The sequence below is a fragment of the Streptomyces sp. NPDC056161 genome, assembly GCF_042268025.1.
Taxonomy (GTDB): domain Bacteria; phylum Actinomycetota; class Actinomycetes; order Streptomycetales; family Streptomycetaceae; genus Streptomyces.
The window spans coordinates 1-47584 of the sequence record NZ_JBHJUV010000065.1 but is presented as its reverse complement, the minus strand read 5'-3'; the positions used below and the strand labels follow the sequence as shown (position 1 = coordinate 47584).

Below are 47584 nucleotides of genomic sequence, written 5' to 3'. Positions count from 1 at the left end.
CCACGTCAGGGCAGACAGAAGCACCTCCGGCGCACGCCACGGGATTTACCACGCCCCCGGCGCGCACCAAAGGTGCGCTGGATCGCTGACCTGCGCTTTTCAAGACCTCGCTACCGGCGAGGCAGCTTCGACGGCACGGATCGCAACCCTCCTCGTCGGTCAGCGCCTCGATGTACGCGTGATGCCGGAGCAGCGACTGCACCGCCCGATCGAAACCCCGTTCCGCGCCCACCGCGTGGGTGGGGAACGGGGAGTGGGCGACGGCGACCCACCGCACTCCGTCCCAGGGCGGCAGGTCCTGGTCGGTCAGCTCCGGGAAGATCCAGCGGTTGGCGGCGTCCGCCACCGCGTCGAGGGTGGCACGCCCGACGGCCACGTGGTCCGGGGTGTTCCAGGTTTCCGGGCCCCAGGTCTCCCGATGGTTCAGGGTGATCACCAACTCGGGCCGATGGCGGCGGATCGCCGCCGCGATGTCGCGGCGCAGCGGAACACCGTATTCGACGACGCCGTCGTGGTGGTCGAGGAATTCCACCGAGGAGACCCCCACGGCGGCGGCACTGGCGCGCTGCTCGCGCTCCCGCACCGGACCGGCTTCGGCCGGGGCCAGCGTGTCGATGCCCGCTTCGCCGCGAGTGGCGAGGACGTAGGCGATCTCACGGCCGTCCTCGGTCCAGGACGCGACGGCGGCCGAGCATCCGTATTCGAGATCGTCAGGGTGCGCCACCACGGCGAGGGCACGCCGCCAGTCGGCCGGCATGGGCCGCAGCCGAGTGAGATCCGAATCCATCGCAACACCAGCTTTCACGGATTGTTCCCGAGGTGATGCGCGAGCCTTGGCACAAGGGGAGGTTCCGTCAACCAGCCGTGGGTGAACGGCCAGGAGGCGAAGATGCCCAGCGGCATCATCAGATCAGGGCGACGCCGGCACCGCGACACTCACCGCGGCACCGACCGCCCAGGTCCGAGGGCCGGGACGGGCCGAGGCAGCGAGCGCGGTCAGGCGAGTTCGAGTCCTCCGTCCACCGTCAGGACCTGACCGGTGATGTGCCGGCCCTGGGGATCGGCGATGTACAGGATCCAGCGCGCGACATCCTCCGGGTCGCCGAGACGGCCCGTCGGGATGCGGCTGCGTTCATGGTCGAGCATCTCGTCGATGGTGTCCTGCGAGAGACCGGCAGCGGCAAGGACGTCCGTCTTGGTGGGACCGGGGGCGATCGCGTTCACCCGTACGCCCTCGGACGCGAGCTCAAGCGCCCAGCTCCGTGTCAGCTGTTCCAGGGCGCCCTTGGTGGCCGCGTAGTGGGCTCCCCCCGGCAGCGGGCGGTGACCGTACGTGCTCGATACGTTTACGATGGAACCCGATGAGTTTCGCAAGTACGGCAGCGTGGCATGGGCGAGCAGGCTCGGAGCCGTCACATTGAGGTCGAACAGGTCGGCGATCACCGACCGGTCGGTCTCCGCCAGCGGCATCACGGCAGTGGTGCCGGCGTTGTTCACGAGCAGGTCGATTCGCCCCCACCGCTCAAGGACGGCGGCCACGACGACGTCAGCGGCCCCCTCCCCACGGATGTCGAGCGGCAGGATCACGATGCGGGGGTGGGCCCGAGCCGTCTCCTCCAGGGCTTCCCTGCGGCGTCCCACGCCGAGGACGTGAGCCCCCGCCTCGGCCAGGGCGATCGCCGTGGCACGGCCGATACCCGACCCGGCTCCGGTGACGATGGCTACCCGGTCCGTGAAACGCGGTGGGGTTGAGCTGGACATGTATTCCCCTTGCACGAAGTTATGCGGCCTGGACGACTCCGGATGTCGGTCAGCCGAACCGGCCGGTACACACCACTGACCGAGTGACCCCGTGATGTGTGACAATCCGCCCGCCGGGCACCCATCTCGGGACCGATGCTCGTGTCGATGCCGGATCCCCAAGCCCACGGAAGGGAGTTCAGGGAGATCGCCAGCGGTCACTGACGGCGGCACGTCCCGCTCCCGACGTGCACCGGGGGAGCGGGAAGCCGTCCGGTATGCGCGGACAAGTGACTCCGGAGGGCCTGGTCAGTCGCTCAAGGATGCCGCGTAGGGCCGCAGTTTCGACGGGTTCATCATCCACATGATCCGGTCGATCCCCTCGGCGGACGCGTCGATGCACAGCAGCGCAACCGCCTCCTCGCCGACGGAGACAAGGGCGGACTGCCGTCCGTTGGCCTCGACCCACCGGATGTCCGCCTGGGGCCAGAACCGGGGCGCGAAGGCCGCGAGGTACTTGGCGACCCGGAGGCGTCCGACCACCGGGATCTTCGACGCACCGCGCACCCCGCCCCCGTCGGAGTAGCTGACGACGTCCGCGGCGAGAAGGTTCTCCAGCACCGTCAGATCGCCCGTCTGCGCCGCCGCGAGAAACACCTCCAGCAGCCGCCGGTGCTCGGCCGGGCTGACCTGTTTCCTGCGCTCGGCCGCCAGGTGTCTACGTGCGCGGCTCACCAACTGGCGGCTGTTGGCCTCACTGGTCTCCAGGATGTCCGCGATCCGGCTGTAGGGGTAGTCGAAAGCCTCTCGCAGGACATAGGCGGCGCGTTCCACCGGGTTCAGCTTCTCCATGAGGAAGAGGACCGCCAGCTCGACGGCCTCCGCCCGTTCCGCTCCGACGTGGGGGTCCGGACTGGTGTCGATGGGTTCGGGAAGCCAGGGACCGACGTACGATTCGCGCCGCGCCCTGGCGGACTGGGCGAGGTTGATGGCCAGACGCGCGGTGACGGTGGTGAGGAAGGCCGCCGGTGCCACGATGTTCGTGCGGTCGGCTTTGTACCACCGCAGCCATGTCTCCTGAACGATGTCCTCGGCCTCCGCCGAGCTGCCGAGAACCCGGTAGGCGATGCCGAAAAGCCGGGGACGTGCCGCCAGGAACTCCTTCGTCGTCTGGTCAACGGCATCAGTGTCGTCATTCCCCGTCTGCATCGTCGTCCCTTCAGGTTCCGGGACCACCATGCTACAAGCTGCCATATGGTGCGATTGCTGTGGTGTTCGGGCACAGTGCGCAAAACAGTGTGATCACGCAGCGTCGCACGGGTGCGGGTGCGGGTGCGGGTGAGGTCGGACGGCGGTTCCCCGCCACCCCAGGGCGGCCGGCCGCTACCGGCCGGCGGGTGTGTGCCGGTCGGGTGTGTGTGTCGGTCGGGTGGGTGTGTGTCGGGCGGTCGGCAACGCCCTGACGGGGCAACGGCTCCGGTGTCCGTTGCCCCGATCGGCCGACGGCCATGGCCCCACGGGCACGACCGGCGACCGACGGCGTCAGTGACGTGCTGGCGCCGACCAGGCAGTGGGGAAGGTCCGGCCGGCCCGGTCAGCCGAACTGGCCGGGCTGGTAGTCGCCTGCGGGCTGCTGGTTGATGACGTTGATGCGGTTGTAGGCGTTGATGACGCCGATGAGCGAGATCAGGGCGGTCAGCTGTTCCTCGTCGAAGTGCTTGGCCGCGTGGGCCCATGCCTCGTCGCTGACTCCGCCGGCCGCGTCGGCGACGCGGGTTCCCTGCTCCGCCAGTTCGAGGGCGGCACGCTCGGCCTCGGTGAAGACCTTGGCCTCCCGCCAGGCGGCCACCAGGTTGAGACGCTGCTGGGTCTCCCCGGCGTGCGCGGCGTCTTTGCTGTGCATGTCGGTGCAGAAGCCGCAGCCGTTGATCTGGCTCGCGCGGAGCTTCACCAGTTCCTGGATCACGGTCGGCAGCGTCGAGTCCGTGATCACCTTGCTGGCCGAGTTGATGTGCTTGAGCACCTTCGCCCCGAGCGGGTTGCCGAAGTAGTTGAGGCGCGATTCCACGGTGATCTCCTTGTCGTACGGGGTCTGCAGATCTGAAGCTGCACCTGACTGACCGAGTGGCCCGCCGATGTGTGACAGGAGGCCGCGGCCACGTGTGCAAGGGCCGAGACGGTCGGCACAAGCACAAGCTCCACCGCTCCGCGCCGACGAGGGGCGCGGAGCGGGAACCGGCGCCGGTGGACATGAGCGCGCCTCGGATCGGTCGCTCACCGGCGTTGTCACAGATCAGAGTGCCGTCCGGTCTATTCCGCAAAAAGCGCGAAGGGCCCTGCCTCCTCACGGCTTGCCCGCAGCCATTCGCGCATCGGCTGATTCCCGCACCGCCCGACCCACCTGAGGACGAGTTCGATGACCAGCACCGACGACGTGACGCCCGGAAACCAGACGGACCCGCCCGACCCGCCCGAGACGCCTGACACACCCGACACGATCGACTCGGTGATCGCGATACTCGACGAGCAGGGGACGGTGACCGGCTGGACACAGGCCGCCGAGCGGCTCGCCGGATACAGCGCGAGCGAGGTGGTGGGCCGGTCCGCCGCGCTGATACTGCCCGCTTTCGGGGACGCGCCGACGACATCGGCGTACGTCGAACGCTGCCGGGCCCAGAACGGCTGGCCGGGCACCACGGCGGTGCGCCACCGGGACGGTCGTACGGTCGACACCGGCCTGCGCGTCTCCAGGGTGCGGGGGCGGGAGGGAACCGCCCGCTGGCTGGTGTCCGTGACCGGCACGCTGTCCGGGCCGGCCGTGAACGCGGCGGTGGGTGCGCCGCTGCTGGCCCGGGCCCAGATCGGCATCGTCGTGCGTGACCTGGACCTGCGCTGCACCTGGGTGAACGACACGATGGAGAGCCACGACGGCATCGACCCCGACCGACGCCTCGGACGCCGGTACTCCGAGGCGCTGCCGGGCGTCAAGGCCGAAGCCCTTGAGGCGGTGATGCGTCAGGTGCTGCACAGCGGTACCACCCGGGTGCACGAGTACCGGTCGTGGCTCGCGAACGGCCTGCGCCGGGAACACACCTTCTCGGCCTCGTTCTTCTGCCTCCAGGGCGCCGACGGCGAGCCGGTGGGGGTGTGCGCCATCAGCATCGACATCACCGAGAGCCGACGCGCCCGCGAGTGCCTGGCCGTCCTCGGCCAGGCCGGTTCGCGCCTCGGCACCAGCCTCGACGTGATGCAGACCAGCCAGGAACTGGCCGACCTCGCCGTGCCGTTGGTCGCCGACTACGTAGCGGTCGACCTGGAGCAGTCGGTCCCGTTCGGCGACGGGCCGCCGGTCCGCATCGGCCCGACGGGGGAGCGTCCACCCGTCTTCCGCCGGGCGGGTCTGGCCTCCGTCCAGCCGGGCGTTCCCGAATCCCCGTGGCTGCGCGGTGAACAGGTCCCGGTGCCGCCCGACTCACCCATCACCGACGTCATGCGCACCGGACGCTCCTACCTGGAGCCGATCATGGACACCGCCGAGGGCACCTGGGTCGCCCAGGACGCGGCCAGGGCCCGGAAGGTCCATGAGAACGGTATGCACTCGATGATGATCGTCCCCATCCGCGCCCGGCGTGCCCTGCTCGGCGTGGCCCTTTTCGTCCGCACCGAGGATCCGGTGCCGTTCCAGGAGGGCGATCTGCTCCTGGCCGAAGAACTCGTCAGCCGCGCCGCGCTGTCCCTGGACCACGCCCGCCAGTACGCCCGTGAGCACACCGCGGCCCTCGCGCTCCAACGCAACCTGCTCCCGCGGCGCCTGCGGGGCGGCACGGCGGTCGAGGCGGCCTCCCGCTATCTGCCCGCCGACGTGGACAACGGCGTCGGAGGCGACTGGTTCGACGTGATCCCGCTGTCCGGCGCGCGGGTGGCCCTGGTCGTCGGCGATGTGGTCGGTCACGGCCTCCATGCCGCGGCGACCATGGGCCGGCTGCGCACCGCCGTCCGCACACTCGCCGACCTGGAGCTGTCGCCCGACGAACTGCTGGCACATCTGGACGACACGGTGCAGCGGCTCGCCGAGGAGGACGCCGACGCACCGGACCAGATTCCCGCCGTAGTGGGCGCGACCTGTCTGTACGCCGTCTACGACCCGGTCACCCGGAAGTGCGCCATGGCACGGGCCGGGCACCCGCCACCCGCGATCATCGATCCGCAGGGCCAGGTCACCTTCCCGGACCTGCCGACCGGAATACCCCTCGGACTCGGCATGGGGATCCCGTTCGAGGCGGTGGAACTCGAACTGCCCGAGGGAAGCCTCCTCGCTCTGTACACGGATGGCCTGATAGAAACCCGCGACCATGACATCGACGTGGGAATGCGCCGTCTTGGCAGCGCCCTGGCCCGGCCCGATCGCTCCCTGGAAGACCTCTGCACCCGGGCGATGGAGTCGTTCCCGGGCCGGCCCCCGTCCGACGACGTCACCCTCCTGCTCGTCCGGACCCGCTCGCTCAGCCCCGCCCAGGTGGTGTCCTGGACCCTGCCCAACGACCGGACCGCGGTGCGCCGGGCCCGGCGCATGGCAGCGGGGCAGTTGAGCGCCTGGGGCCTGGAAGACCTCGCGGACACCACAAAACTGATCATCAGTGAACTGGTCACCAACGCCGTCCGGTACAGCACCGGTCCCATCGTCCTGCGTCTGATCCAGCACCAGGTCCTGACCTGCGAAGTGTCCGACACCGATTTCTGCTCCCCCCGTCCGCGCCGCGTCCGCAGGACCGATGAGAACGGGCGGGGCCTCTTCCTGGTCGCCCAGCTGGCCCACAGGTGGGGCGCCCGATCCGTCTCGGGCGGCAAGGTCGTCTGGGCGGAGGAGGACCTTGCTGCCACGCGTCCGTCATGACGGGCGACCGTCGTGCCGCCCGCGCGCGGGAAACCACCGGACGCAGGTTTCCGCCTCCGTCCGGAAGGTTACGGCGACGCGGCGGATCAGCGGGTGATCGCCTTGGTCTCAAGAAACTCCTCGATGCCCGCACGACCCATCTCCCGGCCATTGCCGGACTGCTTGTAGCCGCCGAACGGTGCCTGGAAGTTGTGCTGTCCGCCATTGACGTCGACCTGCCCGACGCGCAGCCGCCGGGCGATCGCCATGGCGTGCTCCTCGTCACCGGTGACGGCACCGTTGAGGCCGTAGACGGTGCCGTTGGCGATCTCGACGGCGTGGTCGTCGTCGGCGTAGGGGATCACGACCAGGACGGGCCCGAAGATCTCCTCCTGGGCGATGACGGACTCCGGGTCGACGTCGGAGAAGATAGTGGGCCTGACGTAGGAACCCGTCTCCAGACCCGCGGGCCGGCCGGGGCCACCGATCACCAGGGTGGCGCCGTCGGCTATGCCGCGTCGGATATAGCCGTCAACGCGCCGGCGCTGGCTCTCCGAGGCGACGGGACCGATCCGCGTGGACTCGTCGGCCGGGTCGCCGACCGTGTACTGGTCGGCGGCGGCCCGCAACTTCTCGACGACTTGGTCCTGGAGGTCCTGGGGGACGAGCATGCGGGTGTAGGCACCGCACGCCTGCCCAGCGTTGGCCCAGGCGTATGCCAGCCCCCGCTCGACGGCGAAGTCGAGATCGGCCTCGGGCAGGACGATGTGGGCCGCCTTGCCGCCCAGTTCGAGGGCGACGCGCTTGACGGTGTCCGAAGCGGCCGCGGACACGCGCTTGCCCGCGGTGGTGGACCCGGTGAAGGAGACCATGTCGATCCTCGGGTGCCGGGAGATGGCCTCACCGACGACCGCGCCCGTGCCCTGCACGACGTTGAGCACACCGTCCGGGAGACCTGCGTCGGTGGCGATCTCCGCGAACATCCGGGCGCTCAGGGGCGAGATCTCCGACGGTTTGAGGACCACGGTGGAACCGGCCAGGAGCGCCGGTACGACCTTGGTCACCACTTGCTGGAGGGGGAAGTTCCACGGGGTGATGGCACCGACAACGCCGATCGGCTCGTGGATGATCAGCGAGTTCTCGATCTCCTCCGTCCACTCGAACCGCTCCGCCGCGGTGACCGCGGCGAGGGTCGACGCCACGGGGAAGGCGGCCTGGGCCTGGCGGGAGAAGGCGATCGGGGCGCCCATCTCCAGCGTGATCGTGGCCGCGAGCGCCTCGGAGTGCTTCCGCATCCCCTCCGCCAGCCGCCGGATCACCGTGACGCGGTCCTCGGGCGAGGTCGCCGACCAGCCGGGGAAGGCGGCGAGCGCCGCGTCCACCGCGCTGTCGACGTCCTCGGCGGTGCCTTCGTGCACGGAGGCGATCACGGACTCGTCGGCCGGGTTCAGGACGTCGGTCAGCGGCCCGGAGCCGGGCACGGCACGGCCGTTGATCCAGTGGGACGGAGTGGGAAAGGGGACCTCACGGAGTTCGTTCATGCCCGCAAGGCAACACCGGCCGTCCGGCGGCATCCATGCTCGCCCGTGCCCGTGATCCGGGTCACTCCGCCGTCCCGCCCGCCGGCCGGTCGCGCACCGCGGCGCGTCACGAGATTTCCGGCGGGCCCGGACCTCGGGCTCTCAGTGTGCTGCCTGTGCCTGTGCCTGACCGGGAGCCGGTCGGGTAACCGAGGGAGGCCGGGATCGCGGTGACCAGCGCCTCCCGGGGCATGCTCTCGTACACTGCGGCTCATGCACGGGGTCCGTGACGGACACCACAGCCCGCCGGGAATCCACAGCCGGGCCGGACCGCTCAAGCCATTGCCCGCCGAGCGGCGCATTCCCGGGGGCCGATCCGGGCCGCGAGGCGGCCGAGGACCGGCACATCGCCGTCGGCGAACACACAGTCATGGACCGGGAGGACAACGATGGCGGACCGAGCGGGACTGGCGGCCTTTCTGCGGACCCGCCGGGTGTCCCTGCAACCGGAGGACGTCGGACTGCCCCGCGGACGGCGCAGGCGTACCGGAGGGCTGCGCCGGGAGGAGGTGGCCGCTCTGTGCGACATGTCGGCGGACTACTACGCCCGACTCGAACAGCCGCGCGGGCCCCACCCTTCGGAGCAGATGCTCGCCGCCATCGCCCGCGGCCTGCGCCTGTCACCGCAGGAGCGGGACCACCTGTTCCACCTCGCCGGTCACGCTCTGCCTCCCAGGGCACGGCGCGGCGACCAGGTCGATCCGGGGATGAGCCGCATCCTGGACCGGCTGGCGGACACCCCCGCACAAGTGATGAACCAGTTGGGCGAGACGCTGCGGCAGACGCGGCCGGCGGTGGCCCTGCTGGGTGACGAAACCGCGTACACCGGACTGGCCCGCAGCGTCCACTACCGCTGGTTCACGGATCCGGCCTCCCGCCTCCGCCACCCCGCGAGCGACCACGAGGTGCAGAGCCGCCTGATGGTGGCAGACCTCAACGGCACCCACAGCCGCGACGGTGGCGACTCGTGCGTCGGCGAACTCGTCGACACACTGCGCGGCGAGAGCCCGGAGTTCGCCGAACTCTGGCACGAACGTCCGGTACTGGGCCCCTCCTGTGTGTCCAAACGCTTCCGGCACCCGAGGGCGGGCCTGCTGGAACTGCACTGCCAGACACTCGTCGACCCCGACACCTCCCAGCGGCTCCTGGTCTACACCGCGGTGCCGGGCACCGAGAGCGACACCGGCCTCAAGCTCCTGTCCGTGCTCGGGTGACCGTCACGCACGCCCCGGCGGCAGACCGCCCCTTAGTCCCCAGGCTCGGGGCCGGTCGCGTCCGTACGACGTGACACCGCACGGCGGTGTCACACCACTGAACGCTGCCTGGTCAATGTGCTGTCGAAGCTACGAGCAGAGGGAATCATGCGTGAGATTGTGATCGTCGGTGGCGGCTACGCGGGCTTCTACACCGCATGGGGTCTGGAGAAGAAGCTGCGCAAGGACGAGGCCCGGGTCACGGTCGTCGACCCCCGCCCCTACATGACCTACCAGCCCTTCTTGCCCGAGGTGATGGCCGGGTCGATCGAGGCCCGGCACGCGGCGGTGTCCCTGAGACGGCATCTGCGCCGCACCCGGCTGCTCTCCGGCAGCGTGACCCGGATCCGCCATGCCGACCGCACCGTCACCGTCCGTCCGGTGAGCGGAGCCGACCACCAGCTCCACTACGACATCCTCGTCGTCACGGCCGGCGCGGTGACCCGCACCTTTCCCATCCCCGGCCTGGCCCAGCAGGCGATCGGTCTGAAACACGTGGAGGAGGCCGTCGCCATTCGCGACAGGCTGATGACCGCCTTCGACCAGGCCGCGTCGCTGCCGCCGGGTGCCGAGCGGCGAAAACTGCTCACCGTCACTTTCGTGGGCGGCGGGTTCTCCGGTGTGGAGGGATTCGGCGAGTTGCTGTCACTGGCGACCGCGATGCTCAAGAACTACCCGGAACTGAGCTTCGACGAGCTGTCCTTCCATCTGGTCGAGGCCCGGGACCGCATGCTCCCGGAGGTGGGCGTCGGACCGGGTGCCTGGGTGATGCGTGCGCTGGAACGCCGTGGCGCGCACGTGCATCTGAACACGCAACTGGTTTCCGTCGTGGACGGCAAGGTGGTGCTCTCCAGCGGCGAGCAGTACGACTCCGCGCTGATCGTCTGGACCGCGGGCAACGCCTCCAACCCGGTGGTGCACAATCTCACGGATCTGCCCGTCGACGAGCAGGGCCTGCTCGTGGTCCGCCCCGACCTCTCCGTGGGCACCGACGGCGCGCCCGTGCCCGGCGTGTGGGCGGCCGGTGACGATGCGGCCGTGCCGGACCTGGCTTCACCCCTACCGGGGGCGCACACGGTGCCCAACGCCCAGCACGCGGTGCGGCAGGGCAAGCGCCTGGCGAAGAACATCAGGGCCGACCTGCGCGGAGGCACGGCTCGGAACTACCGGCACAGCAGCCTGGGCGTCGTGGCGACGCTGGGGCTGGGCCGGGGCATCTTCCAGTACAAGGGGATCGTCATCAAGGGGTATGTCGCCTGGCTGATGCACCGGGGCTACCACGTCCTGGCGGTGCCCACCTGGGAGCGCAAGATCCGCGTTCTCGCCGTCTGGCTCACCGCCGTCCTGTTCGGCAGGGACCTGGTCTCCCTGGCCTCCGTGCAGCATCCCAGGGACGCCTTCATCACGGGTGGCGAACCGGAACGCTCAGGCGCACGGCAGTCCGACGGCCGTTCGGCCGCCTGAGTTCGGCGCCTGACCTCGACACGGAGTGCTGTCGGCGTCCGGGCCGAAGGTTCGCGTCCCAAGTCCCGCCGGAGCGGCGCCCGGTGGGAAGTGGTTCGTCCTGCTGACCGCCGACTTCACCCTGGACGAGGCCGCCTCCGCCCCGGGCGCTGATGTCTTCACCGCTCCGTACGGTGACACCGCGCGGCTCCGCCTGGTCTGCCGCCCCACCGGCTACCGCGCCGCCGACAGCACCGGAACCGGCGTCCCGAGCACCCCCGAAGCGACACCCGGCACCGCCCCCGGCACCGTACCCCGACCCGCATCGGCCTCCGCCCCCGCCTCCGCGTCCGTCCCGGACCTGACCGGTGCTCTCTGCCTGGCCAAGGTGGGGACGCGGCGGGCCGCCACCGGCGCCCTCGACGTCGCGCCGCTGGCAATCTTCAGGTAGCTCTCACGGGGGCGCGGTTTACGCAAAGCGCATCTGCGCATCTTCTTCATAGGGTTCGACGAACTTGAGTTCGGTGGTGTCGATCGCCGCTATTCCGCTGGAACTTAGCCCCGCTTCCTGTGTGATGCATTCACGTATCATGCATAAAGCGATCTGGCAAGGTCTCGTACTACTCATTTATGGCGCATACGTTGCCTTGCATCCTGTGGTATGCCATGCCTAGTCTCGGTGTCGGTGAGCGGCCCTTCGAGTGGGCTGGCCAATATCCCGGGGTCGGGAGAACCGGTAGAGCGGGGAATGCTTGACGGTGGAAAGCGCAGGCGAGACGAAAAGCAGTCCAGACGAAGCCGACCTCAGCTTACGCGGCACGGTGAGTGCGTCACCCGTCCGTGAACTCCTCATCGGTTCGGTGATCGGCCGGTCCTCCTCGGCGATGATTTCGGTGGGGACCGTACTGCTCATTCAGGACGTCACCGGCTCCTTCGCGTTCGCGGGAAGCGCCGCCGGAACGTTCGCTCTCTTCTCGGTCGCGGTCGGCCCGGTCCGCAGCTGGTTCACCGTGCGCTGCGGGCACCGCCTGACCCTGCTCATCCTGGCGGGTGTCGAGGCACTGGGCCTGATCGCGCTGACCGTGGCCGCCACCCGGCACTGGCCGTCCTGGCAGATTCTGTCCCTGACCGCGCTCGTCGGTGCGGCCAGCCCGCCCTTCGGGGCACTCATGCGCGTCGGCTGGTCGCGGGCCCTGCCCGAGTCGGTCCTCCCGAAAGCCTTCGGCATCGACGCCGTCTGCGAGGAAGTGACGCTGATGGTGGGGCCGCTGCTGGTCGGCGCGGCGGTGGCCGTGGCGGGAACGCAGACGTCCCTGCTCATCAGCAGCGGGCTGTGCCTGGTGGGCGCGGCGACCATGGCGGCCGGCGCCCCGGCCGCGCACGGCGGCGACGGCACGTCGCAGGAACACGTCTCGGTGCGCTCGGCGGTGCGCGGTGCCGCTCCGGTCCTCATCGCGCTGGCCGCCGTGGGCCTGACCGTGGGCATGATCGAAGTGGGGGTGCCGGCGCTGACGGAGGAGTTCGGCCGGGTTGCCCTGGCCGGCCCGCTGCTGGCCGTGCTCTCCGCCGCCAGTGCGTGCGGCGCCTTCGTCCACGGCAGGATCGCGGAACGCGCCCCGCTGGAGCGGTGGTTGGTGTGGCTGTCGCTGGGCGCCGCGCTGGGCACCGCCTTGCTGGCGGCCGCCGTCGGCCTGTTCACCCTGGTACCCCTGCTCGTGGTCGCCGGACTGGCGGTCGGACCCGCCGTCATGACGGGTTACCTGATGGCGGACCGGGTGGCCCAGGGGCACGCGGGCAAGACACACGCGGCCATCCTGGCCGGTGTCGCCTGCAACGGCGGTACGGCCGCGGGCGCCGCCGCAAGCGGACTGCTGATCGGCTCCGCCGGTACCCACACGGCCTTCCTGGTCGTCGCCGGCACAGCCGTGCTGGGGATCGGCGCGAGCCGTCTGCTGCCCTTCCCCGCGGACCCGGCCCCGAGCAGCGCCGATCCCGCACGGTCGGCCGCCAAAGGTCCCTCCTGAATCCCTTCCCGAATCCCCCTGAATTCCTTCGGCAGAAAGGCAGGAAAGATGCGTCACGCGCTCCAGCAGGACGACCCGGACATCTTCTTCACCAATACGGCCATGGGACAGCGGACGCTCTACATCGACGGCGCGCAGGCCATGCAGGAGTGGGAGAAACCACTCATGGTCCGCAGCGGAGAACTGGTGGTCCGGCAGGGCAGTGAGTTTCTTGAGTGCGGCCTCGGCCTGGGCCTTTCGGCCCTCGCCGTCGCAGGCGCGCAGAACACGACGCGGCATACCGTGGTGGAGCGCTATCAGCCGGTCATCGATGAATTCCGGAAGACCCATCCCTCGCTCCCGGCCACCCTCGACATAGTCCAGGACGACTTCTTCGACCACATAGAGCGGCTGCCGGACGAATCGGTCGACGGCATCATGTTCGACCCCTGGCTCCCCAAGGAGATCCGGGACGACGAGTCGTGGTGGACGGAGGTCATCGGACAGATGATCCGTATCATGCGGCCGGGCGCGGCATTCGTGCCGTTCTTCTCCACGACCAACGAACTGTGGCCGCGCTTCGCCCCACGCTTCCGGACCATCCTCGTCGAGCCGCACCCCTTCACCGCGTACCCGACGACGAGTTACACCGAGGGGACCTCCGGCACCGCGTACATCCAGTGCTTCATCAAGTGAGGAGGACCCCGACATGCCCTTCCACTTCGCCACCGTCAGCCAGAAGCTGACCGCTTCCATGGGCGGACGCGCCGCCTACCAGGTCCTCGCCATGGCGTGGAACGACGAGACCAACGAGATGCGGTATCTGATAGCCGCACGGGAACGGCCCGTCTGGGTCAACGATCAGGAACTCGTACGGGTGTTCACGGACGACGACTGAGACAGGCGGTGCCGTGTGATCTCCTCCCTGCTCCAGGCATTTCTCGCGCAGGTGTCGCGCCGGCCGGACGCGGCCGCCCTCCACTATCCCGAATCCGCCGATACGGAGGTGATGGACTACCGGACCCTGGACACCCGCTCGGACCGCCTGGCCTCCCACCTCGCCGATGCCGGAGTCCGCGCGGGAGACACCGTAGGCATCTTCTTCGCACCCGAACCGACGCTGATCGTCTCGGCGCTGGCGGCCCACAAGCTGGGCGCCCGCTACCTCATGCTCGACACCGAACTGCCCGCCCCACGGCTCGACGCGATCATCGCCGACTGCCCCATGGCCGCGGTGCTCGGCGTGCCGCCCCCCGAAATCACCCTCGGCCCGGACACCACACAGTTCGGGTTCGAGGTCGCACATGACATCTCCGTCGGCCGCGGAGACACGCGGTATCCGGTCCCCGAGGCCGCGGACGCCGACGAACTGTACGTCTGCTACACCTCCGGCAGTTCCGGCACGCCCAAGGGGATCGTCGCGAGGACGTCGTCCGTGTTCAACCTGGTGACCGCCGAGGCCAGGCTGGACATCCGCCCCGAGGACGGGGTGGGTCAGCTGTCCAACCCGGCCTTCGACGCGTTCACCTGGGAAGTATGGGGCTGCCTCCTCAACGGCGGCCGACTCGTGGGCGCCGACCGGCGGCTGGCCGCCGACACCGGGCGCTTCGGGACCTTCGTCCGTGCCCGGCACGTCACCGTCGCCTTCATGACCACAGCCGTGTTCAACCTGCACGCGGCGACGTCACCGACGGCCCTGGCACCGCTGCGCCTGCTCGTGTTCGGCGGCGAGAAGGCCGACCTCGCGGCGGTACGCATCGTGCGGTCCGCGCTGCCCGGCCGACTGGTGCACGCGTACGGGCCGACCGAGACCACCACGTTCGCCACCTGCCACGTGGTGGAGGACATCGCCGCCGATGCGACATCGTTGCCGATCGGATCGCCGCTGGCCGGGTACGAGGCGACGGTCTGGCATGCCGAAGGGCGCCCGGCCGCCCCCGGCGAGCCGGGAGAGCTGTACATCGGCGGGGCGGGGGTCGCCGTCGGCTACCTCAACCGGCCGGAGCTGACCGCCGAGCGGTTCGGCCCCTCGCCCGCCGACCCGACCGGACCCGTCACCTACCGCACGGGCGACCTCGTCACCACGGACGAGTCCGGGCTCATCCACTTCCTGGGCCGCAGGGACAACCAGGTGAAGGTGCGCGGCCAGCGGGTCGAACTGGAAGACGTGGAGAGCCACTTGAGGGCGCTCCCGGCCGTCCGCGAAGCCGTCGTCTGCCCCGTCCGGGACCGCGATTCGGTGAGCCTCGTCGCCGTGGTCGAACCCGCGCGGCGGCACGGCGCCGTCTCGACGTGGAACGGCCTGTACGACGAGCTGTACCGCGGGATCGATCTGCGACGTGAGGACCACCGCTACCGCGGCTGGAACGCCTCCGCGACCCACCAGCCGATCCCCGCGGACGAGATGCGGCACTGGCTGACCGCCACCCTCGCCCGGATCCGCCGGCTGCGCCCCCGGCGCATCCTGGAGATCGGCGTCGGATCGGGCCTCCTCCTCGACGCCCTGGCACCCTCCGCCGACACCTACTGGGCGACCGACTTCTCGCACTCGGTCCTGGACAAGCTGGCCGAACAGTGCGCCACCGACCCGGAGCTGGCCCGGGTCGAACTGCGCCACCGCGAGGCGATCGACCTGTCGGGGCTGCCGGAGAACACGTTCGACACGGTCATCCTCAACTCGGTGATCCAGTACTTTCCGTCCGTCGACTACCTCTCCCAGGTGCTGAAGGGCCTGCTCGACCTGCTGACCCCGGGCGGACGCCTCTTCGTCGGGGACGTGCGCGACCAGCGGCTGGCGGACCGGTTCTACACCGAAGTCGCCGAGCACACCGCGGGCGGGCCGCACGCGCCCACCGCGGCACAACTGGCCGAGGCCGAGACCGAACTCCTCGTCGACCCCGACTACTTCGCCCTGCTGCCCCAGGTCTTCGACCGTATCGACGCGGTCGATCTCCTCGTCAAAAGAGGCCGCCACCGCAACGAGCTGACCGACTACCGCTACGACGTCCTGATCGGCACCGGTGAGAGCGGCCCTCCGCGCTCCGACACCGCCCTCGAATGGACCTGGGACGGCGCGGACACAGCCGGAGCGGGACTCGCGGACCGCCTCGCGGGCGTGGCCGCCGGGCCCGTCGTCGTCACCGGCGTACCCAACGCCCGGCACCTTCCGGCGCACTCGGGCGCGGTGGAACCGGAGGACCTGTACGACATCGGCGCGGCCGCCGGCCGGCCGACACTGGTGAGCTGGGGGGCCGCCCCGGACGAACTCACCGCCTGGTTCCTGCCGGTGGACGCGGACGACGCGGTCTCCGGCACTGCCCGGCCGGGCACCGGCCGACCGGAGACCTGGCCCACGGCCTACGCGAACACGCCGACCGGGCAGCGCGCACCGCACTCCCTCGCCGAGGACGTCGTCCGCCGGCTCAGAACAGAACTGCCCGCCTACATGATTCCCAGCCGGGTCGTCGTCGAGGACCGACTGCCCCGCAACGCCAACGGTAAGCTTGACCGGCGCGCCGCGGCAGACCTGGCGGAGCGGTACACGCCCGCGCGGAAACCGGCCGAGTCGCCCACGACCTTCCGCGAGGCCACGGTGCGGTCCGCGGTGGCCGCCGCGCTCGGCGTGGACCAGGACACGATCGCACCCGGCGACGACTTCTTCGACCTGGGCGGCCATTCGATCGCGGCTGTCCGGCTCGCCCACTGGCTGAGCGGCCGGCTGGGCGTGGACGTCTCCACGGGCGACATCTACGAGGCGCGCACGGTCCGTGAGATCGCCGCCCGCGTCTTCCCGGAACGGCCGGACCCGCCGGAGGCGCGGCCGACCCGGCGAGAGGAACGAGAGGAAGGAGAGCCCGGAGCCGAACCCGGCCAGGAGGCGTGGCCGGCGCCCGTGCCCGAGGGAGGGTCCGCACCGGGGGCACCGGATGACGTACCCGCCGCCGTGGACACGCTCCTGACCGACGCGGAGGATGTCGCCCTGTCTCGGCTCGCCGCCGCGGCCGACGTCACACGGCACGACCTCACCACGGCGGCCCTGGTCGCCTCGCTCACCCGGCTGACCGGTGCCGGGGCCGTCGTCATGCTGCGGCCCAACCGCCGACTCGCCCCGCGGGACGTCCTGTCCTGGCGGACCAGCCGCGGCGTCGCCGCGTGGGTGGTGACTCCCGACCCCGGCCACGGACTGCGACCCCTGTCCTTCGCCCTGGTCCGGTCCGAATCCCGGAGCCTCACCGAGGAGCCGGCGCTGAGCGATCCGGAGCACAAGCGGGACATCCCCGCCGACCTGCCGGTCCTGCTGTACGGCCCGGCCCACCTGCTGCCGCAACCGGGCCGGGAACACCCCTCCGGGACGGGCCTGTTGGTGATGGTGTCCCACACCGGGCACAGCGCCTCGGCACGCCTGTGGCACGACGGCCGGCCCGCCTGCTCCGGACTGACGACGGAACGTCTGGCGACCGACTGGAACGCGTGGATCCGAGCGGGGCTGCGTGACCCGGAGCGTCCTGCGACCGCGAGTGAATCGTTTTTGCCCGAGGTGCGGGAGGTGATGGTGGGACAACGGCTCGTCATGCGGACCGAGACCCTCGCTCCGCTGCTTCCCGGCGGAATGCGCCCGGCCACGAGCGACGCCGTGCCCGTCTACGTCCTGGACGAGACCAACCAGCCGGTCCCCGAAGGCCGGTACGGGCGGCTGCACGTGCCCATGGCCTCCCTCCACACCGCGGGCCCCGCCGCGCGGGACGCTCACCGGGCGGCGGGCCGGCTGATCGCGGACCCGCTGCGCGCCGGGGCCGTCATGGTACGTACCGCCTCGACGGCCCGGTGGCACCGGGGCGCCGGGGCGGAACTGCTGGCGCCCGGGGCGGCGGCCGAGGCCGAGGCCGCCGGGGAATCAGACCTGCGCCGGCCTCCGGCCGGGCCGGATGTGTTCGACGACGAGCTGGAAATGTTCACCGTCCTCGTGAACGGGACCGGCGAGAGATCACTGTGGCCCATGAGTATCGCCGTGCCGGCGGGCTGGGCGGCCCGGATCGCCCCCACGTCCAGGACAGCGGCTCTCCAGCAGCTGTCCCCAGGACGCGACCCCGCACCCGGTGAGTCCGACCGACGCATGGAGTCCACAGATGAGTGAAACGGCGCCCCCGAACGACGTCTTCCAGTCCTCCGGGATGTCACAGCACATCCTCACGCCCGATGAGGCCGAGCAGGTACGGCACTTGTCCGAGCGGGCCAGTCGGGAAAACGGCGATCCGAACGACGACGACACCCTCGGCGCGCTGGCCGCCCTGGCGGGCGATCTCCCGCTGAGCCTGCGCGCCTTCCTCCACCGGGAGCGGCTGACGGAATCACCGAGCGGTGTCACGGTGCTCAGCAATCTCACCGTGGCCGAGAACGTCGGGCCCACCCCGCGGAGCTGGCGCGGCGCGGACACGCAGGAGAGCCGGCCGGACGCCTTCACCGCGCTGCTGCTCGGATCGCTCCTCGGCGATCCCATCGGATGGTCCGCCCAGCAGAGCGGCCGCGTGGTCACCGACGTGCTGCCCTCGCCGGGCATGGAGCAGAGCGACATCAGCGCGTCCAGCGCGCGAGAGCTGAGCTGGCACACCGAGGACGCCTTCTCCCCCTACCGTGCCGACTGGGTCGGCCTGCTGTGCCTGCGCAATCCGCACGCCGTGGCCACCACCGTGTCCCGGCTGGCAGTGGGGGAGTTACCCGAACCCGCCGAACGGGTGCTGCGGGAACCCCGGTTCGTCCTGGACGCGGATCCGGCCCACGAACTGGACGACGGCCCCGAGCCGGACAGCGGCCCCGTCGCGCTCCTGGCGGGCGCGCCGGACGCGCCGACGCTGCGCGCCGACCGGGACTACATGCGGGCCGTCGCCGACGACGACGAAGCTGCCCAAGCGCTGAAGCAACTGATCCACCATCTCGACGACCGGCTGACCGACGTCGTCCTGGGACCGGGGGACATGGCCTTCATCGACAACAACGTCTTCGTACACGGCAGGCGCTCCTTCCAGGCGACCTACTCGCCCGCCGAACGCTGGCTCAAACGCATCAACGTGGTCAGGGACATCCGCCGGACGCGCCCCGGCCGGATCAGTGGCAGCAGCCGCGTCCTGCGCAGCCTGTGACCACAGATCCCTGCACGGACGCGTGCACACCCGCATCCCGCCGAGGAAGGGGAATCTCACCATGAACAGTTCCACGGACGCCGGGCAGCGCAGGCTCCTCCTGGTGGAGAGCCGCCGCGCGACCTTCAACGAGAGCCTGCTGGCCAGGCCCGACGTGACCACCGTGCTGTTGCGCCTGGGCGACAGCTCCACCCGCTCGCACGGCTCGGGGCCGGACGGCCAGGACGCGGAGAACTCCCGGCACATGTTCGTCCTGGACTCCTCTCGGTCGATCGACCAGGAGGCGGCCCGCTACCGGGAGTGGGTCGGGCACATCGGCGTCGTCCCCGAGTACTTCTGCAATCCGAACGAGGCCGTCCAGCCCCAGGCCCAGGCGTTCGCGGCCGCCGTCGGACTGCCGCACCTCACCCAGGAGCAGGTGCTGCTCGTCCACGAGAAACCCGCGATGAAGAAGCTTTACCACCGCATCGGGCTGCGCTCGGCGGCGTACGGACTCGTCGACGGCGTACAGGAGATCGAGCGGTTCGCGGCCGTCCACGGCTGGCCGCTGATCCTGAAGCCGGTGGACTCCGACTCGTGCATCGGGACCTGGAAGCTGCGTGAGGCGGACCTGCCGCACGCCGAACGGCTCCTGCGGGACGGCCACCGCTGGATGGTGGAGGAGTACATCAAGGGCCACGAGCACCAGCTGTGCGCTCTCGTCGCGGACGGCCGCGTACTCGACGCCTACGTCTCCAGCAACCCCGCGCCGATCCTCGACGTCCTGGACGGTGCCATCAACGCCAACATCACGCTGGCCCCTTCCGAACCCAAGCCGATCGACGCGGTCGAGCTGTGCCAGCATCTGGTGGACGGCGTGGAGTACGGCAGCGGCTACCTGCACGCGGAGTTCTGGATGACCGATGCCGGGGAGTTCGTCATGGGCGAACTGGCCGCTCGGCTCAGCGGCTGCGAAGTCCCCCTCAACCACGGTCTGTCGTACGGCTTCGACATCATGCAGGCCATCACCGACCTGTACGTGGGCAGGACCCCGGTGCTGGAGTACACACGCGACCGTTCGGTCGGCGACCTGCTCCTGCCCACCGCGCCCGGAGTGGTCACCGAGATCACGCCCGCGGAGGAACTGCTCGCGCAGGAAGGGGTGATCTCCTGCCGTATGCGCGCTGCCGTCGGCGATCTGGTGGATCCGCCGCGTGCCTCCTTCGCCTGCAGCGGCGTGGTCCAGGTCACCGGGCAGGACTCCGCCGAAGTGACCGACCGGATGCGGAAGATCCTCAGTGGCTACCGGTTCACGACCGAGACGCCCGACACGGCCCGGGAGACACGATGACCGGGAGGTACGACCCCGGCTCCCCCCGTCGGCCGGACGCCACGTTCGCGGGCCACCGGGACGCCTCCGACTACGCCGCGGCAGTCGCCCGCTTCCTGTCCGGTGACGGGCCGACGCCCATTCCGGTGTGGGCGGGTGACCGCACCGACCTGACGGCCTCGATCGGCGCGGCCGAGCGGCTGTACCGGATCTCCTCCCACGCCGCCACGGCGGCCGACGTCCACATCGTGCGACCGCAACAGTTCCCCGACGCGCTCCGGGACATGATCCACGCGCTGCCGTCCGCCCCCGGCCGCCGTTCCCCGGTCACCGTGGGGCTCTACCAGGACCTGCGGTTCGGCGACCGCACCGCTTGGGGACGCGACCAGGCCCAGGCGTCGGGCGCGGAACCGGCCGTGTTCCTCACCGGCCGGGACGTGCACTCGCTCAGCTGGATGGTGGCCAAGCAGTGGGCGGAACCTGACGAGCTGTCAGGTGAACTGGTGGTGACCGACCTCGACCACCGCCCGGCGCTGGGCGGCACCGAGTGGGTCGACCCCGACGACATCGCCCGCGGCGACCGCATCCAGATCCTGCGCGAGGGGCCCTGGCGCCGGGTGCTGCTGCACGGCAACGGCCAGGACGACAGCCTGAACCTCGGCCGGCACACCATCTGCGGCAGACGCCAGGGAGCCTACGAGCCGCACGGGTACGGGCCGTCCTGCCACTTCGGCCAGGGCTGCTACAAACCTGAACGGGGCCTGATCCCGGTCGGCGGCATCCCCACGGGGTCCCTGACACTGCTGAACTGCTTCAGCGGGCCGTCGGGACGGCTCGCCACCTACCACGACGACTACCAACTGCTCCTGGCCGCCGTCGACGGCCCGGCCCGTTCCATCGTCGTCACCTCCACCGCCTGCGACGCGGGGCGCCCGGAGATCCAGGCATGGCTCGATCATCCCGGCGACCCCGCCACCGCCATGAACCGGAGCGTGGCGGACGCCAACCCGTATCCGGTGTTCTTCCAGTGCGGCACCGAGACGACGCCGGCCACGGCACCCACGGGGGCGGCGAACCCGGGGCCGACCGGCCCGTCGCACAAGACCTCCGCGGCGGGAGAGAGCGGGCAGTCCGGTTCACTCACCGAGCGGATCCGGACGCTGTCGGCCCGTTCGATCGCCATCGGCAGGTCGGGGCTGGTACCGGAGAACCATCCCGTCGCCACCGAACTGGCGGATCTCGACCGGTTCCTGTCCGCCATCTCGGTCCGTAACGCCCTGCGCGATCCGGACCTGGCCCGACTCCACCGCGAACAATGCGACGCCAAGACGGCCGCTCTGGACGCGCGGATCGCCCGTGGCCTGTTCACCGAGAGCGCGATCTCCCGCTTTCCGACCTTCTTCGGCGACCGCAGCACGGTCCAGCCGGGCCCGATGAAACAGGCACCGCCCTGCCCGTGCGGCGAGCCCGCCTCCGTCTTCGTACGGCTCCCCGTACCGGCCCCGCTGGTGCCCGTCTCGCAGACGGTGTGCGACAGGTGCGGCGACATCGAGAACGCCATGCTGGGCGCTCCGGAGGTCCGGGTGCGGGGCCCCCGACGGATGCGGAAGGGCGAAACGGCGAAGATCGCGGTGGAGCTGACCGCGACGCCCGGGACGGTGCCCATCGCGGGACTGGGCCTGCGGGCGTCGCTGCGGGCACAGGTCCGACCGACGGCCTGCCGGGTGGCGATCGGCCAACAGGGCCGCGGCACCGCGCACTTCGAACTGGCCGTGTCGTCGGACACCCGGGCGCAGGCCGAGTACCTGCTGCCGTTCGCCGTCAACGACCTGGCCGTCAACGTCGGACGATTCCACTTGCTCGTAGAACCCGACACGGAGTGAGGTGCCGAGCGTGCCGAAGGCGTCTTCCAGCAACCTCACGGCGGAGCGGGTGAACCGTGAGCGACTGCTGCGCCGGATCGAGGAACTCGCGAAGTTCGGAGCCACCGGTGACGGCGGAGTCACCAGGCTCGCCTACTCGGAGGATGACATACGGGCGCGTTCGGCCGTCGCGGACTGGCTCGCGGAGGCCGGCGTCCAGTCAAGGGTGGACGCGGCGGGAAACCTGATCGCACGGGTCGCGGGCCGGGGCGGCTCCCGGCGCACCCTGGCGACCGGCAGCCACCTCGACACCGTGGTCCAGGGCGGCAGATTCGACGGGGCCTACGGCGTCATGGCGTCACTGGAAGCCGTGATCCGGATCGCGGAGTCGGGGACGCCGCTGTGGCACGACGTGTCCCTGGTCGTCTTCTCCAACGAAGAAGGAGCGAACGGCACTCCCGGGATGGTCGGCTCGCACATCGTGTCCGGCGTCCCGGTCGACGTCGACCAGCTCGATCACACGGGAGTCCCGCTGTGGAGGCGCCTCGCCGACGTGGGAGGCGACGCCTCGGCACTGGACGAGGCCGTCTGGGCGCACGACAGCGTCGCCGCGTTCGTCGAGATGCACATCGAGCAGGGCCCGGTGCTGGAGGACGAGGCGGCCGACATCGGCGTCGTCACCTCCATCACCGGCCGGTCCAACCTGGTCGTCGAGATCACCGGACAGCAGCAGCACGCCGGCACCACCCCGATGACGAACCGCTGCGACGCGCTGGTCGTCGCGGCGCGCCTCATCGGTGAGGTGGACGCACTGGCCCAGAAGGGCGCTGTCCGGGTCGCCACGACGGGCCGCATCACCTGCTCGCCGAACGTGTGGAACGTCGTGCCCGGATCGGTGCACCTCACCGTGGACCTCCGGGACGAGGACCGCAGCCGCATCACCGCGGCGACCGCACACATCCGCCGCCTGGCGGGCGACCTGAGCGCGACGACCGGAGCCGCCGTCGACGTGCGCCAGGGGCCTGAGGTGCCGCCCGTGGCCATGGACGCCGAACTGGCGGACTGCATCAGCGACGCAGCCGGTCAACTGTCCCTGCCGTCGCTGCGCATGCCGAGCGGAGCGGGCCACGACGCCCAATTGGTCGCCAGGACGGCACCCACCGCGATGATCTTCGTTCCGAGTATCGGGGGAGTGAGCCATGCCCCGCAGGAGAACTCCCACGACCACCACCTGACGCAAGGCGCGGACGTGCTGCTGAGAGCGCTCCGCCTGATCGACGAACGCCTCAAGAGGTGACACGGCCGGCTCGGGCCAGGCACATGTCCGCGGTGCGGATCGCGCCATCGAGATTCTCGTCGTCGGTGCCGAGGACACCCGTGCGCGCGGTGGACGGGCGGGCGAGGGCCTCGACCTCGTGCCCGTCGAAGCGGGCGAGTCCGACCGGCTCGGGCCGCACGGTCGGCACCGGGGCGGCGCCGCGCACCGGGAGCGGTCCCGGCCGGACGGTGCCCGCGTCGTGGACGGCCGGGTCGAACGGCCCGTCGTCCCCCGCGTCCGACGCGGACGTGGTCTCGATCCTGTCCGTGGGGGACACCACCAGGTCGCTGACGTGGCGTACGTTCCGTCGCGGGCAGGGCACCCGCAGCGCCGCGGTGCGCACCGGCCCGAATGCGAGGCCGATCCAGTCCAGGCGGGCGGCACGTACGACCGCCGGGTCATGGTCCTGCCCGCGGTGGACCCAGACGCCGCCATCCGCCCGGCCGACCCGGTGAGCGCGAAGCCTTCGTAGATTTCGCCGGCCGTCATTCCCGGAACCGTGAACTCCCGCAGCAGACGTACGGCCTCGCAGATCGGCAACCATGTACGACGCTGGGAACGGACGCGGTCAAGCCCGCCGTCCCCGGCGCACCCGGCAGCTCCGCTCCGAACTCCGGCCCCTGCCTCTCCGCCGTGCCCCAGCCGACCCTCCACCGCTTCGGTCCGCGGCGTCCAGGCAGCCGCGGACCATCTCTGCGCGCCCGACGCGAACTCCAAACATTTACTTTGGCCGCACGGCCAGACATGGCGCTCTCTTTACTCAATTGACCGTTCTGCGGGCATTCGTGGTCCCGTATCCACGTGGCACCGCTTGCACAAGTCAAGTATTGACAGGTACTTGAGGTGTGGCTGATGATCCCAGGCATGTCACGGAATCTCCTGAGTAACTCCGTATGACTAGCGCTTCACTGTGACCAGGCACATCAATCGAATTCCCCGGCACATTCCCCCGCCCGCCGATTGACGATATTCCCGATTACGGCACTTCGCGTGGTGCCGTCGTTCGCTGCGCCTTCGTTCCGCCCCCGGTCCCCCCGACAGGAAGGCCAGACCTTGCCGGTGCAGAACACACCCCACCACCCCGTCCGCGCAGCTGGGCCCCTCCGCGTCCGTCCAGCCTCCTTCGCCCAGCAGCGTCTGTGGTTCCTGGCCCAACTCCCGGGCGCCAACGCCGCGTACAACGAGACCGTCGCCCTCACGCTCACCGGCCCGCTCGACCGCACCGCCCTGATGAGAGCCTTCGACGCGCTGACCGACCGGCACGAGTCCCTGCGGACGCGGCTGGTGGCCGAGGGCGGCGGCATGAGTCAGCACATCGACCCTCCGGGCGCCGGGTTCGCCCTCGCCTTCGAGGACCGCACCGCCGCCACCGACCCCGACGAACTGGTGGCCCGGTGCCAACGGGACGAGGCGGAGCGGCCGTTCGACCTGGCGGCCGGGCCGCTCGGGCGCGGCCGGCTGATCGCGCTGGACGCCGAACGCCATGCCCTCGTCCTGACGTTCCATCACAGTGTCTACGACGGTGTGTCGATGCACGTGATGATGAAAGAAGTCTCCCTTCTGTATACGGCGTCCTTGACGGGTCGGGAAGCGCAACTGCCCGAACTCCGGACGCAGTACGCGGAACACGCACAAGAGCAGCGCGAAGCCGTTCTCGGCGGCTCCCTCGCCGCCGAGGAGGATTACTGGAAACGCGTCCTGGGTGATGTCCCACCGGTGCTGGAACTGCCCACCCGGGGGCCCCGCCCGGCGGAACAGCGATATGCGGGCGGCCGTGTCGAATTCGCTCTGGACGCCGACGGCATGGCCGCGCTGCGCGATCTCGCCCGTTCTCAGGGGGCCACCCTGTTCGTCGCCGTCCTGACCGGCTGGGCCGTCCTGCTGTCCCGTCTGTCGGGGCAGGAGGACATCGTTGTCGGAAGTCCGGTCTCCGGTCGGCGCGGACCGGGCGCCGCCGGTCTCATCGGCTTCCTCGTCAACTCCCTCCCCCTGCGCATCGATCTGTCCGGCGCGCCCACCGCCGCCGAGGCGCTGGCCCGCACCCGCGCCGTCGTCCGTGCGGCCCTGGACCACCAGAACCTGCCCTTCGAACGCATCGTCGAGCTGGTGAACCCACCGCGCAGCGCCTCCCACACCCCGCTGTTCCAGACCATGCTGGCGTGGGTGCCGGACCGGAACGACATGCTGCGTCTGCCCCAAGTGGCGGCCGCGCCGCTCCCGGTCGCCCATGCCTCCGCCAAGTTCGACCTCGCTCTGTCGGCGGCCGAGTCCGGGGGCCGCGTCACCGGACACCTCGACTACGCGACCGCCCTCTTCGACGCGGCCACCGCCGAGCGCTGGGCCGGACACCTGCGCCACCTGCTCACCGACATGGCCCGGCACCCCGACCGTGACATCCGCACCCTGGAACTGATGGACCCACAAGAGCGCCTTCGGCTGATCGGCGAGGGGGACGCCACACAGGACGACCCCGACGAGGCCGCACCGGCCGACCCGATGACGACCGCACTGCGCACGGCCACCGGAATCACCGGACTCTTCGAGGCTCGGGCCCGCGAGCACCCCGCCCGTACCGCGGTCGTCGACGACGCGCGCACGCTGGACTACGCGACCCTCGACCGGCGCGCCAACCGCCTCGCCCACGCCCTCGCCGCCCGCTCCGTTCGACCCGGCGACGTGGTGGGGCTCCATGCGGGGCGGAGCGGCGACCTGGTCGTCGGCATCCTGGGCATCCTCAAAGCGGGCGCCGCCTACCTCCCGCTCGACCCCGGACAACCGCTGGGACGCCTCGCCGCCATGGTCGAGGACGCCGGCTGCCCGATCGTCCTGAGCGACCACGCCACCGAGGACCGCCCCGACGAGTGGCGTGACCTGCACACGGTGGAGGCCGAAGGAGCGACCGGGGACCGTCCGCCGCCCGACATCGCCCGCACCCCGGACCAGATCGCCTACGTGATCTTCACCTCCGGATCCACGGGACGGCCCAAGGGCGTCGCCGTAGAGCACCGCAGTGTCCTCAACCTCTTCACGGCCTGGCACCGGCGGATGGGCACCGCTCCCGGGGAGGTCGGGTCGGCCTGGTCGAGCATCGCCTTCGACGCCTCGATCCACGAACTGCTGCTGCCCCTGACCACCGGCGGCGAACTGCACATCGTCCCCGAGGAACTGCGCGGCGACCCGGACGCCGTGCTGGCCTGGATGCGCGAACACCGGGTCACCCAGGCGTTCCTGCCACCGGCCTACGTCCGATGGATCGACGAGAACCCCGCCGTACGGTTGCGCGGCCTGCCCCTGCGCAAGCTGCTCACCGGTGTCGAGTCGCTGACCGAGGCCGCACTGCACCGCATGACCGAGCACCTGCCGGGCCTGCACATCTGCTTCGGGTACGGCCCCACCGAGGCCACGTTGTACAGCACCGCCTACTACCGGCCCCGCCCGCTGGAACGCCCCTGCCCCATCGGACGGCCGCTGCCCGGCACCCGTTTCTACGTGCTCGACGCCCACCTGCAGCCCGTCCCGCCCGGCGTCGTCGGCGAGGTCTACCTCGGCGGCGCGTCCCTGGCCCGCGGCTATCTGAACCACCCCGACCTCACCGAGGAACGCTTCCTGCCCGACCCGTTCGTCCCCGGCGCCCGCGTCTACCGCACCGGAGACCTCGCCCACTGGGACGACGACGGCCAGGCCCACTACGCCGGACGCGCCGACGACCAGGTCAAACTCCGCGGCTTCAGGATCGAACCCGCCGAGATCGAGGCGGCGTTGACGCGGCTGCCGGGTGTCCGCGAGGCCGTCGTCCTCGCCGACCACGACACGGCGGGCGGGCCCCGGCTGATCGCCGGCGTGGGCCGGGGGACCGCGCCGTTGCGCGGCGACTGGCGCACCGCACTCGCCCGCAGCCTGCCCGACTACATGATCCCCGCCGCGGTGCTGGACCTGGAGAGCCTGCCGCTGAACCGCAGCGGCAAACTCGACCGCCCCACCCTCCTGCGGCTCGCCCGCACGCAGGCGTCCGACCAGGTCAACACCGCCAGCCCGCGCGACCACGTTGAGCACACCCTGTACCGGATATGGCAGCGCATCCTGCTCCATCCCGCCATCGGGGTCGGCGACAACTTCTTCGACCTCGGCGGCACGTCCCTCTCCGCCATCAAGATGGCCCACCACGTCACCGAGACCTTCGGCCGCCGGCTGCCGGTCGCCGAGGTCATGCTGCGCCCCACCATCGAGCAGCTCGGGGCGCTGCTGCGGGCGGACGCCCCCCACCGCGCGCCGGGCAGCCTCATAGAGTTCCGCGGGGGTACCGGCCCCCGGGTGATCTGCGTACACCCCGCCGGAGGCACCGCCTTCTGCTACCTGCCGCTGACCGCCCTCCTCCCCGCGGACACCGGGCTGTACGGCATCCAGTCCCCGGGTGTGAACCCCGGCGAGGATCTGCTGCCCACCGTGGAGGCGATGGCCGCGGCCTACCTGCGCCTGCTCGAACCCCTCGGCACGGGCCCGCTCGTACTGACCGGCCTGTCCTACGGCGGCCTCGTCGCCCACGAGATGGGACGCCTGCTGAGCCTCGCCGGCCGCGACGACGTCAGCGTCGTCCTGCTCGACACGCAGGCGACCGACGACGCCTCGGCCCGCGAAGCGATCACCCCCGTCGACGCGACCGAGTTCCGCGACAAGCTCGTGCGGTTCAACGGGATGTACCCCGGCATCGACGACGACCAGGTCGACCGGTACTTCCGGCTCTACAACCACAACCGGCTCACCGCCCGGGACCACCTCCCCGCCGTCTCCCCGGCCCGCCTCGTCCTTGCCCAGGCCGTGCCGGACGGCACCGACACCCCCTTCCACGCCGAGGTCCGCGACTTCTGGCGGCGGCGCGCACAGGGCGAGTTCCAGGTCGAGACGATGAGGTGCGACCACTGGGAGATCCTGGAGGGGGCCGAAGCCGCCCGGGTCGCCGCGCTGCTCGCCGCCGAACTGGCCCACCACGGCCAGGCGGCACCGCCCCATGCCATCGCCGCGCCGGTGCGGGAGGTCTGATGGACACCCCCGCCTTCCCGGCGTCCGCCTCGCTCGCCGAGGCCGTGCTCGACCGGGCCCGCCGCACACCCACGGCCGTCGCCGTCGAGGACGGCACCCGGGCCCTGGACTACGCGGAACTCGACCGCCTCAGCGGCCGGGTGGCCGCCCATCTGCGCCATCGCGGAGTTTCCCCCGGACAGGCCGTCGCCGTCTGCCTGCCGCGCTCCTGGCAACTGGTCTGCGTGATGCTCGGCGTCCGCCGCGCCGGCGCCACCGTCGTCCCCCTCGACCGGCTCAGCCCGTACGAGCGGCAACGGCACATCCTTGAGGACTCCGGTGCCGTGGCCGTGGTCCACGACGGACAGACCACTCACCCCGGCGGACTCCACGCCGACCTGCTCCTCTCCCCGGAACCGGCAGCCGGGACGACGCCGACGGCCCGCGGCACCACCGCCGGGACCGCCTTCGTCATCTACACCTCCGGCAGCACGGGCCGCCCCAAGGGCGTCGAGGTCACCGACGCGGGCGTGCTGCGGCTGGCCCGCCCCGGCTACCTCGACCTGAGGCCGGGCAGCCGCTACGCCTGCCTGGCCAACCCGGCCTTCGACGCCCTCAACTTCGAGGTGTGGACCCCGCTGCTGACCGGCGGTGTCTGCGTCGTGCTCGACGACACACAGGCGCACAGCCCGCACCGCCTCGCGGCCGTGCTGCGCGAACGCCGCGTCGACACCGTGTTCATCACCGTGGCCCTGTTCAACGCGGTCGTCGACGAGGCCCCCGACTGCTTCGCCGGCGCCACCCAGGTCCTCGTCGGCGGCGAACGGCTCGACCCGCGCGCGATACACCGCTGGTACGAGGCCAACCCCGACACCGACACCGTCCTGCACAACGTGTACGGGCCGACGGAGGCGACGACGTTCGCCCTGTGCCACCCCATCCCGCGTGACTTCGACGACGGCTCGATCCCGATCGGCACCGCGCTGCCCGGGACCGGACTGCTGCTGCACACCCAGGACGGCCGCACCGCGGAGCCGGGCGAACTGGCCGAACTGCTGCTCTCCGGACCGGCGCTGGCCCGCGGCTACCGCAACCTCCCCGATCAGACCGCACGCAGCTTCGTCGAGCTGCCGGACGACGACGGCACCATGCGCCGCTGGTACCGCACCGGCGACCTCGTACGGCAGGACGCCGAGGGGCGCGTGACCTACGTCGGCCGGGCCGACCGGCAGGTCAAGGTGCGCGGCTTCCGCATCGAACCCGGCGAGGTCGAACGGCAGATCCTGACCCTGCCCGCGGTGCGCCGGGCGTACGTGTGCACCCGCCGCGACGCGGCGGACCGCCACGAACTGCTGGCCTTCCTCGTCCCCGGTGACGACCTCGCCTTCGACGCCTACGAACGCCACCTCACCACCGCCCTGCCGTCGTACATGCGCCCCCACCACACCCACCTGGTCACCGACCTCCCGCTGACCGCCAACGGAAAGGTCGACCGGGCCGCCCTCCTCCGCGCCGCCGGAACACCGTGGCGCGGCACGCGCGACGGCGCCGTGCCCGTCACCGCCGAGCAGCGGCCGGTACTGGAGATCGCCGAGCGCCTCCTCGACGTCCGCGGCCTGCGCCCCGACGACCGCTGGATCCCGAACGGCGGTGACTCGCTGACGGCGCTGCGGTTCCGCTTCGAGATCCACCGCCGCTTCGCCGTCGACCTGCCCCAGGACCTGGTGCTGCACGCCGACTTCGCCGCCCTCGCGGACGCGGTGCACGCGCCCGGCCCCCGTGCGGGCGAGCACCCGCCGGTGCCGTCGGCCTCGCAGGATCCGGTCGCACCGGCCACCGGCGAGCAGGAACGCCTCTGGCTCCTGCACGTACGAGACCCGGAAGACCGCTCCTATGATGTGCCGCTCGCCTTCCGGATCAAGGGCCGCGTCGACACCGAAGCACTCCACCGCGCGGTGCGCTCACTGGTGGAGCGGCACCCCGCCCTCCGTACCCGACTGGTCCCCGCCGCGGACGGACTGCTCCAACGCGTCGAAGGGCCCTACGATCCCTGGCAGCCGCTCGACCGCCGACCGGGGGAGCGGTGGCAGGACACCGCCGACCGCTTCTTCGCCCACCGCTTCGACCTCACCGAACCCCGGATGCTCCGCGCCGCCTGGACGGAGCGGGCCGACGGCGGTCTCCTGCTGCTCCACCTGCACCACGCCGCCGTGGACGGCTGGTCCCTCAACCTGCTCTTCCACGACATCAGCGAGACGTACACCGGCGCGGCCCACCGTCCGGCACCGGCCACCACCCCCCTCGACTTCGCGCGCTGGCAGCGCGACTGGCACACGAGCGACGCCTACGCGCGCCGCCGCGCCCGCCTGCTCGCCCACTACGAAGGCGAGACCCCGCTCGGCCACTACGAAGGCGAGACCCCGCTCGCCCACTACGAAGGCGAGACCCCGCTCGGCCACTACGAAGGCGAGACCCCGCCGTCACCCGCCCTGCCCGCCCCCGCACGAACGGACCGACCGCGGGCGAGGCTGCTGCGCACCTCCCTCGACCTGGTCCGCCGCGCCGCCCTGGACCGGCGTGCCGCCGAAGCCGGTCTGACGAGGTTCCAGCTCCTGGTGTCCGCGTTCACCGCGAGCCTGTACGGAGTGACGGGACAGCCCCGCCCGCTGGTCGCCACTCCGGTGGCGCACCGCCCCCGTCCCGAATTCGCCGACGCCGTCGGCATGTTCGCCAACACCGTGCTGCTGGACCTGACCGCCCGCCCCCATGACACCCTGGGCACTCAGCTCGCGGAACACGCCGCTACTGTGCACGCCGTCCTGGAAGGTCAGGAGGTCGCCCTCGCCGACGTCCTCACCGGCCCGGCGTTCCGCGACCGCACCCCGCTGTTCGACTACCTGTTCGTGCTGGAGAACACCGAGTTCTCCCGACTGCGACTGGAAGGCTGCGAGACACAGCCGCGCCCGCTGGAGCCGACGGGCGTCAAGTGCGCCCTCACCCTGTCGGTGGTCGAGCACGCATCCGGCCTCGACTGCCTGTGGGAGTACCGCGACGACATCGGCGCCGAGCGCGCCGCCGCCGCGGCCCGGATCTTCCGCGACGCCCTCGACCACCTGACCGCCGCCACCCCGATCACCCTGCGCGAACTGGTCGCACCCCACCGCCGCTCCCTCGCCGGCCCAGGCACCGGCCGCGGCACCGAGCGGGAGCCTGACTTCACCACCGTGGCCGACGGGTTCGCCCGCCAGGTCAGCCGCACCCCCGAGGCCCCCGCCGTCACCCTCGACGGGACCACCCTCACGTACGCCGACCTGGACGCGCAGGCCGCGGAGGTCGCGTCCGCCCTGAGCGCCTTCCGTCCGGCCGATCCCACCGCACCGGCGACCGTCGCCCTCTACCTCCAGCCCTCCGTCGAACACATAGTCGCGCTGCTGGCGGCGGCCCGGCTCAACCTGACCGTCGTCCCCCTCGACCCCGCCTATCCGCCGCCGCTGCTGCGACACGTGCTCGACCAGGCCCAACCGCTGTGCGTCGTGGTCGCCCCCGAGGACATCGCCGTCCTCGGCGCCATCGCACCGCCCCACCTGCCACGACACACCGTCACCCTCACCGACTCGCCCCGAGCCGACCGGGTACCCCACCGGCACCAGGGGCTGCGCCCGCTGTACACCCTGTTCACCTCCGGCTCCACCGGGGTCCCGAAGGGCGTCCAGGTCCCCGACCGGACCCTGTGCAACCTGCTGACCTGGCAGCGGACCGAGGGCGCACTGAACACCCCCGCCGTCACCCAGCAGTTCTCCATGCTGTCCTTCGACGTCTCCTTCCAGGAGATCCTGACCACCCTGTGCTCCGGCGGCGAGCTGCGCCTGGTGAAACCGGCCTGGCGGCAGGACGTTCCGGCCCTGCTCGAACAGTTGGAGAGCGGGGCGGTGGAACGGATCTTCCTGCCGTACGTGGCCCTGCAACTCCTCGCCGAACACGGCGTACGCCTGGGGCGGTTCCCGTCCAGGCTCCGCGACGTCGTGACCGCGGGCGAGCAACTGGTGTGCACCGACGCCGTCCGAGGCTGGTTCGCGGGACTTCCGGGTGCCCGGCTGTTCAACCACTACGGCCCGACCGAGACCCACGTCGTCAGCGGTCTGTGCCTCGAAGGCGACCCAGCCGGCTGGCCGACCCGTCCCGCGATCGGAAGCCCGGTGACGGGAGCCGTCCTGCGCGTGGTCGACGAGACCGGCCTCCCCGTCCCGCCCGGCGTCACCGGCGAACTGCTCATCGGCGGCCCCATGGCCGGCCGCTGCTACCTCGGCGACGACGACGTCCACCGGGACCGGTTCGTGGAGGACCCCGACCTCGGCACCTGCTACCGCACCGGCGACCGGGCCCACTTCGACGGGCAGGGCATGCTGCACTACGCGGGCCGTGACGACGGCCAGGTCAAACTCGCCGGTCACCGGCTGGAGCTGGGACAGGTCGAGGCCGCGCTGCTCCAGTATCCCGGGGTGGCGGGTGCCGTCGCCGCCGTGCAGGACGGCAGGCTGCTGGCCGTCCTCCAGTGCCACGGCGAGGACCCCGACCCGACCGGCCTCGCCGCACACCTCGCCGGCCTGCTCCCGGCCTACGTACGCGTCGCCCGCTTTCGCCTGCTCCCGGACCTGCCGCGCACACCGAGCGGCAAACTGGACCGCCGGGCGGCACTCACCGCACCGGGCCGGGAACTGCTGCCCGGTACTGCGACGGCCGACACCTTGTCCCCCCTTGAACGACGCCTGACCGGCCTGTTCGAGACGGCGACCGGCAAAGCGGTCGGGGTGGACCAGCGGTTCTTCGACGCCGGGGCCACCAGCCTGGACCTCATGCGCTTCCACCTGAGATGCGCGGGAGAGGGAGACCTCCCCTTCTCCGTACCCGACCTGTTCGAGCACGTCAGCCTGCGCGCGCTGGCCCGAGCCGTCTCGGACCGTCCCGCAGCCGACGAATCGGCCGGTGACGCGGCCGCTGATACAGCCGGTGACACAACTGGTGGAACGGGCGCGGGACGACCGGAGGAGGCGGTCGCCGTCGAGCAGCAGGTCGCCTCTGGTGAACCAGTCACCGTCGACACACGTGCCGTCGTCGACACATGTGCCGCCCTCGACGCACGTGCCGCCCTCGACACACGTGCCGCTTCCGGCGTATGTGCCGCATCCGATGAACCCGTCGCGGTCGTCGGGATGGCCGTGCGCCTGCCCGGCGCGGCCGACCTGGCCGCCTTCTGGGACCTGGTCACCACCGGCCGCCGAGGCATCGAGCACTTCCCGACGACCGACGGCCGGATCGGCGCCCGCAGCCAGTTGGCGGGCCCCCTCGCCTTCGACCCGGGCCGATTCACGATCAGCCCGCACGAAGCCCGGTACATGGACCCGCAGCAGCGCCACCTGCTGATGAACTGCGTCGAGGCACTCGCCCACGCCGGCCTCGGCGACCCGACCGCCCAGCGGGTGGGGATCGTCGCCTCCTGCGGCGAGAACACCTACTTCCAGCGCATGCTGCGCGAGGGCGACCCGGACGCGCTGCCCGACACCTTCCGCCTCGGCCAGCACCACGAGAAGGACTTCCTCGCCACCAAGTCCGCCTACCGGCTCGGACTAACCGGTCCGGCGCTGACGGTGCAGACCGCCTGCTCCAGTTCCCTCGTCGGCGTGCACCTCGCCGCCGGGATGCTGCGACAGGGCGACGCCGACGTGATGCTCGTCGGCGGAGTCCTCGTCGACACCGACCTGACCGACGGCTACACCTACCTGCCACAGCACATCTTCTCGCCGGACGGACACTGCCGGCCCTTCAGCGCGGACGCGGAGGGCACCGTCGGAGCCAGCGGCACCGCCGTCGTCGTCCTCAAACCGCTCGCCGCCGCCCGCCGCGACGGCGACACCGTGTACGCCGTCGTCACGGGGTCCGGCGTCACCAACGACGGCTCCGACAAACTCGGTTACAGCGCGCCCGCCCTCGCGGGACAACGCGCCGCCATCCGGGCGGCCCTGACCCGCAGCGGTCGTCGTGGCGCCGACCTCGGATACATCGAGGCACACGGCACCGGAACCCGGCTCGGTGACCCCGTGGAGGCCGCCGCGCTGCGCCAGGCTTACGGACTGGCGGACGACGCGCGCGTGCCCCTGTCGTCCGTGAAGAGTCAGATCGGACACCTCGGGGCCGCGGCCGGCGTGGTCGGCCTGGTGCGGGCCGTGCTCGCCGTGCACCACGGGATCATTCCGCCCACGGCCGACTTCGACCGGCTCAACCCGGCGATCGAAGACGGCCCGTTCCGCATACCGGTCACGGCCGAGCCCTGGCCGACGGCCGTTCCCAGGGTGGCCGCCGTGAGCTCCTTCGGAATCGGCGGGACCAACGCCCATGTGCTGCTGGAGCGGCCGCAGGACAGCCCGGCCCCGCGCGTTCCGGAGACGGTGCCGTGCCTCACCCTGTCGGGCAGTTCCGACACGGCCGTACGCGCCGACGGCCGCCGTATCGCCGACTACCTGGACGCGCACCCCGACACCTATCCGCGGGTGCTGCGTCACCTCCAGGCCGGCCGGCCCGCGCTCGGACACCGTGCGGCGGCGGTCTGCCCGGACGCCGCCTCCGCCGTCGAGTGGTTGCGGGCCCTCACGACGACCGCACCACCACCGTCCCGGACCCGGCTGCCCGCCGACTCCCTCGACCCGCACACCCTCGCCGAGGCATGGACGGCCGGACACACCCTCGTATGGCCCGCGGGTCCGGCCCCCGCGCCCTGGGACTTCCCGCCGCCCGCCTTCGAGACGGCCGAGTTCGACTTCCTGCGCCGAAGCGGCCCGCCACAGACCGCGGCACCGGCGGGCGCGCCGGCCGAGGCCGAGCAGGCGGCCCGACTGCCCGCGGCCCAGTGGCTGCACCAGCCGCTGTGGACGCGACTGCGCCGCGCCCGCGCCGACGGCCACGGACCCCGGCGTACTGCCGTGGTGGTCACGGCCCCCGCTGCGGACGGCGAGTCGTGGCGCTGCCTGGAGCAGTACTACGGCCGGGTCGTGACCGTCCGCGCCGGCGGTTCCTTCACCCGTCTCGACGAGGACCGCTACGTGGCCGACCCCGCCGATCCCGAGCACCTCGCCGCCCTGTTCGCCCACCTCACGGGCCCCACCGCGCCCGCCGTCGACTGGCTCCACGCGCTGCCGCTCGCCCTGGACGGCGGCCTGCGCACGTCCGACCTGGAAACGGCCCAGTGGGCCTGCCTCGACACGGTGGCCGCCCTCGCCCTGGCGCTGGCCGGCCTCCCGGACGAGCAACGGCCGCGCGCATGGCTGCTGTCCCATCAGGCGCAACCCGTCACCGGTACCGTCCGCGTCCCGGAGGCGGGCCTGCTCGCCGCGGCCCTCGAAGTCCCCCGGCAGGAACTCGGCGTGCTCCTGCACTGGGCCGACCTGCCCGGCCCCCGTCCGGCCGACTGGGCGGCCCACCTGTCCGACCTGCTCCTGGACACCGCCCTCTCGGCGACGGCGGGCGCGACGGCGACAGTGACACAGGCAGCGGCAGGGACGGCAGCAGGGACAGAGGCAGGGATGGAACAAGGGACAGAGGCAGGGACAGAGGCAGGGACGGAACAAGGGACAGAGGCAGGGACAGAGGCAGGGACGGAACAAGGGACAGAGGCAGGGACGGAACAAGGGACAGAGGCACGGACAAAGGCAGGGACAGCCACGGCGACGGTCAGCACGACGGCCACTGCCCCGGCTATGGCCACGGCCACTGTAGTGGGGCTGCGCGACGGCTTCTGGTGGCACCGCGCCATCCAGCCCGTCCCCGCGCCGCAAGCCGTTCCGGCCGCCGTTCGTCCCGCCGACCCGGGCACCCACCTCGTACTCGGCGGAACCGGCGGCATCGGCAGCACCCTGGCCGCTCACCTGCTCGACCACCCCGGCAACCGCGTGGTCCTGGTCGCGCGCGGCACCGACGTCCCGGCCGCGCTCCGGGCGTTCACCGACCGCGTCACCCTCGTCCCCGCCGACCTCGCCACCGAGGAACCGGAGAAGGTCGCCGACCGGCTCGCCCCGTATCTCGGCGGTCTCGTCGGCATCGTCCACGCCGCCGGAACCGCCGCGGGCGGGCTCCTCGCCCGGCGTGAGCCCGCGGCCGCCCGCCGCACCACGGGGGCCCGGCTGCGCGGCGCCCTGCTCGTCGAACTGCTCATCGCCGAGCACGCTCCCGCCTACGCGCTCTCCTGCTCGTCGATGGCTGCCCGATTCGGCGGAGTCGGCCAGTTCGACTACGCGGCGGCGAACGCCTGCCTGGACGCCTACGCCCACCACGCATCCCGGGCCGACGACGCCACCGCGCGGATGAGCATCGGCTGGGACGCATGGCAGGGCGTCGGCATGGCGGCGAACACGTTGCGCGCCGACGCCCGCCACCAGGCACACCTCAAGGTCGCGCTCACACCCGAGGAGGGCGCGACGGTGTTCGAGCGGGCACTGCACCTGCAACTGCCGCACCTGATGGTCAACACCACCGACCTGGCCGCGGCGCGGATCTTCTACGAACCCCTGCCCGGCGAGCACAGGACCGCCGAGGTCGCCGCTCCCGCCACCGACCCGACCGCCGAACTCACCGGCATCCTCCTCGATCTGCTCGGCGTGGACACCGTCGATCCGCAGACCGCGCTGTACGACCTGGGCGCCGACTCGCTGACCCTCCTGGAACTCCTCGACGAGGTGAAGCGGCGCCTCGGCACCGACATCGAACTGTCACGCCTCAGCCACCGGGTGAGTCTCGCCGAGATCCTCGGCCATCTCGCCACCGGTACCCGGCCGCCGGAGGCCGTGGACATCGAGGCGGAGGCGGGCGTGGAGCCGGAGGTGTGGCAGCCCGGGGCCGGTCGGGACGTGCTGTGCCTGGTGCATCCGGTCGGCGGAGACATCCAGGCGTACCGCCCCCTGGTGGCGGCCCTGCCCGACGACCTGACGGTCTGCCTGATCGCCGACCCGGCGTTGCGTGACCCCGCGCCGCCCCCCTGGTCGATCACCGACCGCGCCGCGCGCTACCTGGCCGCCGTGCGGGACGCGTTTCCCGGCCCCGACCGCCGGTTGCGGCTCGCCGGCTGGTCGTTCGGGGCCTGGACCGCGCTGTCCATGGCGGCCCTCGCCGAGTCCGAGAACCGTCCGGTGGACGCCCTGTACCTGCTCGACCCGCCCCCGCCCGACGCGGGCCGACGTTTCGCCGCCTACGACGAGGAACAGGTGGACGCCGTCTTCGCCCGCGAGTTGAGCGGCGGCGGCCCGGGACGGCTGACGGAGCCGGGCCGCGCCTACGCCGAACGCCTCGCGCGCTGCTGCCGTGCCAACCTCGCCGCCATGGCCGAGCACCGGCTGCCCCGCCTCGACGCCACCCCGACCACCGTGTGGCGCGCGGACCGCCCCGCCGAAGGGCTCCTCGCGCCGGAACCGGGCGCGCCGGACGACTGGGACGACCATCTGCCCCGCCCGCTGCGCGTCCACCACGTCGACGCCGACCACTACGAACTCGTGGCGCAGCCGCACGTCCGGGACATCGCCGCCGTCCTCGCGGCGGCCCCGCCCGACGTCCGGCCGGACCCCGCCGGACGGCCCTGAGGAGGCGACGGCCTTGAGGAGGCGACGGCCCTGAGGAGGCGACGGCCTTGAGGAGGCGACGGCCTTGAGGAGGCGACGGCCTTGAGGAGGCGACGGCCTTGAGGAAGCGACCACCGTCTGCCAGGAGACTCGCACGTCGGCCGCGTCGAACGAGCCCCCGGGCGGCCGACCTGCCCTTCGCGGCCGGCTTCCGCCGGGCCGACGACACGATCCACGGCAACCTCGCCCCCATCAGCCACATCCGGCCCTCCCGGGCCGCCTGACAACTTACGGAGGTCCCTCATGGAGGACTACGCACTGCGGGCCGTCGAACGGCTCACCACCCGCCCCGCCGAGCCCTACGAGACCATCACCGTCGCCCCCGTCACACCGGTGCTGGGCGCCGAGGTCACCGGCCTCGACCTGGCGCAGGAGCTGACACACCGGCAGGAGAAGGAACTCAAGCACGCCTTCCACACCCACCACGTCCTGGTCTTCCGCGACCAGGACATCACGCCCGAGGAACACAAGCGGTTCGCCGGCGTCTTCGGCGCACTGCACCCCGTCGCCCTCGCGCCCGAGGGTTCCGACCCGCACATCCTGGAGATCAAGGCGAACAAGGAGTCCCGGGCCGTCGCGGGCAACGGCTGGCACGCCGACGGCACCGCCGACACCGCGCCGTCGCTCGGCTCGATGCTGTACATCACGACGATCCCCGAGGGCGGCAGCGGCGGTGACACCCTCTTCGCCAACATGCACCTCGCCTACGAACTGCTCTCACCCGCCCTGCGCGGCTTCCTGGAGGGTCTGACCGCCCTCCACGACGGAGCCCTGCCGTGGACCGCCGCCGGCCAGACCCCGCCCCCCGAGTATGACGTACCGCGCACCGTGCACCCCGTCGTCGTCCGGCATCCGGAGAACGGCCGCAAGCTGCTGTTCGTCAACGCCCCTTACACGTCGCACATCACCGAGCTGTCCCGGGCCGAGAGCGACGCCCTGCTGGAGCTGCTGTACGCACACACGGCCCGGACCGCGCTGCTGCACTGCCGGGTCCGCTGGCAGGAACGCACCCTCGTGTTCTGGGACAACCGCAGCGTCCAGCACCACGCCGTGTGGGACTACTTCCCACACACCCGGGAGGGGCGTCGGGTGGCCATCGACGGTACGAGCCTGCACGCCTGACCGGTCCCGCCCCGACGGACGCCCCGACCGATGCGAAGGAGCCCCGTGACGATGCCCGCCGGCCCGGAGGCGTTCCGTCGTCCGAGCAGCGCGCCGCCAACGCCCTGGGGCGTCGTCGAAGCGCACACCGAGGCGCACCCCCCCTCCCGCAGGGTGATGGCGGCGGTGCCCTCGGTGGTGGAGTCGTCGCGGGGCGTCGGGCGGCGCCGCCCGGCACGGGAGGAACCCACGCGGGCCGTCGGCACGGTGACCTGCACGGGGGATGGCAGGGCCGGGCGCGAGAAGCAGGGTGCGCTCAGCCAGTCGGCCCTGGCAGGATCCGAGGATGCCGATCATCGACGTTTCGCCAGGAGTGGCCATCGCCTACGAGAGCTTTGGCGATCCCAGTGATCCCCCTGTGCTGCTCGTGATGGGCTTTGGTGCCCAGATGATCGCCTGGCACGAGGACTTCTGCCGTGCGCTGGCGGATCGTGGGCGCTACGTGATCCGATACGACAACCGGGACAGCGGCCTGTCCACCGGGTTCGACGAGCACCCCGTCGACATCGGGCGGTTCATCGACGCTGTGAGCTCGGGAGACATCCCTTCCGCCCTCGCGATGGCCCCCTACGGGTTGCAGGACATGGCCGACGACGGCCTCGGCCTGCTCGCGACAGCTACGACCGCGCCCACTACCCCGCCGGCGTCGGGCGTCAGCTCGCAGCGATGATCCTTGGCGGCTCACGCGCGGACGCGCTCCGGGAGCTTCGGGTGCCGACGCTCGTGATCCATGGCCTGGACGACACGCTGATCGACCCCAGCGGTGGGCACCGCACGGCGGACCTGGTGCCGGGAGCCAAGCTCTTGCTGATCCCCGACATGGGCCACGACCGCCCGCGCGAACTCTGGCCCGAGATCATCGATGCCGTGGAGGCTCACACCAGCCGAGCACGTAGCACGCAGCAGGTGGCACGCGGCACGTGGCACGTACGGCGCAAGGCGTGGCGGGCGCCGGGCACTCTGCGACGCCGGCGTGGAGGACACCGTAATCCGCGCGGCCCGCCGCGTCATCGACCTGTGGGCGGTGGTCTGGGCCGTTCGGGTGCGGCTGGGCTCAGGACTGGCCGCGGCCAGGAGAGACGATCTCGATCCCTCATCGGACCCCGTCCGCCCATCAGTCACTCCTGTCAAGGCTTTTAGGCGCGTCACACCCCTTGACGTACTGACAAACAGGGACGAAGAATTGCCGCCGTCTGATTGACAACGTTGTCTTAAGTGTTCAGAGAGGCGCCGAGAGTGTTCCAAGGATCTCCGCAGATCAACCGCCGCCGCTTCGTCCAACTCCTCGGTGCCTCCACCGCCCTGGCGACGCTTCCCGTCGCGGCCGGCAGCGGTACTGCCCGCGCCCAGGGGAACTCCCACACGGAACGGGACGCGGTGGCGGAGACCTACTATCGCGTCCTGGTGAACCACACCCACTGGTCGGAGACGCAATGGGACCCGGCTCGCGGCTACTACACGGACAAGGACTTCGGCTTCGCCGTCGTGCTCGGCAACGCCGTGCTGCTCACCCGGGGAAGCTACGACAGCGACCGAGCGGGGACGGACGAACGGACGCTCAAAGCCCGGACCGTAGCGACGATCCAGCACTTCGCCGCCTCCAACCGCTTCACCGGCGGCACCCAGTGGGGCCGGACCCTGTTCTTCGACACCACCTTCCAGCTGTACTTCGTACTCGCTGCCCGGCTGCTGTGGGACGACCTCGACGAGGCCACCAGGACCAACGTCGACACCATCGCCCGGGAACAGGCCGCCTACACCACGAACTTGGGCACGAGCGACGATCCGAACTCCGGTAGCTGGACCCCGCACGGTCTGCTCGGCGGCTATGAGGGAGACACCAAGCTGGAGGAGATGGGCGTCTACGCACAGTCCCTGGCCCCCGGACTTGCCTGGGCCGCGGACGATCCGCGGCACACCGACTGGGACAAGGCGTTCGGGGCCTGGTCGCGCAACGAGACCGGACTGCCGCAGGCAGACCGGGCGAACCCGGCCCTCGTCGACGGTGTTCGCGTCTCCGACAACACCGCCCGCAACCTGTACGACACCTTCATCGTCGAGAACCACGGATCGTTCGCGCCGCACTACCAGGAGGAACTGTGGCGTACGTCGGGCCGTAACGCCGCCCACTTCATCACCGCGGGCCGGGCGTTGCCGCAGGTGCTGACCGATCAGCCGAACGCCGACGCGCTGTGGCGCACCCTCCTCGGCGTGATGAGCGACGCCGGCGAGCCGCTGATGCCCATGGTCAACGACCGTGAGCACCTCTACGGCCGTGACGTGATCCCGCTCGCCTTCCTCGCCCAGGTCGTCGGCGATCGCGCGGCGGCACGAGCGGAGGTGGCCCTGGCGGAAAGACTGGAGGCGTACCAGAAGTACCCCCCGGAGTACCGGCTGGCGAAGTTCTCCGGCGAGCCGAAGTACGAGCCGGAAGCCCGTGCCGAACTGGCCATCAGCTATCTCCTGCATGTGTGGGCCGCCGGTCAGGGCCGTACGGTACGTCCTCTGTCCCAGGACGAACTGTTCCGCCAGGCGTCGGGGGTGACCGACTTCGGCGCCGGACCCGGCCTCGTGTCGCACCAGTCGGCCGCTGCCTGGGCGGGCGCCGCCACCAAACCGGGCTTCGTGAAGTTCGCCTGGCAACCGGCCCACGACGACTGGCTGTTCAAACTCGGCGGGGCCACACCCATGTTCCTGCCCACCGCCGCAGCACAGGTGACGAACCGTCAGGTGCGCACGTACACCAGTCGGCGCGACGGGTTCGACGGCAGCGCCACGATGCTGGGGGCCGCGTCAGGGTACGCGGGCTACACCACCCTGCCCACCGGCGCCGTCGTCTACGCGACGACCGGCATCGCCGCGGGTGAAGGGCATCTGGAGCTTTACAACCTCACCATGCCGGGCGTGCCGGGCCTGACGGGGTCGCGGACCTATCGATTCGCGGAGGGCAGCGCCACCGTGGCCGCCCAGGACACCCAGGCGTCGGCCGCCGCGCCCCGCGTCGACGAAGTGACCTTCCCCCGCACCGCCGTCCGGCACCTGCGCATGCTCGGCGTCCGGCCCGACCCGGCGTACGGCTATTCGCTCTACGCCTTCGAAGCGCGCGACGCAGGAGACGGCGCCGACCTCGCTCAGGGCGGCACGGCCACCGCCTCCTCCTACGACCCGGGCAAGGAGCCGGCCCTGGCCGTCGACGGGGACGCCACGACCCGGTGGGCGGTGTCGCGGGCGGACCGCCCCCGGGCGGACAGTTGGCTCGCCGTCGATCTCGGGGCCACACACACGGTGGACCGTGTCACCCTGCGCTGGGAGGCGGCCGCAGGCCGTGCCTACACGGTGCAGGGCTCGACGGACGGGCAGCAGTGGAGCGACCTCGTCTCCTGGCCCGTGCCCGACGTCTCCAGCCAGGGTGGCTGGCTCGACGTCGACGGCCGTGCGGGGCTGCTGGTGCGGGGCTCGAAGCGGCCGCTCACGGTGTACGACGACACCATCGTCCTCGCCGACGGCCCGGCCGCACCTCTCCTGGTCGAAGGACTCCCCGGCGCGTCGGCCGACATCCTGCGCGAACGCGCCCGTGCCGAAGTCCCGCAGGCTGACAGTGGCTCCGTCGGCACCGCTCTCACCGAAGACCACCTGAGCCTGTTCAACCTGTCCGGTCAGCAGGTCACGACCCGCGTCGACATTCCGCAGCCCGCCTCCCGCCTGGTGCTGTTCGAGGGCCGGCAGACGGTGACCGCCTCCGGCAGTGCCTACGACGCCGAACTGGACGCCGCCACCGCACGCCTGCTGCCCCCGCGGCTGACGCTGAGCCCGGTGTCCGGTGGGCGGCTGCCCGTCGGCCTCCGGGCGGAGGTCGTCGACGGTGCCACCGTGCGGCTCACCGGTCCGGCCTGCCGCATCCGGGTGACCGGTCAGGGACAGACCGAGCTGGTGGCGGTCCGTGGCGGACGTACGACGACTGTCACGTTGAGCCGGGCGGTGGCCTACCCCCTGGACGACCTGGCGCTGGGACGCACCGTCTTCCCGACCAACCCCCTTCCACCCGGCATGTCGGATCCCGCCGCGGCCGTGGACGGCGATCCGGCGACGGCGTGGACGCCCGGACCCGACGGCCGCCTGGTCGTCGACCTTGGCGCGCAGTTCCGCGTGCGCGACCTGCGCACGGAGTGGGGCGGCGGCCGGGTGCCCGGCCTCCGAGCGGAATTCAGCAGCGACGGCCTCGCCTACACACCGGCAGGCGAGCTGACCGGTCACGGCCGCGCTCGCGGGCTCACCACAGATGCCACCGCACGGTACGTGGCGCTGTCGACCGACGCGGGCGGCAAGAACGACGCCGGGCTCGTCAGCTTCTCGGTGCGTTGAGGGCCTGTGGTCCGTGAAGGGGCCCCGGCCGTCCGGTCGGGGCCCCGACGCAATGATTACGCTGCGCAATTCTATGAGCGCCCTGAGTGTTTGCACGGAAAGAGAGGGTGGCGCTTCAGATCCCCTGTGACTCGCCGATGGATCATCGGAGCGGGTCGAGTAAAGAGTCATTTGGGATAAACTCGTCGAGTATGTCGTCATCGGGACATAAAGCAAGGGGCGGCCCTGGCGGTCCGGATGCCTATCGCGCTCCCATAGGTGACCTGGACGAGGCAGCTGTGCTCGTGGACCCGAGCGCGATCATCGTGTTCGCCACATCGACTGCTGGAGCCCTGCTGGGGTACGCGGTGGAAGAACTGTGTGGACAGTCCTTCCGTTCGGTGCTGGCCGACCCCGAACGGGAGGAGGCACTGCTCGCCTGCGGGGGGAATGCGCGAGTGCGTGCGAAGTCGGGCAATCTCCTGGGCGTTTCGATCCGGGTTTCGAGCCTGGTCTCAGCCGAGCCGGGACGGGCGATGACACTCCTCCTGTTCTCGTCGGACGCCCATGGGAAGGCCGGCGCCACAGGTGAGTTCGCGGGCCGTGCGTGTGACCGTATCGATCTGCTTCACAGGATCATGGGCAGCCTCGGAAACTCGCTTGAAGTGAAGCAGATGTGCGATGCGCTCGTCAGCGCACTGGTTCCCGATTTCGCGGACTGGGCTGCCGTCGATCTCGCTCTTGCGGTGTTCGACGGGGATCCCCTGCCTACTCTGAAGGGACCCTGGCCTTCTCACGCCCGGATGGGCGCAGTGCGTACCGCACGGGGTCTCCGCATTGATCTGAAGGCGCGGGACCGGGCCGTCAGCCGCACTCCGGAATTCTGGCGAAGTCAGCAAGTGCGCATGAACAGAGCTTTTCTGACGCCGGATCTGACGGTGCTGACTCGGGGTGCGACGGTAGAGGCCGAGTTTCTGCGAGCTGTACTGCCGAAAGGGGCACGCTCTGAGATCGTGGCTCCGTTGTTCACCGACGACGGGCTGATGGGTGTGTTGAGCGTGGCACGTCGGGCCTGCGCGCAACCTTTCGACGAGGAGGACCTGAAGCTCGTCCAGGAAATCCTGCCCAAGGCATCACTGAACCTGAACAACGCCTGGAGGTACGCGCGCGAATACCGCACGGCGGTCAGTCTCCAGAGAAGCCTGCTGCCGCGGACCTTCACCACGATCACGTCGGCGGAGACAGGGGGAACTTACGTCGCGGCCGGCGCGGGACGCGGTGTCAGCGGTGACTGGTACGACGTCATTCCGCTGTCGTCGTTCCGGACCGCTTTCGTTGTCGGTGACGTGGTGGGTCACGGCTTGGGTGCGACGGCACTGATGGGGCGGCTGCGGACCGCGGTGCAGAGCTTCGCCGATCTGGACCTGGATCCCGAGGAACTGCTCTCCCGGCTCGACGATCTGGTAGGGCGCATGTCCGCTGAGCGGGAGTCCGCCGGCGGCCGAGCCGACGACGGGGTCACCGGGACCACGTGTCTCTACGCTGTCTATGACCCGGTCAGCCGCCACTGTCTGATGGCCAGTGCGGGGCATCCGGCACCAGCCGTGGTCCGTCCGGACGGCAGTGTCCACTTCATCGACCTGGATCCGGGTCCGCCACTGGGCGTCTGGAGTGCGCCCTTCGAAATGACGGACGTCGAACTGGCTGCCGGAAGTGTGCTCGTTCTCTACACCGACGGATTGCTGCGGGAACACGAACAGGGCTCAGAGGGCGTCAGCATGTTGCGGCGTCAGCTCGCGCAGGTGGTCTCCGTGCCGGGCGTCGGCCTGCAAGAAGCAAGCCGCGACATTGTTGCGGCGATGTTGCCCACCGTGCCGGAGGACGACGCGGCACTGCTCCTCGCACGTACAAGGGAACTACCCGCGACCGACATGGTCCACAGGGATCTGGCAGTCGACGTATCGGTCGTGGCGGAGGCAAGAAACCTGGTCGCCGACCAACTGGCGGCGTGGGGATTGGAGGATCTCGCGTTCACCGCCGAGATCGTGGCAAGTGAACTGGTCACCAACGCCATCCGCCACGCCGACGGGCCCATCGCCATGCGCCTGCTCCACGACGGCATCGTCATCTGCGAAGTCACTGACGCCAGCAACACTCAACCGCGGATGCGTCGCGCACGCTCGACGGAGGAGAACGGCCGTGGTCTGTACATTGTCGCTCAGCTGGCGAGACGCTGGGGCTGTCGCTATGGCCGCAGGGGCAAGACCATCTGGGCGGAACTCACCTGACCTCCATCGTGAGGTGCCGCAGACCACGTGCCAGGGGCGGGCCAGGTCGATGCCTCGACGGTGTGGTTCGAGGGTGCAGAGAGTGTACGGGGACAGAACCCGGCTGACGACGGTGGCCAGGACGACGTCCCGTGGCCCCGTCCGCCGTTCTACTCGGGCCCACGCAGGAGAGTGAGCAGATCATCGATCACGGCCTCGGGCCTGGCGCGTCCATCGAGCGAAAGGTGACCGGAGATCGCCAGCTCGGCGGCGCCCTGCACAGCAGCCCGGAGTACCGCTGTCAGCCTTTCCGGCTCGGCTCCCGCCGGAAGGGCTCCAGCCTCCTGCGTCTCGGCGACGAGCCCGATGAGGGCGAGTTCCGCTTCCTGAGCGGCGCGGACGAGTTCGGCCGCGACGTCCGTCGGCCACCTGCCGTAGATCAACCGGAAACGGTTCGGGTGGGCTACGGCCCTGGCGATGGCCCAGTGCAGGCTGTCCCGCAACCGCTCAGCTGCGGGCTGGTCGCGGTCGCCGTGGAACGATGCCGCCTTCTGGCGGAGCTCCCGGGCGGCCACCGCGGCCAGGAGCGCTTCTTTGCTGGCGAAGTGCTTGTACGGAGCGTTGTGTGAAACGCCTGCACGACTGCCGACCTCGCGCAGCGTGACCGCCTCGATGCCGCCGTCGTCCAGCAACGCCTGGGCAGCATCGAGCAACCGTTCTCGGGTGGGCTGGGACATGGCAGCAGCATAGCGATGAGGTTGACAGTGACAACCCACCCACCTAGGGTTGACGTTGTCAACCTGGCCCGATTCCTCGGTGCTCCCGCTCGCCAGGCGCTCGCCGCCCCTTCGCCGCGCCGCCAAGCGAAGCTTCCGACTGTCAAAGAATTGAGGACGAAGTGGCCGCAAAAGGAGATTTTGACAGCATTCTGAATTCGCTCGTCCGCAGGATGAGCGCGATGCACTCCCTGTGGCTCGAAGCGTCCCACGACATGGATGCGACGAAGACGAACCACGTGGAGCGCGACGGCGTCCTGCCCATTGCGTTCTCCCTGTTCCATCAGGCCAACCTTCAGGACATCACCCTGGTCAGGCTGGGTGGCCCGCCGCCCGTCTGGAATCAGGAGTGGGCGGATCGCATCCAACTCGGCGTTCCGGACCACGGCAAGGATCGGTCTGTGGACGAGATGATGCAGCAGCGCATCGGGAACTACGAAGCGTTCTGCGACTACCAGCGCACGGTGTTCGACACGACAGAGACCTGGCTGCGCTCCCTGGAACCGGAATCACTCGGCGAGCTGGTTCTGAGCCGACCGCTCCCCGAACTCTTCGCGCGCACCTTCAGTGCCCGCGTCGCCGACAGCGATGGCCTCACCCGCTGGGACGCGATCGAGTGCTGGCTGTTCCAGCACGGGATCCGCCACATGGGCGAACTCGAACATGCGCGAGCCCTGGTGGGACTCGGCGGAATGACCTTCTAGCCACCGGAGAGATCGGATTTCGGTGGGAAGCACGTTTCTGAGAGGGCGTGCGACACGAAGTCGCACGAAGCGAGTGAATTGCACTGAAAGGAGGATCAGAGGTGTTGATGGTGTAATTCCGGGCCAGTGTCCACAGGCCCGT

25 protein-coding genes and 1 pseudogene are annotated in these 47584 nt (G+C 70.9%); 19 read left to right on the top strand and 7 right to left on the bottom strand.

Going from position 1 to position 47584, the window contains the following annotated elements:
• The 4 genes from ACFC09_RS39095 to ACFC09_RS39080 all read right to left on the bottom strand — a co-directional run.
• Positions 1-787, bottom strand: a 787-nt coding sequence (locus tag ACFC09_RS39095; RefSeq protein ID WP_376536643.1) for a PIG-L deacetylase family protein, incomplete at its 3' end; no start/stop codon positions are given.
• 209 nt (positions 788-996) lie between these two features.
• Complete coding sequence (locus ACFC09_RS39090; protein ID WP_376536641.1) at positions 997-1761, bottom strand: SDR family NAD(P)-dependent oxidoreductase; 765 nt, start codon at positions 1759-1761, stop codon at positions 997-999.
• A 288-nt stretch (positions 1762-2049) separates the two neighbouring features.
• Positions 2050-2949 (bottom strand): RNA polymerase sigma-70 factor, encoded by a 900-nt coding sequence (locus tag ACFC09_RS39085; protein WP_376536639.1) that lies wholly within the window; start codon positions 2947-2949, stop codon positions 2050-2052.
• Between the two features lie 385 nt (positions 2950-3334).
• Positions 3335-3808: a carboxymuconolactone decarboxylase family protein gene (locus tag ACFC09_RS39080; RefSeq protein ID WP_376536637.1), complete on the bottom strand. Its 474-nt coding sequence runs from the start codon at positions 3806-3808 to the stop codon at positions 3335-3337.
• A gap of 348 nt (positions 3809-4156) precedes the next feature.
• On the opposite strand from ACFC09_RS39080, the gene ACFC09_RS39075 reads away from it, so the two are divergent.
• Positions 4157-6634 (top strand): SpoIIE family protein phosphatase, encoded by a 2478-nt coding sequence (locus tag ACFC09_RS39075; RefSeq protein ID WP_376536635.1) that lies wholly within the window; start codon positions 4157-4159, stop codon positions 6632-6634.
• Positions 6635-6720: 86 nt separating this feature from the next.
• Here ACFC09_RS39075 and ACFC09_RS39070 read toward each other — a convergent pair whose 3' ends face one another.
• Positions 6721-8154, bottom strand: a complete 1434-nt coding sequence (locus tag ACFC09_RS39070) for an aldehyde dehydrogenase family protein (protein ID WP_376536633.1) — start codon at positions 8152-8154, stop codon at positions 6721-6723.
• A 428-nt stretch (positions 8155-8582) separates the two neighbouring features.
• Here ACFC09_RS39070 and ACFC09_RS39065 point away from each other — a divergent pair, with 428 nt between their 5' ends.
• From ACFC09_RS39065 to ACFC09_RS39015, 11 genes are all read left to right on the top strand, one after another.
• Entirely contained in the window at positions 8583-9407 is an 825-nt protein-coding gene (locus ACFC09_RS39065) for a helix-turn-helix transcriptional regulator (protein ID WP_376536631.1), read from the top strand.
• 147 nt (positions 9408-9554) lie between these two features.
• Positions 9555-10910 (top strand): NAD(P)/FAD-dependent oxidoreductase, encoded by a 1356-nt coding sequence (locus ACFC09_RS39060; RefSeq protein ID WP_376536629.1) that lies wholly within the window; start codon positions 9555-9557, stop codon positions 10908-10910.
• Between the two features lie 25 nt (positions 10911-10935).
• On the top strand, positions 10936-11340 hold the full coding sequence (locus ACFC09_RS39055; RefSeq protein ID WP_376536627.1) for a hypothetical protein: 405 nt from the start codon (positions 10936-10938) through the stop codon (positions 11338-11340).
• A gap of 370 nt (positions 11341-11710) precedes the next feature.
• Positions 11711-12913, top strand: coding sequence for an MFS transporter (locus ACFC09_RS39050; protein WP_376536625.1), 1203 nt, complete (start codon positions 11711-11713; stop codon positions 12911-12913).
• A 48-nt stretch (positions 12914-12961) separates the two neighbouring features.
• The gene (locus tag ACFC09_RS39045; RefSeq protein WP_376536623.1) at positions 12962-13588 is read left to right on the top strand and encodes a class I SAM-dependent methyltransferase; all 627 of its coding nucleotides are present in this window, start codon (positions 12962-12964) and stop codon (positions 13586-13588) included.
• A gap of 13 nt (positions 13589-13601) precedes the next feature.
• The gene (locus ACFC09_RS39040) at positions 13602-13790 is read left to right on the top strand and encodes a hypothetical protein (RefSeq protein WP_376536621.1); all 189 of its coding nucleotides are present in this window, start codon (positions 13602-13604) and stop codon (positions 13788-13790) included.
• Between the two features lie 15 nt (positions 13791-13805).
• Positions 13806-18026, top strand: coding sequence for an amino acid adenylation domain-containing protein (locus tag ACFC09_RS39035; protein ID WP_376536619.1), 4221 nt, complete (start codon positions 13806-13808; stop codon positions 18024-18026).
• Positions 18019-19029 carry a TauD/TfdA family dioxygenase gene (locus ACFC09_RS39030; protein ID WP_376536617.1) on the top strand — a complete coding sequence of 337 codons (1011 nt, stop codon included), beginning with the start codon at positions 18019-18021 and terminating at the stop codon, positions 19027-19029. Before ACFC09_RS39035 ends, ACFC09_RS39030 begins: the two co-directional genes overlap by 8 nt.
• A gap of 61 nt (positions 19030-19090) precedes the next feature.
• Entirely contained in the window at positions 19091-20359 is a 1269-nt protein-coding gene (locus tag ACFC09_RS39025) for an ATP-dependent carboxylate-amine ligase (RefSeq protein ID WP_376536615.1), read from the top strand.
• Positions 20356-22221, top strand: a complete 1866-nt coding sequence (locus tag ACFC09_RS39020) for a hypothetical protein (protein ID WP_376536613.1) — start codon at positions 20356-20358, stop codon at positions 22219-22221. Before ACFC09_RS39025 ends, ACFC09_RS39020 begins: the two co-directional genes overlap by 4 nt.
• A gap of 10 nt (positions 22222-22231) precedes the next feature.
• A complete protein-coding gene (locus ACFC09_RS39015; protein WP_376536611.1) occupies positions 22232-23497 on the top strand; it encodes a Zn-dependent hydrolase in 1266 nt (421 codons plus the stop codon).
• On the opposite strand, the gene ACFC09_RS39010 is transcribed toward ACFC09_RS39015, so the two are convergent.
• Entirely contained in the window at positions 23487-23861 is a 375-nt protein-coding gene (locus ACFC09_RS39010; protein WP_376536609.1) for a hypothetical protein, read from the bottom strand. The genes ACFC09_RS39015 and ACFC09_RS39010 overlap by 11 nt on opposite strands.
• 710 nt (positions 23862-24571) lie before the next feature.
• Here ACFC09_RS39010 and ACFC09_RS39005 point away from each other — a divergent pair.
• The 6 genes and pseudogenes from ACFC09_RS39005 (at position 24572) to ACFC09_RS38980 (ending at position 45983) form a co-directional block, all read left to right on the top strand.
• The gene (locus ACFC09_RS39005; RefSeq protein ID WP_376536607.1) at positions 24572-28555 is read left to right on the top strand and encodes an amino acid adenylation domain-containing protein; all 3984 of its coding nucleotides are present in this window, start codon (positions 24572-24574) and stop codon (positions 28553-28555) included.
• Entirely contained in the window at positions 28555-38154 is a 9600-nt protein-coding gene (locus tag ACFC09_RS39000) for an amino acid adenylation domain-containing protein (RefSeq protein WP_376536605.1), read from the top strand. Before ACFC09_RS39005 ends, ACFC09_RS39000 begins: the two co-directional genes overlap by 1 nt.
• Positions 38155-38436: 282 nt before the next feature.
• Positions 38437-39315, top strand: a complete 879-nt coding sequence (locus tag ACFC09_RS38995) for a TauD/TfdA dioxygenase family protein (RefSeq protein WP_376536603.1) — start codon at positions 38437-38439, stop codon at positions 39313-39315.
• Between the two features lie 325 nt (positions 39316-39640).
• A pseudogene (locus ACFC09_RS38990) lies at positions 39641-40242 on the top strand (alpha/beta fold hydrolase); the annotation flags it as partial.
• Positions 40243-40590: 348 nt separating this feature from the next.
• Positions 40591-43716: a discoidin domain-containing protein gene (locus ACFC09_RS38985; RefSeq protein WP_376536601.1), complete on the top strand. Its 3126-nt coding sequence runs from the start codon at positions 40591-40593 to the stop codon at positions 43714-43716.
• A gap of 137 nt (positions 43717-43853) precedes the next feature.
• Positions 43854-45983 carry a SpoIIE family protein phosphatase gene (locus ACFC09_RS38980; protein ID WP_376536645.1) on the top strand — a complete coding sequence of 710 codons (2130 nt, stop codon included), beginning with the start codon at positions 43854-43856 and terminating at the stop codon, positions 45981-45983.
• Positions 45984-46132: 149 nt separating this feature from the next.
• Here the strand turns inward: ACFC09_RS38980 and ACFC09_RS38975 are convergent, their stop codons facing one another.
• A complete protein-coding gene (locus tag ACFC09_RS38975) occupies positions 46133-46699 on the bottom strand; it encodes a TetR/AcrR family transcriptional regulator (protein WP_376536599.1) in 567 nt (188 codons plus the stop codon).
• A 161-nt stretch (positions 46700-46860) separates the two neighbouring features.
• Between ACFC09_RS38975 and ACFC09_RS38970 the strand changes: the two genes are divergently transcribed.
• Positions 46861-47442 (top strand): hypothetical protein, encoded by a 582-nt coding sequence (locus ACFC09_RS38970; RefSeq protein ID WP_376536597.1) that lies wholly within the window; start codon positions 46861-46863, stop codon positions 47440-47442.
• Positions 47443-47584 lie beyond the last annotated feature (142 nt).

Bases quoted from the DNA above. Each gene is read 5' to 3' on its own strand.
- ACFC09_RS39090 (WP_376536641.1), bottom strand. From the start codon at position 1,761: ATGTCCAGCTCAACCCCACCGCGTTTCACGGACCGGGTAGCCATCGTC.
- ACFC09_RS39085 (WP_376536639.1), bottom strand. From the start codon at position 2,949: ATGCAGACGGGGAATGACGACACTGATGCCGTTGACCAGACGACGAAG.
- ACFC09_RS39075 (WP_376536635.1), top strand. From the start codon at position 4,157: ATGACCAGCACCGACGACGTGACGCCCGGAAACCAGACGGACCCGCCC.
- ACFC09_RS39070 (WP_376536633.1), bottom strand. From the start codon at position 8,154: ATGAACGAACTCCGTGAGGTCCCCTTTCCCACTCCGTCCCACTGGATC.
- ACFC09_RS39065 (WP_376536631.1), top strand. From the start codon at position 8,583: ATGGCGGACCGAGCGGGACTGGCGGCCTTTCTGCGGACCCGCCGGGTG.
- ACFC09_RS39060 (WP_376536629.1), top strand. From the start codon at position 9,555: ATGCGTGAGATTGTGATCGTCGGTGGCGGCTACGCGGGCTTCTACACC.
- ACFC09_RS39045 (WP_376536623.1), top strand. From the start codon at position 12,962: ATGCGTCACGCGCTCCAGCAGGACGACCCGGACATCTTCTTCACCAAT.
- ACFC09_RS39040 (WP_376536621.1), top strand. From the start codon at position 13,602: ATGCCCTTCCACTTCGCCACCGTCAGCCAGAAGCTGACCGCTTCCATG.
- ACFC09_RS39030 (WP_376536617.1), top strand. From the start codon at position 18,019: ATGAGTGAAACGGCGCCCCCGAACGACGTCTTCCAGTCCTCCGGGATG.
- ACFC09_RS39025 (WP_376536615.1), top strand. From the start codon at position 19,091: ATGAACAGTTCCACGGACGCCGGGCAGCGCAGGCTCCTCCTGGTGGAG.
- ACFC09_RS39020 (WP_376536613.1), top strand. From the start codon at position 20,356: ATGACCGGGAGGTACGACCCCGGCTCCCCCCGTCGGCCGGACGCCACG.
- ACFC09_RS39000 (WP_376536605.1), top strand. From the start codon at position 28,555: ATGGACACCCCCGCCTTCCCGGCGTCCGCCTCGCTCGCCGAGGCCGTG.
- ACFC09_RS38995 (WP_376536603.1), top strand. From the start codon at position 38,437: ATGGAGGACTACGCACTGCGGGCCGTCGAACGGCTCACCACCCGCCCC.
- ACFC09_RS38980 (WP_376536645.1), top strand. From the start codon at position 43,854: ATGGATCATCGGAGCGGGTCGAGTAAAGAGTCATTTGGGATAAACTCG.
- ACFC09_RS38975 (WP_376536599.1), bottom strand. From the start codon at position 46,699: ATGTCCCAGCCCACCCGAGAACGGTTGCTCGATGCTGCCCAGGCGTTG.